The organism is Paenibacillus sp. JT22N1, from assembly GCF_059692155.1.
In genome coordinates this window covers 1-57,671 of record NZ_JCAUAW010000002.1, presented here as the reverse complement: position 1 = coordinate 57,671, position 57,671 = coordinate 1, and the positions used below count along the sequence as shown (strand labels likewise).

Annotated in this window: 56 protein-coding genes, 2 pseudogenes and 1 riboswitch (1 of these 59 running past the window's edge); of the genes and pseudogenes, 44 read left to right on the top strand and 14 right to left on the bottom strand. The window is 44.2% G+C overall.

Annotated elements, in window-relative coordinates:
- The 3 genes from AC58UU_RS04110 to AC58UU_RS04100 form a co-directional block, all read left to right on the top strand.
- Positions 1-363, top strand: the 3' portion of a protein-coding gene (locus tag AC58UU_RS04110) for an ABC transporter substrate-binding protein (protein WP_497313264.1). Its footprint begins 972 nt before the window's first position; 363 of the gene's 1,335 nt are visible here — the last part of the coding sequence; its start codon lies off the left edge, out of view; its stop codon occupies positions 361-363.
- A gap of 82 nt (positions 364-445) precedes the next feature.
- Positions 446-1,324, top strand: coding sequence for a carbohydrate ABC transporter permease (locus AC58UU_RS04105; RefSeq protein WP_497313262.1), 879 nt, complete (start codon positions 446-448; stop codon positions 1,322-1,324).
- A gap of 12 nt (positions 1,325-1,336) precedes the next feature.
- Entirely contained in the window at positions 1,337-2,179 is an 843-nt protein-coding gene (locus tag AC58UU_RS04100) for a carbohydrate ABC transporter permease (protein ID WP_171692177.1), read from the top strand.
- A gap of 561 nt (positions 2,180-2,740) precedes the next feature.
- On the opposite strand, the gene AC58UU_RS04095 is transcribed toward AC58UU_RS04100, so the two are convergent.
- Positions 2,741-3,967: a PASTA domain-containing protein gene (locus AC58UU_RS04095; RefSeq protein ID WP_497313260.1), complete on the bottom strand. Its 1,227-nt coding sequence runs from the start codon at positions 3,965-3,967 to the stop codon at positions 2,741-2,743.
- A gap of 159 nt (positions 3,968-4,126) precedes the next feature.
- On the opposite strand from AC58UU_RS04095, the gene AC58UU_RS04090 reads away from it, so the two are divergent.
- The 4 genes and pseudogenes from AC58UU_RS04090 (at position 4,127) to AC58UU_RS04075 (ending at position 11,349) form a co-directional block, all read left to right on the top strand.
- Positions 4,127-4,363 carry a hypothetical protein gene (locus tag AC58UU_RS04090; protein ID WP_497313258.1) on the top strand — a complete coding sequence of 79 codons (237 nt, stop codon included), beginning with the start codon at positions 4,127-4,129 and terminating at the stop codon, positions 4,361-4,363.
- A 108-nt stretch (positions 4,364-4,471) separates the two neighbouring features.
- Entirely contained in the window at positions 4,472-6,118 is a 1,647-nt protein-coding gene (locus AC58UU_RS04085) for a hydroxysqualene dehydroxylase (protein WP_497313256.1), read from the top strand.
- 35 nt (positions 6,119-6,153) lie between these two features.
- Positions 6,154-10,842 (top strand): annotated as a pseudogene (locus AC58UU_RS04080) (AAA family ATPase); the annotation flags it as partial.
- A 54-nt stretch (positions 10,843-10,896) separates the two neighbouring features.
- Positions 10,897-11,349 carry a sensor histidine kinase gene (locus AC58UU_RS04075; RefSeq protein WP_497313976.1) on the top strand — a complete coding sequence of 151 codons (453 nt, stop codon included), beginning with the start codon at positions 10,897-10,899 and terminating at the stop codon, positions 11,347-11,349.
- Positions 11,350-11,404: 55 nt separating this feature from the next.
- Here AC58UU_RS04075 and AC58UU_RS04070 read toward each other — a convergent pair whose 3' ends face one another.
- Positions 11,405-11,743 (bottom strand): L,D-transpeptidase, encoded by a 339-nt coding sequence (locus AC58UU_RS04070; protein ID WP_497313255.1) that lies wholly within the window; start codon positions 11,741-11,743, stop codon positions 11,405-11,407.
- A gap of 105 nt (positions 11,744-11,848) precedes the next feature.
- Here AC58UU_RS04070 and AC58UU_RS04065 point away from each other — a divergent pair, with 105 nt between their 5' ends.
- The 4 genes from AC58UU_RS04065 (at position 11,849) to AC58UU_RS04050 (ending at position 15,187) form a co-directional block, all read left to right on the top strand.
- Complete coding sequence (locus AC58UU_RS04065; RefSeq protein ID WP_497313253.1) at positions 11,849-13,018, top strand: iron-containing alcohol dehydrogenase; 1,170 nt, start codon at positions 11,849-11,851, stop codon at positions 13,016-13,018.
- Positions 13,019-13,269: 251 nt separating this feature from the next.
- Complete coding sequence (locus AC58UU_RS04060) at positions 13,270-13,758, top strand: hypothetical protein (RefSeq protein WP_497313251.1); 489 nt, start codon at positions 13,270-13,272, stop codon at positions 13,756-13,758.
- Positions 13,755-14,336: a uridine kinase family protein gene (locus AC58UU_RS04055; protein ID WP_497313249.1), complete on the top strand. Its 582-nt coding sequence runs from the start codon at positions 13,755-13,757 to the stop codon at positions 14,334-14,336. The genes AC58UU_RS04060 and AC58UU_RS04055 overlap by 4 nt, the downstream gene beginning before the upstream one ends.
- A gap of 38 nt (positions 14,337-14,374) precedes the next feature.
- Entirely contained in the window at positions 14,375-15,187 is an 813-nt protein-coding gene (locus AC58UU_RS04050) for a sporulation protein (RefSeq protein WP_497313247.1), read from the top strand.
- Between the two features lie 124 nt (positions 15,188-15,311).
- On the opposite strand, the gene AC58UU_RS04045 is transcribed toward AC58UU_RS04050, so the two are convergent.
- Positions 15,312-15,794: a phage lytic cycle repressor MrpR family protein gene (locus AC58UU_RS04045; RefSeq protein WP_497313974.1), complete on the bottom strand. Its 483-nt coding sequence runs from the start codon at positions 15,792-15,794 to the stop codon at positions 15,312-15,314.
- 229 nt (positions 15,795-16,023) lie between these two features.
- Here AC58UU_RS04045 and AC58UU_RS04040 point away from each other — a divergent pair, with 229 nt between their 5' ends.
- Complete coding sequence (locus tag AC58UU_RS04040; protein WP_497313246.1) at positions 16,024-17,385, top strand: APC family permease; 1,362 nt, start codon at positions 16,024-16,026, stop codon at positions 17,383-17,385.
- On the opposite strand, the gene AC58UU_RS04035 is transcribed toward AC58UU_RS04040, so the two are convergent.
- The 3 genes from AC58UU_RS04035 to AC58UU_RS04025 all read right to left on the bottom strand — a co-directional run bounded on the left by AC58UU_RS04035 (position 17,369) and on the right by AC58UU_RS04025 (position 19,362).
- On the bottom strand, positions 17,369-18,256 hold the full coding sequence (locus AC58UU_RS04035) for a LysR family transcriptional regulator (protein ID WP_497313244.1): 888 nt from the start codon (positions 18,254-18,256) through the stop codon (positions 17,369-17,371). The genes AC58UU_RS04040 and AC58UU_RS04035 overlap by 17 nt on opposite strands.
- Positions 18,257-18,337: 81 nt before the next feature.
- Entirely contained in the window at positions 18,338-19,096 is a 759-nt protein-coding gene (gene tatC, locus AC58UU_RS04030; RefSeq protein ID WP_497313242.1) for a twin-arginine translocase subunit TatC, read from the bottom strand.
- Positions 19,097-19,134: 38 nt separating this feature from the next.
- The gene (locus AC58UU_RS04025) at positions 19,135-19,362 is read right to left on the bottom strand and encodes a MerR family transcriptional regulator (protein WP_497313240.1); all 228 of its coding nucleotides are present in this window, start codon (positions 19,360-19,362) and stop codon (positions 19,135-19,137) included.
- Positions 19,363-19,586: 224 nt separating this feature from the next.
- Between AC58UU_RS04025 and AC58UU_RS04020 the strand changes: the two genes are divergently transcribed.
- The 6 genes from AC58UU_RS04020 (at position 19,587) to AC58UU_RS03995 (ending at position 24,091) form a co-directional block, all read left to right on the top strand.
- Entirely contained in the window at positions 19,587-21,194 is a 1,608-nt protein-coding gene (locus AC58UU_RS04020) for a flavin monoamine oxidase family protein (RefSeq protein WP_497313239.1), read from the top strand.
- Positions 21,195-21,214: 20 nt separating this feature from the next.
- On the top strand, positions 21,215-21,775 hold the full coding sequence (locus AC58UU_RS04015) for a RidA family protein (protein WP_497313237.1): 561 nt from the start codon (positions 21,215-21,217) through the stop codon (positions 21,773-21,775).
- Between the two features lie 21 nt (positions 21,776-21,796).
- Positions 21,797-22,009: a twin-arginine translocase TatA/TatE family subunit gene (gene tatA / locus AC58UU_RS04010; RefSeq protein ID WP_029193639.1), complete on the top strand. Its 213-nt coding sequence runs from the start codon at positions 21,797-21,799 to the stop codon at positions 22,007-22,009.
- 94 nt (positions 22,010-22,103) lie between these two features.
- Positions 22,104-22,361, top strand: coding sequence for a hypothetical protein (locus AC58UU_RS04005; protein WP_497313236.1), 258 nt, complete (start codon positions 22,104-22,106; stop codon positions 22,359-22,361).
- A gap of 330 nt (positions 22,362-22,691) precedes the next feature.
- A complete protein-coding gene (locus tag AC58UU_RS04000; protein WP_497313234.1) occupies positions 22,692-23,534 on the top strand; it encodes an SDR family oxidoreductase in 843 nt (280 codons plus the stop codon).
- Positions 23,535-23,581: 47 nt separating this feature from the next.
- Positions 23,582-24,091 carry a hypothetical protein gene (locus AC58UU_RS03995; protein WP_497313232.1) on the top strand — a complete coding sequence of 170 codons (510 nt, stop codon included), beginning with the start codon at positions 23,582-23,584 and terminating at the stop codon, positions 24,089-24,091.
- Positions 24,092-24,178: 87 nt separating this feature from the next.
- Here the strand turns inward: AC58UU_RS03995 and AC58UU_RS03990 are convergent, their stop codons facing one another.
- Both AC58UU_RS03990 and AC58UU_RS03985 read right to left on the bottom strand, forming a co-directional pair.
- Complete coding sequence (locus tag AC58UU_RS03990; RefSeq protein WP_497313230.1) at positions 24,179-24,490, bottom strand: hypothetical protein; 312 nt, start codon at positions 24,488-24,490, stop codon at positions 24,179-24,181.
- Between the two features lie 23 nt (positions 24,491-24,513).
- Positions 24,514-25,521 carry a LacI family DNA-binding transcriptional regulator gene (locus AC58UU_RS03985; RefSeq protein WP_497313229.1) on the bottom strand — a complete coding sequence of 336 codons (1,008 nt, stop codon included), beginning with the start codon at positions 25,519-25,521 and terminating at the stop codon, positions 24,514-24,516.
- 123 nt (positions 25,522-25,644) lie between these two features.
- Between AC58UU_RS03985 and fucU the strand changes: the two genes are divergently transcribed.
- The 4 genes from fucU to AC58UU_RS03965 all read left to right on the top strand — a co-directional run bounded on the left by fucU (position 25,645) and on the right by AC58UU_RS03965 (position 28,918).
- A complete protein-coding gene (fucU, locus tag AC58UU_RS03980; protein WP_497313227.1) occupies positions 25,645-26,070 on the top strand; it encodes an L-fucose mutarotase in 426 nt (141 codons plus the stop codon).
- A gap of 87 nt (positions 26,071-26,157) precedes the next feature.
- Positions 26,158-27,948, top strand: a complete 1,791-nt coding sequence (locus AC58UU_RS03975; RefSeq protein ID WP_497313225.1) for an L-fucose isomerase — start codon at positions 26,158-26,160, stop codon at positions 27,946-27,948.
- 29 nt (positions 27,949-27,977) lie between these two features.
- On the top strand, positions 27,978-28,289 hold the full coding sequence (locus tag AC58UU_RS03970; protein ID WP_497313223.1) for a hypothetical protein: 312 nt from the start codon (positions 27,978-27,980) through the stop codon (positions 28,287-28,289).
- Complete coding sequence (locus tag AC58UU_RS03965) at positions 28,286-28,918, top strand: class II aldolase/adducin family protein (protein WP_497313221.1); 633 nt, start codon at positions 28,286-28,288, stop codon at positions 28,916-28,918. The genes AC58UU_RS03970 and AC58UU_RS03965 overlap by 4 nt, the downstream gene beginning before the upstream one ends.
- 549 nt (positions 28,919-29,467) lie before the next feature.
- On the opposite strand, the gene AC58UU_RS03960 is transcribed toward AC58UU_RS03965, so the two are convergent.
- Positions 29,468-29,662, bottom strand: coding sequence for a hypothetical protein (locus AC58UU_RS03960; protein WP_497313219.1), 195 nt, complete (start codon positions 29,660-29,662; stop codon positions 29,468-29,470).
- 406 nt (positions 29,663-30,068) lie between these two features.
- Between AC58UU_RS03960 and AC58UU_RS03955 the strand changes: the two genes are divergently transcribed.
- From AC58UU_RS03955 to AC58UU_RS03860, 20 genes and pseudogenes are all read left to right on the top strand, one after another.
- A complete protein-coding gene (locus tag AC58UU_RS03955; protein WP_497313218.1) occupies positions 30,069-30,362 on the top strand; it encodes an HPr family phosphocarrier protein in 294 nt (97 codons plus the stop codon).
- A 32-nt stretch (positions 30,363-30,394) separates the two neighbouring features.
- Positions 30,395-31,288: a LysR family transcriptional regulator gene (locus AC58UU_RS03950; protein WP_497313216.1), complete on the top strand. Its 894-nt coding sequence runs from the start codon at positions 30,395-30,397 to the stop codon at positions 31,286-31,288.
- Between the two features lie 183 nt (positions 31,289-31,471).
- The gene (locus tag AC58UU_RS03945; protein ID WP_497313214.1) at positions 31,472-32,806 is read left to right on the top strand and encodes an LLM class flavin-dependent oxidoreductase; all 1,335 of its coding nucleotides are present in this window, start codon (positions 31,472-31,474) and stop codon (positions 32,804-32,806) included.
- A gap of 59 nt (positions 32,807-32,865) precedes the next feature.
- On the top strand, positions 32,866-34,194 hold the full coding sequence (locus AC58UU_RS03940) for an LLM class flavin-dependent oxidoreductase (RefSeq protein ID WP_497313212.1): 1,329 nt from the start codon (positions 32,866-32,868) through the stop codon (positions 34,192-34,194).
- A 29-nt stretch (positions 34,195-34,223) separates the two neighbouring features.
- Complete coding sequence (locus AC58UU_RS03935; protein ID WP_497313972.1) at positions 34,224-35,879, top strand: ABC transporter substrate-binding protein; 1,656 nt, start codon at positions 34,224-34,226, stop codon at positions 35,877-35,879.
- Positions 35,880-35,900: 21 nt separating this feature from the next.
- Positions 35,901-36,827: an ABC transporter permease gene (locus AC58UU_RS03930; RefSeq protein WP_497313210.1), complete on the top strand. Its 927-nt coding sequence runs from the start codon at positions 35,901-35,903 to the stop codon at positions 36,825-36,827.
- Between the two features lie 36 nt (positions 36,828-36,863).
- On the top strand, positions 36,864-37,757 hold the full coding sequence (locus tag AC58UU_RS03925) for an ABC transporter permease (RefSeq protein ID WP_497313208.1): 894 nt from the start codon (positions 36,864-36,866) through the stop codon (positions 37,755-37,757).
- Between the two features lie 17 nt (positions 37,758-37,774).
- Complete coding sequence (locus AC58UU_RS03920; protein WP_497313206.1) at positions 37,775-39,814, top strand: ABC transporter ATP-binding protein; 2,040 nt, start codon at positions 37,775-37,777, stop codon at positions 39,812-39,814.
- A 142-nt stretch (positions 39,815-39,956) separates the two neighbouring features.
- Positions 39,957-40,826 carry a transporter substrate-binding domain-containing protein gene (locus AC58UU_RS03915; protein ID WP_497313204.1) on the top strand — a complete coding sequence of 290 codons (870 nt, stop codon included), beginning with the start codon at positions 39,957-39,959 and terminating at the stop codon, positions 40,824-40,826.
- Positions 40,827-41,525: an amino acid ABC transporter permease gene (locus AC58UU_RS03910; RefSeq protein ID WP_497313203.1), complete on the top strand. Its 699-nt coding sequence runs from the start codon at positions 40,827-40,829 to the stop codon at positions 41,523-41,525.
- A gap of 9 nt (positions 41,526-41,534) precedes the next feature.
- On the top strand, positions 41,535-42,245 hold the full coding sequence (locus AC58UU_RS03905; protein ID WP_497313202.1) for an amino acid ABC transporter permease: 711 nt from the start codon (positions 41,535-41,537) through the stop codon (positions 42,243-42,245).
- 50 nt (positions 42,246-42,295) lie between these two features.
- Positions 42,296-43,456, top strand: a complete 1,161-nt coding sequence (gene solA / locus AC58UU_RS03900) for an N-methyl-L-tryptophan oxidase (protein WP_497313200.1) — start codon at positions 42,296-42,298, stop codon at positions 43,454-43,456.
- Positions 43,457-43,469: 13 nt separating this feature from the next.
- Positions 43,470-43,967, top strand: a complete 498-nt coding sequence (locus AC58UU_RS03895; RefSeq protein ID WP_497313198.1) for a GNAT family N-acetyltransferase — start codon at positions 43,470-43,472, stop codon at positions 43,965-43,967.
- Positions 43,968-44,056: 89 nt separating this feature from the next.
- Positions 44,057-45,064 carry an LLM class flavin-dependent oxidoreductase gene (locus AC58UU_RS03890; protein WP_497313197.1) on the top strand — a complete coding sequence of 336 codons (1,008 nt, stop codon included), beginning with the start codon at positions 44,057-44,059 and terminating at the stop codon, positions 45,062-45,064.
- 189 nt (positions 45,065-45,253) lie between these two features.
- Positions 45,254-46,792, top strand: a complete 1,539-nt coding sequence (locus AC58UU_RS03885) for a spore germination protein (RefSeq protein WP_497313195.1) — start codon at positions 45,254-45,256, stop codon at positions 46,790-46,792.
- Positions 46,789-47,889 (top strand): GerAB/ArcD/ProY family transporter, encoded by a 1,101-nt coding sequence (locus AC58UU_RS03880; RefSeq protein ID WP_497313194.1) that lies wholly within the window; start codon positions 46,789-46,791, stop codon positions 47,887-47,889. The genes AC58UU_RS03885 and AC58UU_RS03880 overlap by 4 nt, the downstream gene beginning before the upstream one ends.
- Positions 47,886-49,007, top strand: coding sequence for a Ger(x)C family spore germination protein (locus AC58UU_RS03875; RefSeq protein ID WP_497313192.1), 1,122 nt, complete (start codon positions 47,886-47,888; stop codon positions 49,005-49,007). The genes AC58UU_RS03880 and AC58UU_RS03875 overlap by 4 nt, the downstream gene beginning before the upstream one ends.
- A 31-nt stretch (positions 49,008-49,038) precedes the next feature.
- A pseudogene (locus AC58UU_RS03870) lies at positions 49,039-50,166 on the top strand (GerAB/ArcD/ProY family transporter).
- Positions 50,163-51,290: a Ger(x)C family spore germination protein gene (locus AC58UU_RS03865; RefSeq protein WP_497313190.1), complete on the top strand. Its 1,128-nt coding sequence runs from the start codon at positions 50,163-50,165 to the stop codon at positions 51,288-51,290. Before AC58UU_RS03870 ends, AC58UU_RS03865 begins: the two are co-directional and overlap by 4 nt.
- Before the next feature lie 112 nt (positions 51,291-51,402).
- Complete coding sequence (locus AC58UU_RS03860) at positions 51,403-51,624, top strand: hypothetical protein (protein ID WP_497313188.1); 222 nt, start codon at positions 51,403-51,405, stop codon at positions 51,622-51,624.
- A gap of 518 nt (positions 51,625-52,142) precedes the next feature.
- Here AC58UU_RS03860 and AC58UU_RS03855 read toward each other — a convergent pair.
- On the bottom strand, positions 52,143-52,736 hold the full coding sequence (locus AC58UU_RS03855; protein ID WP_497313186.1) for a DJ-1/PfpI family protein: 594 nt from the start codon (positions 52,734-52,736) through the stop codon (positions 52,143-52,145).
- 62 nt (positions 52,737-52,798) lie between these two features.
- Positions 52,799-52,877: riboswitch (ZMP/ZTP riboswitch) on the bottom strand.
- Between the two features lie 150 nt (positions 52,878-53,027).
- Between AC58UU_RS03855 and AC58UU_RS03850 the strand changes: the two genes are divergently transcribed.
- Positions 53,028-53,501 (top strand): GlcG/HbpS family heme-binding protein, encoded by a 474-nt coding sequence (locus tag AC58UU_RS03850; protein ID WP_497313184.1) that lies wholly within the window; start codon positions 53,028-53,030, stop codon positions 53,499-53,501.
- Positions 53,502-53,562: 61 nt separating this feature from the next.
- Here the strand turns inward: AC58UU_RS03850 and AC58UU_RS03845 are convergent, their stop codons facing one another.
- The 4 genes from AC58UU_RS03845 to kduI are packed head-to-tail and all read right to left on the bottom strand — an operon-like array spanning position 53,563 to position 56,788.
- On the bottom strand, positions 53,563-54,393 hold the full coding sequence (locus AC58UU_RS03845; protein ID WP_497313182.1) for a sugar phosphate isomerase/epimerase family protein: 831 nt from the start codon (positions 54,391-54,393) through the stop codon (positions 53,563-53,565).
- Positions 54,394-55,146, bottom strand: coding sequence for a 2-dehydro-3-deoxy-D-gluconate 5-dehydrogenase KduD (gene kduD, locus AC58UU_RS03840; RefSeq protein WP_497313180.1), 753 nt, complete (start codon positions 55,144-55,146; stop codon positions 54,394-54,396).
- Between the two features lie 18 nt (positions 55,147-55,164).
- Complete coding sequence (locus tag AC58UU_RS03835; protein ID WP_497313178.1) at positions 55,165-55,920, bottom strand: DeoR/GlpR family DNA-binding transcription regulator; 756 nt, start codon at positions 55,918-55,920, stop codon at positions 55,165-55,167.
- Positions 55,921-55,954: 34 nt separating this feature from the next.
- Complete coding sequence (gene kduI, locus AC58UU_RS03830) at positions 55,955-56,788, bottom strand: 5-dehydro-4-deoxy-D-glucuronate isomerase (RefSeq protein ID WP_497313177.1); 834 nt, start codon at positions 56,786-56,788, stop codon at positions 55,955-55,957.
- 192 nt (positions 56,789-56,980) lie between these two features.
- Here kduI and AC58UU_RS03825 point away from each other — a divergent pair, with 192 nt between their 5' ends.
- Positions 56,981-57,145: a hypothetical protein gene (locus tag AC58UU_RS03825; RefSeq protein WP_171689425.1), complete on the top strand. Its 165-nt coding sequence runs from the start codon at positions 56,981-56,983 to the stop codon at positions 57,143-57,145.
- Positions 57,146-57,671 lie beyond the last annotated feature (526 nt).

Below are 57,671 nucleotides of genomic sequence, written 5' to 3'. Positions count from 1 at the left end.
TTCAGCGGCAGCGGCGGGCCTGGTGGATATGCCGTATCTGCCAACACCAAGGATAAAGAGCTTGCAGCGAAAGTGGCATCCTTCATTTCCTTGAAATATGCGGAGTACAAATACACGAACCGCAGTAATCCAATCGTAGCAACAAAAGTAGACAAACCGATTGTGAAGCAATTCCCACCGATGATGGATCAACTATCCAAAGATATTCCGAAAATCACAAGTACAACAGCGTTCTCATGGGGATTGTCCAATCCTAAGTTCAAAGCAGCGCTTGAAGATGCCACGCAAAACCTGATGACAGGTAATTATACAGCGGATCAATTCGTGAAAGATTTGAATAAAGCGGCAGTAACAGCGAAATAACCAAGTTTCTATGGAAAAGGGGACTCACACTGGATCGCACTGCTCCGGTGTGAGTTTTCTACTAAAAAAGGGAAGTGATGACATGCGCAAATTCATGGGAAATAAGGCGGCTATTATGCTTTTCACACTGCCGGCACTCCTTTTGTATACAGTTATTGTATTTTATCCGATTTTGCAAACTTTCTATCGCAGTACATTCGAATGGGATGGATTAAGCGAAGGCACTTTTATTTTTCTGGATAACTACATTCGATTGTTTCAAGATAGTATTTTCTACACATCGCTATACAACGGTTTCGTTTTTGCCGGTATTCTAGCTTTCGTGCAGATCGGGATCGGCACCGTGCTTGCTTTTGCCGTCGCAGAAGGGTTCAGAGGAAGCAAGTTTCTAAGAATTAGCTACTTCATTCCTGTGGTTCTTTCCATTACGGTGGTGTGTCAGCTGTGGCTGGCGATGTATAACAGTGAGTATGGCTTGATTAATAAAATATTTGAAGCGCTCGGCATCTCGTATCGTCAGGACTGGTTGACGAACAACAAAACAGCAATTTTTGCCATTGCGTTCGTGAATGCTTGGCAGTACATGGGATACCAGTTCGCATTGCTGCTAGCGGCTGTAAAGTCCGTTCCGGAGCAATACCTAGAGGCGGCACGTATTGACGGAGCATCGAAGTTCAAGGCGCACATGGCGATAACGATACCAATGCTGGCTGAAACATATAAGTTTTGTTTGGTCCTTGCGATTACTGGCGGATTGAATGCTTTCGCCAACATGTTCATTATGACCGGTGGGGGCCCAGGGAATTCCACGTACACATTGACCTATCTGATGTACCGCTCAGCGTTCCGCGTTGGTGAATTCGGTTATGGAAGCGCCGCGGCTGCTTTCCTGGTCATCGAATGCTTGATTGTGACTTTGGCTATTAACCGACTGATCGCAAGAGAACGGATTACATTTTAAGGGGGATGTCAGATGAACGGAATACTCAAATTGCGTAAAAAGAATCCGCTCCTGGGCATCTTCTTGTGGGTATACGCGGGGTTGTCGGTGTATCCATTGCTGTGGATGGTCTTTTATTCGCTTAAAAATAACAATGAAATTTTCGTATCGAATCCATTCGGTTTCCCGACGCATCTACGATTCGAGAACTATGTGGATGCTTGGTCAAGGTTCAATGTTCCCGTCTACTTCAGCAATAGCTTGTTAGTAGCTGCGGCGACAGTTGTGGGTACGATTGTACTTTCGGTTACGTTCTCCTATGCTGTTGCCAGAATGCAATGGCGATGGAAGGAAGCCGCTCGTATTTATGTCGTGATTGGGATGTTCATTCCCGTGCAAGTTATCATGATCCCACTGGCGATTCTCGTACGTGAGTTCCATTTGGCGAACACGTATTGGGCGCTGATCGTGCCTTATATTGCTTTCAATATTTCATTTTCCAGCATGGTTTTCTATGGTTTTTTCCGCAGTATTCCGGTTGAGCTCGAAGAATCGGCTTGTATGGATGGTGCCAGCATTTACCGGACTTTCTATACGATCATATTGCCAATTATTAAACCTGCAATTGCAACGATGGTGATCTTCGTCTTCTTGTCGGCATGGAATGAATTTACGATGGCGTTAATTCTGATTACCAAGGAATCCTTGAAAACCTTGCCGCTCGGACTGCTCTTCTTCCAAGGTCAGTTCACCACCAATTGGGGGGCGATGGGCGCCGCGATGACGATCGCGAGCCTGCCGACCGTGCTTGTGTATGTACTCTTTAGTGAGCAAGTGGAGAAGGCGTTGACCGTAGGGTCTGCAGTGAAAGGATAAGACAGCTGAATTTCGTGCTGAATACCAATTCGAATGTCCCAGAAGGTCAATAGGCCTAAAGGGGCTGCCCTCAAGTAGATCTACTTGAGGACAGCCCCTTTTACATTTAGAATCGGCTAAATCGCGAATGCATTAGGGAATCGTGAGCTCTCCATCGAATCATTCAGCTTAAGGCCAGTAAGTTTCTCACACTTATCCAAGTGGTAGATGACTCAATCTTGTTTTGGTGGCGATTAGTCGGATTCCCAACTTTGGAAACTATGGAGTTTGCTGCCCCTGGACAAGTGTGTTTAGACAACAGTCATACGGCAGCGCTACGACGGCGCCTAGTATTCGTACGGATTGGGAAAATATAGGTGAATTTTTTTGCGAGTTGTACGCAGTACAACAATTTCCTTGGTTTTTATCATAAAAGTGGAATATGTTGCATTTCGTACAACAATTTAGTTGTAACTAGCCCTAATAGGACGTTTTCAAGCTAATTTGTTGTATTTTTTGCAACATTCGATGGAAAAAGGTTGGTTAGCTCGGCAAAAGTTGTACATAGTACAACTTTGCTAATCATTGACTCCCTTTACTAACCCAAAACGTAACATTGTCGCCCTGCAAGCCTTTCGTACCTGACTTTGGGTCTTGTTTAATGACGGTTCCCTTTGGCTTATCATTTGCTTCAATCAAAAAATTGTAATGCAAACCGGCAGCCAATGCTTGCGCCTCGGCATCAGCTTGAGATAGACCTACCAGGTTCGGTATTGCCACTTCCTCGGTTTGTTTGTTCGAATCTCCGAGAGGCTTCGTTGTAGATGGGGCAGGTGTATTTGTCGGCGCTAAAGGTGTGGCGGTGGGTATAGGTACCACAACAACCGGCTCCACTTTGGAAGATGGCCAAAGCGCCCAAACCGCGACCAAGACGACGACCAAAATAGCAATTGCTCCTATCCCTGCCTTACTTAAAGCGCTCAGTGATTGTGATCGCTTTTCAGCTGCGGGTGCAACTTCATCTACCTCATCCTCAACCTTATCCACCCCGCGGTTTTGAATTTTACTTGGGTTTTGATATTGAATTTGTTTGTGGATAGGCCCCACGTCCTGCTTTTGACCGGAAGATGGTAAACTCCGCAATCCAAAAATCAATGAAGACAGAGATGCGTGACCTTGGCAGACGAGCTTAATCAGCTTAATTAAAGCCAATTTCTGCTCATATGTCGCAGATGGAATAGGCGTGCGCTCCAGATGTGTATGCATCACTTCAAAAGTACCCGTAATCGTCTCCGCGCCAGTAAAGAGCTGAATCATCAACCGACAAAGCCCGATTGCTCCTTGTGCCTGAGGATCGCCTTTGTCCCAATAATTAATGACGGAAAGTTTGCCGTGATCATCTAACCATAAATTTTCAGCGCCTACAGTAAATCCTGTAATACGTTCTTCCATCGCGTCAAGCAAGGAAACCCCTAGATCAGCAATCATTGCAATGATGGTATGGAAAGACATTTCTTTCTTGTTAACATGGTTGGAGAATAGTGAGCCTGGCTTAGCTTGCAGAATGATCGTAACCGAATCTTCTTCTACAGATGTATCCAGGATATGTTGAAAACCGTCATGTATGAAAGCTGCTTTATGATGAAGGGTTCGAATGTAATCTTCGCCGATCTGGCCAGGTTGAAGCTCTATTTGATAAAGGAGAACCTTTCGAGTTAGAAATAAATCATCACCGTAATGCAGAGTGCCATGAGGTAATGAGACGATTTGTGTATCTAACACATATCGTGTACCAATTTTTTTATGCATGGAATATCCATCCTCTCTCTTGATGGCATCATTAGGAGTTGCCTTTATTATATATGATTCGGCGGGATATAGGAATTTAGGTATTTTGAGGGGGAATAATGATTATTAATCGGTATCGTGTTGGAACAGTGGAAATCAATTTCATCGAGTGGAAAAGATTTGAGTCAAACGTATTATGAGCTTCAACATCAGCAGTTGGAACAGCTTGTTGTAAAGCTAATCGAAGAAGTCGAGGGAATCTCAAAGTTGAGTTTGGATCCTGAGGCAGATAGCAGTTATTTCATTAATTTTACTGTACACCTTTTTCCTCAGTTTTGGAACAAGCTTGAGAAAATTGAGTTGAAAGGTACATTTCCTATGAAGCCATATCTAGCTGATAAGATTCAGCTGATCTAGGCTTTTTTTTCTATCTTCGGGAAACTAAAAGTCTATGATTCAAATGACCTAGATGATATGATAGTTTTACAGAATTTTTTACAATTTGATCCAATATGAGGGGGAACTGTGTTGAAAAAAGTCGTTATTTTGGGCGGCGGTGTTGCCGGAATGAGTGCCGCGCATGAATTGGTTGTAAGAGGCTACGAGGTGTCAGTCTACGAGTTTAAAAGTATTCCAGGCGGGAAAGCGAGAAGTATGCCTTTCGTAGGCAGCGGAACTGGCGGGAGGAAAGACCTTCCAGGTGAGCATGGTTTCCGGTTATTCCCTCGCTTTTACAGACATGTCATAGATACTTTGAAACGAATTCCCTATGAGAATGGAACCGTATATGATAACTTAACAGAAGTGACACGGTTAGATATTGCCACCTATACAGCACCGCTATTGCCGCTGCTGGCCAAAATTGAATTCAGTTTAGACAATTTTATGGTTGTCATCAGAGATTTATTCGATAATGGCTTAGGTCTAAGTATGGATGATCTGGAGCAATATGGACGTAAGCTTTGGCAAGTCATGACGAGCTGTGATGAACGCATTCGCGAGGAATATAACCTCATCGATTGGTGGAATTTCATTGAGGCGGATCAACAATCCCCTGCATTTCAAAAAATATTCGCTGGATTTACCAAAACCCTCGTTGCTTGTCAATCCAAAATTGCAAACACTCAAACAGTCGGCCCTGTAGCTGTTCAAATGACACTAGATATTACAACACCAGGCACGAGCTTTGTACGTCTCTTGAATGGTCCCACGAATGACAAATGGGTGAACCCTTGGCTTACATTTTTACGAGACCAGGGAGTTGATTATCATTTAGAGGCGAAAGTTGAAAGCATCGACTGCGTGGATGGCGTTATTCGCGGTGCGAAGGTGACAGAGAACGGTAAAACTTTCGATGTAGAAGCTGATTATTACATAGCTGCATTCCCGGTTGAAGTGATGGGTAAATTCATTACCGACGCTATGGTACAAGCTGACCCTACACTTGTAGGTGTGCAGAAGCTTGTTGATTCCGTCGCATGGATGAATGGCATTCAGTATTATTTGAAGGAAGAACTGCCTATCACACATGGACATGTTATATACTTAGATGCACCTTGGTCTCTGACTTCGGTATCTCAAAAGCAATTTTGGCCGGACGTCGACCTTAGCCAGTATGGTGATGGCACAGTGAAGGGCGTTTTATCCGTCGATATTTCGGATTGGGACACACCAGGGGTATTATTCGGTAAATCGGCTACACTTTGCACGGCTGAAGAGATTAAAGCCGAAGTATGGGCACAGATGAAGTTAAGCTTGAACGTAGATGGTGCTGTTATCCTAGAAGACGATGTTCTGCATTCTTGGTTCTTGGATACGGATATTCAATTTGAGAATCCAGATCAAGCGTGTACGAATATGGAGCCGCTGCTCATTAATCGCGTGGGTACTTGGGATGACCGTCCAGAAGCGTATACCGCAATTCCGAATCTGTTCCTTGCTGCTGATTACGTACGTACGAATACGAACCTTGCGACGATGGAAGGCGCTAATGAAGCAGCGCGACGAGCAGTTAATGCCATACTGAAACAAGATGGTTCGACGGAAGAACCTTGCGAAATATGGGAGATGTACACCTTTGAGCTGGGACATATCGATTTATTGAAACCTTTTCACCATCATGATAAGCAACGATTTGAGAAGGGGCTTCCTTGGGATGGAAAGCTTTTTTAGGAATACCTAGCAGCTAGTTTTACTAGGAGGATTTTATGCTAATTTTGCCGGAATACGAGTTGATCAGACAAATCTATCAAGGCGAACGGACCGTACTCTATCGTGCTGTTCATAAGCCGACTATGGAAAAAGTAATTATCAAAACCTTACGTTCAGACTTTCCTATTTCAGCAGATATCGCTAGATTGAAACGTGAGTATGAGATAGGTAAAATGTTGGACTTTCCCGGCATTGTTAAGCCATTGGCGCTGCCCAAACATCAAAACAGCCTAGCTCTCATCTTGGAAGACTTTGATGGTGAGACCTTGTCGGCTTATTTCCCTATGTTTCGTCAGTCCATACAAGCCTTTCTCATAGCTGCTATTCAATTGGTCAAAATCGTTGGGGATATTCATCAGCGGTACGTTATACATAAGGATATTAAGCCTAGTAACATTATTATTAATCCCGATAAGCAGATCATGAAGCTGGCTGATTTCAGCATTTCCTCTTTTACGAGAGAACGTCAAGAAATGCTGGACCCGTTGATGCTAGAGGGAACTTTAAGTTATATGTCGCCTGAGCAGACAGGTCGTATGAATCGTATTATCGATTACCGAACGGACTACTATTCCTTGGGGGTCACGTTCTATGAAATGCTCACCGGACGTCTTCCGTTTCAAACGGAAGATCCGGTGGAGTTGATCCATTGCCATTTTGCCGTGACGCCGACTCCTCCTGAAAGCTTACGGATGGGTATACCGAAGCCGCTATCGGATATTGTTATGAAGCTTCTTGCTAAAAATGCGGAAGATCGATATCAGAGCGCCTACGGCATTATTCAGGATCTCGAGCACATCTTGATGCTGAGCAATTCCGGAGAAGAAATGACGGAATTTACTGTTGGGCTCTATGACATGACGGACATGTTCCAGATACCTCAAAGGTTGTACGGACGTGCTCAGGAAATCGAAAATCTGCTGCATGTTTATGGACGTGCAGTGCATGGATCGCTGGAGGCGGTTTGGGTAACCGGGGAATCTGGTTATGGCAAATCGTTTCTCATCGCTGAGACGATGAAGACGATTATGAAGGACAATGGCTGGTTCTTATCCGGCAGATTCGAGCCAAACAAACAGCATGTCTCGTATCATGCCTTGTCTAGGGCGCTGCGTCAGTTAGTCCGTCAGCTTCTGACGGAGAAAGATCATCAAATCGAAGAGTATCGCGGACGTTTGCTGAAAATACTGGGAACGAGCGGGAAAGTATTGACGGATCTCGTGCCGGACCTTGAGCTCCTAATTGGTGAGCAGCCCATTGCGAAGCAGCTTCCTCCGCAAGAAACACAGAATCGATTACACTTTTTGTTGCAGCAATTTCTATTAATCTTCTGTGTGAAAGACCGGCCTATCGTGTTGTTTCTGGATGATTTGCAGTGGGCAGATGCGGCCTCCTTGCAGTTTCTTGATCTGCTTTTGAACGATTCCCAAATGAAGTATTTCCTATTCATAGGCTCCTATCGAAGCGAGTATGACACTAATTGGTTATCGTCTACCCGTGTTCAATTGCTAGATAAGCTCCCAGAGCGCCTTGTTACTGAACGGATTATTTTGCAGCCAATGGAAATTGCTGATGTCGAGCAGTTGATTGCGGAGTCGTTGAAAACCGAGCAGCAGCAGGTAGTGGAGTTGGCTCAACTCGTTCTGCAAAAAACTGGAGGAAATCCTTTTTTCGTCAAACAATTTCTAACTGCCTTACACGAGCAAAATTTACTCACCTTTAATTATGAAGTTAATCGTTGGATATGGAATATTGATGAAATTCAGAAGCTTAGAATTACCGATAATCTTATGTTCCTCCTAGCTGAGAAGCTCCAGCGTATGCCGCCCAAAACACAATACTTATTGCGGCTGGCTGCTTGTTTAGGGGCCTCTTATGACCTGGAGGCACTTGGTATCATTGCTAAGATGTCCTTCACTGATGTTCTACATGAGTTGGAAATTGCGATCCAAAACGGTTTGATGATTCCTGTTGGCACGGATTATAAATTTTTTATTGAGATGCAAGGGAATTCAACTGCACGAGACATACGTTTTATGTTTGTGCATGATTCGATTCAAGAAGCCGTTTATGGATCCATTGAAGAATCAGAACTGCCAGAAATGCATTTGAACATCGCGCATCAGCTGCTGGAGCATTTACCTGACGATCAGGCTCAGCCACGGTTATTCGATATCGTCAACCATATGAATATGGGCTCTAACTTGCTAACGGAGCGGCAGGAGCTTATCCAGCTTCTAGAATTTAATCTCAATGCAGGCCGCAAAGCTAAATCTTCGAATGCTTATCGTTCTGCACTTCAGTATTACAATAAAGCATTAGCTTTGTTGAAGCTGGTAGAAGGTGTGGAGTTAAATTACCTAAGCTTTTCCATTCGACTGGAGAAGTCAGAGGTGCTCTATCTGAATGGTCAGGCGGATGAAGCTGAAATATCGTACGAAGAACTGCTTGTAGATGCCCGTACGAACGAACTTAAGTTGGAAGTGTATAACTTACAAGTGATTCTGTACACGAACGTCGGAAAGCAGCATAAAAGTGTGGAAGTCGGATTGAAAGCCCTAGCTGAGCAAGGCATCCGTGTTTCTAAAGAACCGACGGGTGTGAACATATTTTATGAATACATGAAACTGAAAGCAATGATTGGACGGAAGAATACGCTTCAGCTGTACGATTTACCGATTATGGAAGATGAATACAGAACCAAATTAATGAATTTAATGATGAGTATTGCTGTCTCCGCGTACTTCGTGAATACAAATTTATTTGTTTTATTCATGTTTATCATGACGAAGCATGCGTTGAAATATGGTAATTCCTCTGTAATGGCCTATGTGTACGGATCATATGGCTTGATTCTGGGCTCGGGCTTCGGTGATTATCAACTAGGCTACCAGTATGGGCAGCTTGGCGATCGCATGAATGCCAGATTTCAATCCCATCAATTCCGCAGTAAAAGTCATTTCTCATTCGGTTTGTTCGTCACTCCTTGGGTAAAGCCTTTGCAGGTGTGTTTGGAGCATTTGAAGGAGTCGTTCCGAAGCGGGATCGAAGATGGTGACTTAGTTTTCGTAGGTTATGCCCTTACTTATCAGGTTTTGGTGAAGGATTTTCAAGGTGTTGTACTTTCGGAAGTACAAGAAGATCTAGCTAAGAATTATCGGATATTAGAACAGACCAATCATCATGACACCCTTCTCATGTTAGAAATGCTCCGTAAGGTCATTCATAATTTGGAAGGGAAGTCTGAGAATCCCCTGATTATCGGCAAGGATGAGGCAGAGGAAGAACAGTTTGTCCGTAAGCTGGAAATCCATCCAAACCAAGTCATTATTCATGAGTATACGGTAAAAAAAATGATGCTATATTATTTGTTTGGTCAATATGATGAAGCATTAAAGTTTGGCAAAGATGCAGAACCTATGCAGTCTGTTTCTTTCGGGCTGTTTCATATTCCCGAGAACTATTTCTACTATGCCTTATCGATAGCTGCTAAATATAAAGAGGCTGCAATTTTAGAGCAGAAGATGATGGCCAAACAGATGAGGAAGATGCTTCGCAAGATGGATAAATGGGCTGCTCATTGTCCAGAAAACTTTTTGCATATTAGCCTATTAATGCATGCGGAGTGGAACCGTGTAACAGGACATTTTCAGAAAGCGGAGCAAGAATATGAAACGTCAATCCGGCAAGCAAGGGAGCAGGGCTTCATCCAGCATGAGGCGATTGCTTGTGAGCTAGCAGGGAAGATGTTTAAAGAAGCGGGACGTGAAAAGATTGCCAAAACCTATTTCGTCGATGCGTATTACGGTTATCTAAGCTGGGGCGCTAAGGCTAAGGCTGAGGAGTTAATGCTGCGTTATCCAGGCTATTTAACATCACTTAAGGAGTCGATGGATTGGAGCACAACCAAAATAAGTGACTATTCCCTGCAGGCGCTTGATTTTATGACGATTATGAACACGTCTAGATCGTTGTCGAGTGAAGTTAATTTGGAGCAATTGATCAAGCGGTTAATGGAAATTGTAACTTATTCGTCTGGCGCGGAAAGAAGCATCCTTGTCTTGAAGGAACGTGACAGCTTATTCGTGGAGGCAGAGATGCTTGCCATTGACGGCAAGGATTCCTGTACCGTAAGCTCTGTTCTGCTGGAGACAAGAGAAGATCTCCCGACGGCTGTGATTCAATTCGTTGCTCGAACCAAGGAAGGCGTAGTTCTCGATGATGCCGAGAATAAGGGATTCTTTACACATGATCCGTATATTCGGGCAACGGAGAGTAAATCGATATTCTGCGAGCCGATCCTGCATCAGGGCAATCTAGTCGGCGTCTTTTATCTTGAAAATAATTTGATTCGCAATGCCTTCACATCAGACCGTCTTGATATTATCAAGCTGTTGTCTGCTCAGGCGGCAATTTCGATCGAGAATGCGAGACTCTATAATGATTTGGAGTCCAAAGTCAAAGAACGGACGAACGAATTGATCTTGATGGAGACGTCGCGTCGAGACCTGCTGTCTAATATTTCCCATGATTTGGGCACGCCACTCACGTCCATTCAGGGTTATGTAGAGGCTATTTTGGATGGGGTTATTCAAGAGCCTGAGGAACAGAGAAAGTACCTTACGGTCGTTCACATGCGGATTGTCGGCATTCAGCGGCTCATTACGGATCTCTATCAGTTAAGTCGACTTGAGACTAAGCAGTTCCATTTTCAACTAGCCCCAACCTCATGCGGAACGATGGTTCGTCAGCTTTTTGCGAAGTATGAATTGGATGCAGCGAATGCTGGAATTACCTATACGCTCGACATGGCACATTCGGAAGGCGAAGAACTGCTTTTAACGGTAGATACAGATCGTATTGAACAGGTGTATGCGAATATTTTATACAATGCAATTAAATTTTCTACTAGAGGCGGATTCATTGATGTTCACGTGTCAATCAAGGATGAGCCAAGCGAGTTAGTGATTCGGGTTACCGATACCGGCGTGGGGATTAGCGAAGAGGATCTTCCACATATTTTTGAAAGGTTCTACAAAGTGTCCAAATCACGCAGCACGTCTGGCGGCAGTGGACTGGGACTCGCGATTGCAAAGGAGATCGTGCAGTATCATGGTGGGCAGATTTGGGCGGAAAGCCGCCTTGGTAAAGGCTGCAGCATCTCGTTTTCATTACCTGTGCATCGGATTTAAGCTGCGAGAACCGTATACCTCACATGATCCTGTGTGCGGTATACGGTTTTTTGGGCTAAGGTCGAATAGTAACTCTAGTGTGGATGGGCACAAGTGCGGCTAACTCAAGAACATCTTCGTTATACATGCGGATACAGCCGTGAGATGTTCGCTTGCCTATTGAAGAAGGATCATTCGTGCCGTGGATTCCATAATGAGGTTTGCTTAAACCCATCCAGAAGACGCCGAAAGGACCGCCGGGACGTGGTTGCTTATTGATAATGAAAAATTCACCCGTCGGTGTGTTCGTTAACATTTTACCAATACCAACTGGGAATCCACGTACAACGCGATTTACATCCAAAAGATATAATTGAAAGTCAGAAAGATCAACAATAATTCGGTAATTGGGCATAGGATCGTCACCTCAATTTATTCTATGTAAATAGGAACGTTTTCGATATTAAAACTTACATGTGATATACTGCTGTAGATATCAGTCACCGAAGGAGAAACAAACATGCAATCATTTCTACAGTTTAATCCAACAAGATTATGGTTTGGGCAAGGTCAAATTGAGCAGCTCCAGCAGGAACTTGGTTTGGCGGGCAAGCGAGTATTGCTCGTGTATGGAGGCGGAAGCATTAAGAAAAATGGTGTATACGATGCTGTTATGGAACAGCTTACACATATGCAAGCGGAAGTGTTTGAAATGTCCGGTGTGGAGCCTAATCCACGACTCAATACAGTACGGAAGGGCATAGATATTTGCCGCGATAAGCAAATCGAGCTCATTCTGGCCGTTGGCGGGGGAAGTGTGATTGATTGTGTCAAAGCGATTTCCGTGGGCGTTTATTATGATGGGGATGTTTGGGACATCGTTACTCGGAAAGCTGTGCCTCACAAAGCGCTTCCTTTCGGAACGGTATTAACACTTGCGGCTACAGGTTCTGAGATGAATAATATTTCCGTCATCACACACTGGGAGAAAAATGAAAAGCGTGGTTGGAGCAGTCCTTTCGCTTATCCGGCTTTCTCTATTTTAGATCCGACGTACACATATTCTGTGCCTATGGATCAGACTGTTTATGGCATCGTGGATATGATGTCGCATGTGCTGGAGCAGTACTTCCATCGGACGGAAAACACACCTATGATTGATCGTTTCATGGAGTCTGTCCTCTTGACAGTCATAGAAGCTGCACCGAAGCTGCTTGCTGATCTTAACAGCTATGAGCATAGAGCAACGGTCATGTATGCGGGGACGACTGCCTTTAACGGTCTGCTGTCCAGCGGCACAGATGGTGGAGATTGGGCATCGCATCAGATCGAACATGGCCTATCCGCCGTTTATGATATTCCGCATGGCGGAGGGCTTGGGATTGTATTTCCGAACTGGATGAAGCATTGTGCTGAGGAAGATCCATCGCGGATGAAGAAACTGGCAATAGCTGTTTTCGGTATCGATCCATCTGATAAAACGGATCATGAAATTGCACTCGAAGGGATTGAAGCACTGCGAAGTTTCTGGAATTCCCTTGGTGCGCCGAATCGATTAGGGGATTATGGGATCGATGATTCTAGGATAGAGGAATTAGTCCATAAATCATTCATGAAGGATAAAGTGGGGCAATATAAAATGATGACTCGAGAAACAGTCAGAGATATTTTGATTCGATCTTTAGCATAAAGATTAGGGGTTCATTTAAATAAGCTATCCCGTAGATTGATTTACGCGGGGTAGCTTTTGTTTTTTTGCAAACATTAAAATTGCACAAACTCGTAGAGATATGGTCGATTATCGTGTAAAGTAAAAAAGGTGACAACCCATATTATGTAAAGTCTCAAGGGAGTGGATCTAATCAAAATTCGAATTATTGGAGCTTGTGGCAGCGGGATTAAAGATAATCAAGAGATTCTGAGATATCTACAAGTGATAAGATGAGACTTACATCTTCTTATTTTTGGTTGCTTACTTTATTGATCATTAGTGCTTCAGGTTTTTATTTGATAGACCTGATGACATTTAAGCCAAAGCTAGATGGCGCAATTTCAGGGAATGGTAATCCCGCAATCATCATCATGTTTGTTGCAATTCCCATATATGCGGTGTTACTAGTTATGACATCGATGCTTTTTTATAACGTTAAGAAAGTATCTAAGATAAAAAAAGGTTTAATCATCTTTTTAATAAGCTTACTACTAATATTTTGTGTTGTAGGAGAGATCAACGAAATCAAATGGCATCTTGACATACTGAAAGGAGGACCCAACAATCCGAATTCAATTATTTATAGGTGGGGATGGTTCAATCAGTATACGAACACCATTTTTTTTAATGTATACAGCTTTGTTTTTGGGATAGCCCTTTCGGGGGTACTTGGGTGTATATTATCAATCAAGAAAAATCGTGAAGGACAACAAGCATGAAAAAACCTCTTGTAATAGGCATTTCTGGAGGCTCCGGAAGTGGAAAAACGACTTGGAGTCATTACTTGGAAGAACATTTTAGTCATTACAAAATCCGAATTATAAATAGTGATAGATACTTTAAGAAGCTCAGGCCTGTTACCAGAGCACCTTTCTCAAATAAAGAATACGATGATTTTAATCAACCGGAGTCTGTTGATGTTGAAAGATTAATAATTGATATTGATACTACTATCTGTAATGATGAATTAGATCTTTTAATCGTTGAGGGATTTCTCATATTTCACTTTGAAGTTTTAAGAGAGCGTCTAGAATACAAGTTTTATATAGATTGTGAATCTGATGAGAGATTAGTTAGAAGGATTGCGCGAGATTCGAAGGATGGAAATAACGTTACCGAAATCGTTGCTGAATACTTAGACCTTGTTAGACACAGTCATGATAAGTACGTGGAACCAACAAAATGGCATGCCGATCTTATTATTAATGGAACTAGTAGTGAGAATAAGGGAAGACAAATCATTGTTGATTGGATTCAACGGGAATTTCTGAAACGACGATCGACCTATCGCGTATGAAGATACTGAGCATATTTAAGCAATTGGAGGAAGTAGAAATGTCATTTTTCAAGAAAATGCTAGCAAGCGTAGGGATTGGGAACATCAAGATAGACACACAGTTTCATACGGAGGATTTTATTCCGGGAGAGCTGGTTGAAGGCGTCGTTATTGCCAAAGGCGGAAAAGTGGAGCAGAAGGTTGATAAAATCTATTTTCAAATCATGACGGAATATAAGAAGCCTGTGGAGACTGATGCTAATCGAGATGGGCGAACTGAAACTCGTATGCAGAAGGAAACTGTCGTTATTGCCAATATGCTGCTTGGTGAAAATCTCGTGATTGCACCGGATGAAACGATTGAAATTCCTTTTCAATTTGTTCTGCCGCATGAAACGCCAATCTCAATCGGTGTCAGCCCGATCTGGGTGCGCACAGGTTTAGACATTGATAATGCGGTGGATCCCTCGGATCGTGATGATATTGAAGTTCAGGCACATCCGCATACTGCTGTTGTTTTTGAAGCTCTTGAAGAACTCGAATTTCATTTGCATCAAGCGGAGAATGAGTATTATTTACAACGAGATTATCATTTACCGTTTATTCAGAAGTTTGAATTTGTCCCTTATCAAAATGGCGAGTACCGCAGCTCGGTGGATGAACTTGAACTCATCTTCTATCCGAATGAAGACGGCGTAGAGATCATTCTAGAGTTCGATCGCAAAACGCGTGGTTTCAGCGGATTTCTATCGGATATGTTGGATACGGATGAGTCCCATCATCGCTACTTTTTCAATAGCGAAGAGCTGGAGGAAGGATCTTCCTCGGTAGCGGATCAGTTCAGGGGGATCTTTGACGAGTTGCTGGAGTAATACATAATAAGAGGCTTTCACTAACGGTAGGATGATTACCGGGAGGGACAGCCTCTATTCAATTCAACTTTAGTTTCCGTAAATGTCTTAAAAAAGAGGCCTAAAAGGCCTCCGTATCCATCCATTATGCATGTGCTAATTGTTTAAGCTCAAGTTTTCCTGTCGTTAAATACGTGAGTTCCGGTGTTGAGAAAAATTCAGCTAATCGCCGAAGTCTCATATATATCGTTCGCAAAATAACGGAATCCATCTCTGTGATCATACTGCGATTTGCAATAAAATCTCGCATGCTCACCTTGATGAGATACTCGCTATCTCGAAGATCGGTTATCAGTTGTTTATTGGGAAGGTCTCCGTAGTTGACTATGTATTTCGTTTGACCCAGAGCACTTTGATACAGTTCAGCACATGTTCGCGTAATTTGTACTTGCCTCTTTGCTCCCATAGAGTCAGTGACGGTAAGTAATTGATTTTTGGCATCTAATGAGTTCTTTTTCAAATAAACAATTTCGTGAGAGGCAATACCCTCAGTGAGTAAACGAACAATAATGGCATCTTGCGGATTGATACAGCGAGTTTCGATAAAATGAATTTGTTCTAATGTAATAATACGAAATCAGCATCCCTTCAAGTGTGTAAATTGGATTTCAGTAAACTTTCATTCGGCTTTCAGTAATAAGCAACTATATATCCTATGCGAGAAAATGATCGATTATGACTATTTACAATAAATAATTATTACCTCTATTTTCATGAAGAAGCAGGGAATAGTTGGCTTATGCAGAAAATGAGTGTATATATTTATGAGTGGAGTTTAGAGGGAGGGGCTGCTGAATATGGTGAATGAAGATGGGAAATTGAAGAAGGTGTTGGGCTTACGAGATTCAATTGGTATCGCCCTCGGACAAATTATTGGAGCGGGTATCATGTCAATAACTGGCATTGCCATTGCCTTAACGGGGTCTGGTGTACCGCTTGCTTTCGTGCTTTCCTCTGTTTTTATGCTCATCATCACGATTCCTCTTGCCGTATTAGGCTCAGTACTTCCTACGACTGGAGGCATGTATACATACACGAGTCGTTTACTATCTCCGAATGCTGGATTTGTCTATTTAATCCTTTTTACATTCGGTCATTTGACCATCGCTGTGTACGCCATATCATTTGCTCAATATTTACAGGGAATCATGCCTGGTACGCCGATCATGCTTGTTGCTTTCATTGTGCTGACTTTTTTCTATCTGATTAATTTATTTGGGATCAAGTTCATGTCATCATTAGGTAAAGTGCTCGTAGTGATTAAGCTGCTGTCACTTCTTGTTTTCATTCTATGGGGAATTTCGGAGGTTGATTATTCGGTGTTTCATCCAGCTGAGATTTTTCCTCAGGGAATGGGGAGCTTTCTTACAGCGGTTGGAATCACATCCTTTGCGTCCGGAGGCGCCTATGCCGTAGTTGAGCTCGGAGGCGAAATGAAGCGGCCGCAAAGGGATATTCCGCTTACCATTTTCATCAGTAGTGGCATAGTTGCCTTGCTATATATAGGCATTGGCATCGTGGCAACCGGGGTTCTACCGATTTCCGAAGTTGCGGGAGAGTCGCTTTCCGATGTGGCGAGGACGATATTGCCCAATCCATTGTTCTTATTTTTTATCATAGGAGGGGCCATGTTTGCTCTGGCTTCTACACTCAATGTGACATTTTCCTGGGTGACGAGGGGGATGCTGGTGGCATGTCGCGATGGTTGGCTCCCAACATCGTTCGGCGCCGTTAATCGAAGGTACGGTACACCGCATTGGCTGCTCACGTTTTACTATCTGCTTGGGGTCATACCGATTGTGACGGGAGTATCGTTGACGACGATTTCCCAGCTAGGGGTTGGCATCTTACTTCTTTCGAGCATTTTCCCCGTACTTTCTGCCGTACAGCTTCCACGCAAGTACCCTGAGCTTTACCGCAAAGCACCTTTCACTATGAAGCCAAGCCTGCTTTACACCATTGTACTCATAGCCGTTGGTTTACTGGCCTTTCAAGGTTATTTACTACTCAGCCGATTGTCGGCTCTATTAATTGTGGGTAACATAGTGCTTGTCGCAGCAAGCGTCGTTTATGTGATGATTGTCGGCAAACGCCGAATAAATAAACATGCTTCTAACGCAGCTGCAAGCGATAGTCGCGATATCAAATTGTTGCAATAATTGTTTTCAGTTCTTTCGTAAACTCTTTGCAGGGTAGAGACTGATGGCGATTCTTTAGACGTAAGGAGCAGAAGGAAATATCCATATCCTCTCCGGTGATTTCTAGTGCAACAATGCTGCCTGTTTGGACATAAGGATCGAACTTTAAGCCAATTTCCGTATAAAATCCAATGGCAATACCTTCCGCAATCACTCGTTTGGCAGCCTCTGAATTCCCTAGTTTAAATAAAATATTCGGCTCTCCATACTTTTTTAATTTACTAATAAGGTACTCCGAATTCAGAAGAATCGGTTGATGGACAAGTTCTTCTAAGGAGATGCTTTTTCGATGAGCCAGTGGGGAGTTTTTCCCCACACATGCCATCACTCTGCTGTCCATTAACGTCTCTGTGATCAATTGTTTATTCGGCTCTTCATAATCCCGGGATACCGCTATTAGACCAATATCTACTTTACCGCTTTGGACTTCTTGTTTAATTTGCGGATAATCAAGTTCCAACATTTCAAGCTCTACGCCCGCATGTTTTTCTTTGAAAATCGCCAAGGTAGAGGGTAATACACTCAAGCATAGGCTAGGTACGGAAGCGATGGAAAGGAACCCTGAGAGCTGATTGGATTGAAAATCTGCCGTCTCTCGGAGTTCCTCTATTTTAGTAATAATCTCTTCCGCTTTACTTATAATTAATTTCCCATCTTCCGTAGGAACGGCTCCGAAGCGCGAACGCTTAAATAGCTTCACCCCAAGCTCGTCTTCCAGACTCACGATGGCCTGACTGATATTCGGTTGAGAGACGTGAAGCTTTTCGGCTGCTAGGGAAATCGAACCGGTTTGATTGATTTCAATGATATAGAGAAGTTGTTCAATCCGCATAGTTCTCCTTTACTGGGAAGCGATTTATGTCGTAAATATATCCCAAAAGCAGACCATAGGCAATGATAGGGAAGCCCTATTTTAAGAGGTTCCGTAATCTACATTCAGTTTATTGTTCTCTTTCATTTGTCCATTAAAGACGAAACGTGATAACACAACACTGATTTCATATAAAGCGAATAAGGGGATGGCCACCATGAGATGTGAGATGAGATCTGGCGGTGAAATAAGGCTAGCTACGATGACTAGCACGATGTAGGCATATCTGCGAATTTTGTTCAGGAGCTTTGGATTCAGCAGCTTCAGCCTAGTTAGAAACATGACAACAATGGGAAGTTCGAAGGCAATCGACAAAGGCAGCACAATGTTCAGCATGAAACTAAAGTATTGGGCGACGCCGTAAGTCGGCGTTAATCCAAGGTTATCGGAAATTTGGGTAGTGAACGCCATACACATGGGGAAAACAACGAAGTAAGCAAAAGTTAAACCGATGATGAAACACAGGACGGTATAAGGGATATAACGAAGTGAGGCTGACTGCTCCTCCTTCGTCAGACCTTGTTTAACGAATCCCCAGATCTGATATAGGATAAAAGGCAAAGAAATCGTAAGCGATATCACGAACGCAATCATCATATAGAGGCGAATACTATCCATGGGGGAAAATACATGCCATGTCATTTCGGATGCCGGGGGTGTTTGCTTCAAATAGAGGAGGAGCTTCTGGGCAGCAAGAAAGCCGGCAATCATCGTAAGGACAATTACGATTAGAACTCGAATAATGCGTGTTCGCAGTTCGGACAGATGTTCAACGAGAGACATCATTTCTTTTATTGGCATGGAAGGCACCTCCAAAGCTATGTATGGTTGTAATTATCCTAAGATCCCGCTAGTATACGCTTAAGTTCAACGGTGTGGAAGCCGTCCATCAGCTTTGTGTGAATCTCCATGATGGTCTGAATATCCTCAAATGAATATTTACGAACGCCTCCTTTACTTCTTTCTGGAAAAATAAGCTTGCGATCTTCGTAATAACGAATCTGCCTTTCCGATAACCCAGTTAATTCGCTTACTACACCAATTTGAATCACTTTCTTCTTCGTCATCGACATCATCCAACCTCCTAATAATGTTAGATAAATTAACGTTAAAATGACATTGTTTATAGGATAACTCTATCATCATGCCCATATCTGATCAAATAACCTATTTTTATCCCGGTATAAGTAATATTTATGTAATGTAACCTTACACATAATAGTGACGAATACATATCCTACTGGTACGTTTAAGGTGCGGTTTATCCAAACTTGAACGAGGAGATGGGAGCATGGAGAAGACACCGATCAAAGAAGATCAAATTACACGTAGACAATTTTTGACTACAGTCGGCAAAATAGGAGGGTCAGCCGCACTCTTTAGTGTTATGGGGACTCTGGGGCTTTTATCCCCAGAAACGATGAAAGCGGCAGATTATACGCCACCTTCAGGTAGGGATCTCACTTCAACGAACCGTAACGGGAAAAAGGTGATTATTCTAGGGGCAGGGATAGCTGGTATGACGGCGGCCTACGAGCTGGGAATGGCGGGATATCAGTGCACAATTTTAGAAGCGAGAGCTCGTTCAGGCGGAAGAGCTTGGACAGTTCGAAGAGGTACAACTGTTACGGAATTGGGAGGCAGCAAGCAGGTTGCGCGCTTTGATAATGGGATGTATTTCAACGCGGGACCGATGCGGATTCCCCAGTTTCATGTGACGTTGGATTATGCCCGTAAATTTGGTGTCGCGATCGAACCTTTTAACAATGTGAACGAGAGCGGCTACTATTATAACGAAAATGTGGGCGAGTTGTCGGGTGTGAAAATTCCGAAGCGCCAAGCAAAAGCTGATGTTAGGGGCTATGTTGCTGAAATGCTAGCTAAAGCGGTAAATCAGAAGGCATTGGATCTCCCTTTAACAACAGAAGAAAAAGCTAAGCTTGTTACTTATCTGAAGGCCGAAGGGGATTTGAACGCAGATCTGTTCTATAAAGGTTCGGAGAGAGCAGGGTATAACGAGGAACCAGGCGGTAAATTCGACGCGGGCGTACGCAGAGATCCATTTAGTTTAAAAGCGATCATAAATTCCGGTTTTGGGCAATTTTTTAGCAATGAATACAGCTATGATCAACAAATGATGATGTTTCATCCGGTAGGCGGGATGGACCAGATTGCTAAAGCGTTTGAGAAGCGAGTGGGGGACCGAATCGAATTTCACGCAGAGGTACAGGAAATTAAGCAATCCTCCGATGGTGTTCGTATCCTGTATAAGGATTTGAACAGTGGCGCCAGCAAGGAAGCTGCCGGAGACTACTGCATATGTACGATTCCATTACCTGTCCTTAAGGATATCAAGGCTGATTTCTCTGCCGAAATGTCTACCGCAATTTCTAAAATTAGCTATGCATCTGCCGGTAAAATTGGCCTCCAATTCAAACGTCGGTTCTGGGAGGAAGATGAGTACATTTATGGCGGAAGCTCGCTGACGAACATGGACATTTCCAGTATTTATTACCCGCCGACTGATTATTTTGCCAAAAAGGGACTCCTCTTAGGCTATTATGCCTTCGGGGGTAACGCTGACAAGATTGGTAAAATGACACCTGCCCAAAGGGAGGATCACGCATTAAGCCAAGGAGCGAAGATTCATCCCCAGTACCATAAGGAGTTTGAGGCCTCGTTCTCCATCGATTGGAAGAAGATTAAATATAATCTTGGTGGATGGGCTTCTTACACGGCGGACGATCGCAAAACGTATTACCCTACCCTATGTAAGCCCGATGGTCGCATTTATTTGGCTGGCGAACATATCAGCTATATTACCGCATGGCAAGCAGGGGCGATTGAATCTGCGAGGAAAGTGGTTACCGAAATTCATGAGCGTGTAATGAAAGAGTAGATGATGAGGAGCGATGAACGATGATGATAACGAAGAAAGTGAAAACCATTGCAGCCGTCACATTAGGTTCATGCCTCATATGTGTCAGCGCCTATGCAGCCGGAACAGAAAAATCTAGTAAATACCCATCAGAGCCAATTAATGAAGTTGAATTCTATGGAAATCCAGCGTCCTCGATCTCTGCCGGAGTGTCCGTACCTGCAGGCTCTTCCTACTTATTCACAAGCGGAACAGTGCCGCCTGTTCTTAATAAAGAGGGTAAGACGGTTTATGAGCGCTATGGCGATACCAAAACGCAAGGCATCGGAATTTTGAAGGAAATTGAGAAGCAATTGAAGGACAAGGGCTTAACCCTGGCTGACGTCGCTTATCTCCGCGTCTATCTTACAGCTGATGCGGCCAAAGAAGGCAAATTCGACTATCAAGGCTGGTTTGATGCCTACGCGCAATTTTTTGGAAATGAAGCGAATCCGGTTAAACCAGCTCGCTCCACGGTTGGTGTGGCAGGACTCGTTAGCTCTGATTGGCTTATAGAGATCGAAGCTGTAGCGGTATATCCGAAGCATCATAATCAAAACTAAAGAAACGGAGTTGATGATTCTATGCTGCAAAATATTGGCTTTCCTGGTCTCATGTTAATCTTAGTTGTTGTGTTAGTCTTGTTTGGTCCATCCAAGCTTCCGGAGCTTGGTCGCGCGGTGGGACGCACGCTGCACGAGTTCAAAAACTCTGCGCGGGAACTCGTCTCCGAGGGCAAAGAGGTTCCCGAGCATGTAGAGCCAGCTGATAAGCTGCTCGAGAAGGCAAAAGTATAAACGAAGCTCAGACAGCCTGTATCTGTGATTGTTCTCTTTGGAGGAGAGCATCTGGATACAGGTTTTTTTGCGTTTTTGGTTGGGGGGAGGTGAGGTGAAGGTTGTACAAATTATAACATTGCTTGAGAAAACCTGGTGGCGGGAGGGGCGAAAGCCTCTCAACAAGACAACGTCTGTCGGCTTAGAAAGAAGGAAGAGGAACTACGATGCGTTATTTCTCGATAAAGCTGACTTTTTGAGCGTTGAGGGGAACGTAGAGGCGTTAATTTGCCATTTTGGGCTCAAATATGTCTCTCAAAGCGAAAATAACGCATCGTCGTTCCGCTACTCTAGCAAATTAGCCAAATTGTAGTAAGATAGAGCATCTACGTTCCGCGCGCGCTTAGCAAAGTAGCAATAATTAGTAAGATGGAGCATCGAAGTTCCGCCTGGCGAGGTTTTCGGATGGTTGGAATGAAACCAACGATTTATCCAACCTTCTAGGATGAAGACTAATCGGCAAGATCGATCTGAGGCGAAGCCTCAGGTTTTTTACATGTGATTGGATAAAAACAGCCATAAATGGGCATTCACTAGGAGGTTAGCTCCCGCTCGAATCAATTGTCCTCTTTTGCATATCGACATTATGCCTTTTGTATGGGATTATGAAGGAATGTGAGTTGGATAATAGGGGGCAGCCTGGATGAGTTTCACAAAGCCGACAGCATTGGTGACTGGCGCATCTAGTGGATTTGGCTTATTAACGTCAATAGCTCTGGCCCAAAAGGGGTATCACGTTATCGCAACTATGCGCGACCTTGGTAAAAGCGGAGCCTTGCTCGCGCATGCCGAACAAGCTGGCGTAACAAATGCCATCGAAACCATGGCTCTAGACGTAACGATTCATGACTCGATTGAGCAAGTCGTTTCTGATATTATGGACAAGTATGGCAGAATCGATGTTCTCCTTAACAATGCTGGCTTTGCTGTCGGGGGGTATGTGGAAGATGTACCGATGGAAGCGTGGAGATCCCAGCTGGAAACGAATGTATTCGGTGTCATTGCGACAACGAGGGCTGTCCTGCCGCACATGCGCGCACAGCAATCTGGTTGTATTGTTAATGTAAGCAGTGTGAGTGGGTTATCCGCATTTCCTGGCTATGCCCCATATAGCACTTCGAAGTTTGCCATTGAGGGCTTCAGTGAATCGCTTCGTTTAGAGATGATGCCCCTGGGGGTGCGCGTCGTACTTGTAGAGCCAGGTGCCTATAAGACAGAGATTTGGCGTAAAGGCTTCGAGGCGATCCATACTACGGAAGCGTCTCCTTATTGGAAACAGCTTAGTAAAATGCTTAACTACTCAAGGAAAACCTCAGCGACAGCACCCGATCCGCAGGAAGTAGCAGACCAAATTGCGCGAATTGTAGACAACCCGCGGCCAAAGCTCCGTTATCCAATGGGACGTGGTGTGTGGGCGGGGTTGTGGACGAGAAGTCTTTTGCCATGGAGATGGTATGAAGGCGTTTTGAATCGATTATTGAAATGAAGAAGGATGTACTTGTATAAGTACGAATAAACCAAGGAGTGAAATGAATGTCTCGTAAGTGGGAAAGAATGGTAAGTAAAAATACGAAAACCGTAAACAAGAATCGCTCCAAACATGGGATTGCTCCGATTTCTTCGGATCCGGATCGATCGGAAGTATTCAAGGGTAGAAGCATTATGTTAGCTTTATTTTTTGTTCTAATTTCCATCTTATTATTGGTTACTTTGACCAAAACAGACGGGGACAAGATGTACTGGTATACGACACTCAGTTACATGGCGGTTGGAGTGTTCGTTTATTTTATTCGCCGTCCGTATTTAAAGGTTAGTAAGACGAGCATCTCGAAGAGAGGTTTTGCCAGAGAGCTTATACTTAATGCCGATAAAATTAAAGAAATCGTGTACTCACCTGGTCAGGTGGTCATTGACCTGAATGGGAAGTCACCTCGTTGGGTGTACAACAAATCTCTGAACCGATTCGATGTAGCTGCCATGGCTGCTAGATTGAAAAAATTTGCTGAGCAGAACCAGATTACGTTTGTGGATAAAACGGTTTAAGTGCGGATGCTACTTAAAGAAGCTCATAAATAATGAAAAAAGCCCAATTCGACATTGGGCTTTTTTTGCTACTTGGGCGTGATAGTCTTAATCATATTTATCATCGTCGATTCTAACCACATTATCCATGATAAGCTCAACTTCCGTCTCGAAGTTCAAATGAAGAGGTGCCGGAAGTACATCGAGGATTTCCTCCATCATGTCCATGTCTAATAACTCATCAATAGTTTGAGGACGCGGTTCTAACTCATAAACCCATTCACGGACTGCATCGATAAATAAATAAAAAGAGGATTGGAATTGATCGGCGACAGCTTCCTGCTCATCACCACGTGAAGCCGACATGGCATTCCAGTTTTTTAGCGTGGTTTGTAAGGCTTGCTCTACGTTTGGGTTCATAATAATCTCCTAAATTTTAGCCATCACTTCAACGCCTGCGTAGAAGCTCGGATAATCATCTCCGAAGGTAGAATGATCTTCCGATTCTCATGAACGGCTTCACCTTCAATGCGTTCGATCAACAGCTGCATGCCCAATAAGCCGAATTGATAGGCAGGCTGTGAAGCCAGGGTTAGAAATGGGTTAATCGCACCTGCAGGGCCGAAATCGTCAAAACAGACGACCGATAAATCATCTGGCACCTGCAAGCCGCGTTGTCTCAATGATTGAATGATGCCGACGGCGAGCATGTTGTTAGCCGCAAAGATAGCTGTCGGTGGATCCTCCAGATTGAGCAGTGCGTCTAACGCGGATTCATCGTGGAAATCACGATAGTTCAGATGTGTGACGAGCGTGTCATCTATGGATAATCCGCTAAGCAAATGCGCCTCGCAATACCCCGTATAACGCAAGCGGGCTGTAGACACATCCTGTGAACCGTTAATCATAGCTATTCGGCGATGCCCAAGACCAATTAAATGCTCAACAAGTTTCCTCGCGCCTTCCTTGCTGTCCCCGAGTACCACATCCGCCTCAATTCCCGGAATTTCACGATCTAAAACAACGAAGGGGATATTATGCTTCTGGAGCTGCGCAAGATTCCGGGCAGATTGATCTCCCGTCGGGGCGAATAGAACGCCATCCACTCGGGTTGAAAGAATCATATCAACGTAGTCTTTCTCTTTTGCATAATCTTCATCACTATTTGCAAAAAGCAGCCGATACCCAGCTCGTTTAGCCGCATCCTCTGCACCACGTGCAAGCGTAGTATAGAACGGATTCGTAATATCCGTAATGAGCAGGGAAAGAATTTTCGTCTTCTGAAGTACCAGACTGCGTGCCATCGAGTTCGGAATATAGTGGAGATCTTCCATTACTTTTCTTACTCGTTTGCGCGTTGCTTCGCTGATACGACCTGTATTATTGATCACCCGTGAAACGGTCATTGCCGAAACACCGGCTTTTTCAGCGATATCATAAATTGTAATCACGTTGAGTCACCTTTTCATCTCATCCTATTCGTCTATTGTATAGAAATTAAGGATTGACAGCAAGGCTTAAAATTGATAATTTTGAGTTATCGATAACACTCATTTTTTGAGGAGGTCTTGAATATGCTTAAAGGTATTCCTTCCATCCTGTCGCCGGAGCTTTTGAAGGTGCTGATGGAAATGGGACATGGGGATGAAATTATTCTAGCAGATGGCAATTTCCCTGCTGCCAGTCATACGAATCGTTTGCTGCGCAGCGATGGCCATGGTGTACCGGAATTATTGGAAGCGGTTTTATCGCTATTCCCACTTGATACTTACAGTGAACAACCTGTAGCGCTAATGGCCAAAGTTCCAGGTGATAAGGTGGAAACACCAATTTGGGCAACGTATGAAGATATCATTCGTACCCATATGCAGCCACAAATTGAGCATGTGGAGCGATTCGCTTTTTATGAGCGAGCGAAGAAAGCCTATGCGATCGTGGCAACGAGTGAAAGAGCTTTATACGCCAATATTATTTTGAAAAAAGGTGTCATTAGTGAGTAGTTTGAATTATCGATAACTCTAAAGTCATACCCATTTGAAGGCGTAATTTATATTAATCACATACATAACAAGGAGGATGAAATAAAAATGGCAAACAGCGATTACAGATGGAACCAGGAATTCCCGAAGATTGGGATACGACCAACGATTGACGGTAGAAGAAAAGGTGTTCGTGAATCACTTGAAGATCAAACGATGAACATGGCCAAAGCTGTAGCAGCTTTACTAAGTGAAACTCTGAAATATCCAAACGGTGAACCTGTTGAGTGTGTAATTGCTGACACCTGCATCGGAGGCGTAGCAGAGGCTGCTGCAGCAGCAGATAAATTCACGAAATCCGGTGTAGGCGTATCCATCACCGTTACTCCTTGTTGGTGTTATGGAACGGAAACGATGGATATGGACCTATCCACACCGAAAGCCATTTGGGGCTTTAACGGTACGGAGCGTCCGGGTGCGGTATACTTGGCCGCCGTTTTATCGGGTCATGCACAGAAAGGAATTCCGGCCTTCGGTATTTACGGCAAAGATGTACAAGATGCAGGTACAACAGACATTCCGCAAGACGTTCATGAGAAGCTGATTCGTTTTGCTAAGGCAGGGCTTGCAACCGCATACATGAAAGGGAAATCGTACCTCTCAATCGGCTCTGTATCCATGGGGATTGCTGGATCAATCGTGAATGAGGAGCTGTTCCAGAATTACCTAGGCATGCGCAACGAATATGTCGATATGTCCGAATTGGTGCGTCGTATTGATGAAGAGATTTTCGATCCTGAAGAGTACCAACTGGCACTGAACTGGGTAAAAGAGAACTGCACAGAAGGCCCAGATAAGAATCCTCCTGAGATACAAACGAGCCGTGCAAAGAAAGATCAAGATTGGGAAACCGTTGTGAAAATGTCCTTGATTGTTAGGGACTTAATGGTAGGCAACCCGCGTCTGGCTGATATTGAGTTCGGGGAAGAAGCGCTTGGTCACAATGCGATTCTCTCTGGTTTCCAAGGACAGCGTCATTGGACGGATCACTTCCCGAACGGAGATTTCATGGAAGCTATTCTAAATACTTCCTTTGACTGGAATGGCAAACGCGCACCTTATCTTGTTGCCACAGAGAACGATAGTCTGAATGGTATTGCCATGTTATTCGGTAATCTGTTGACAAATACAGCGCAAATTTTCGCCGATGTAAGAACATACTGGAGCCCAGATGCTGTGAAACGCGTAACAGGACACACTTTAAGCGGTGCAGGCAAAGACGGAATTCTTCACTTGATTAACTCCGGACCAGCAGCGCTGGATGGCACAGGCGAACAAAGCCGCAACGGCAAACCTGTTATGAAGCCTTACTGGGAAATCACGGATGAAGAAGTGACTAAGTGTCTAGAGGCAACTTCTTGGCGTCCTGCATCTGTTGAATATTTCCGTGGGGGTGGCTATTCCACTGATTTCCTTACAAAAGGCGGTATGCCGGTTACGATGTCTCGCATCAACTTAGTAAGGGGCTTAGGTCCCGTGCTTCAATTAGCAGAAGGCTATTCGGTTGATCTACCTGAAAATGTGCACCAACAGCTGGATGATCGCACAGATTCAACGTGGCCAACGACTTGGTTTGCTCCTATTTTGACAGGCGAAGGCTCATTTACCGATGTTTATTCGGTTATGGATAACTGGGGCTCCAATCATGGATCAATCAGCTATGGTCATATCGGTGCTGACTTGATCACACTTGCTGCTATTCTGAGAATTCCTGTTTCTATGCACAACGTAGCGAAGGAGCACATTTTCCGTCCGCGCGTTTGGAGTAATTTTGGAACATCGGATCCAGAAGGCGCTGATTTCAGAGCTTGCAGCAGCTTCGGGCCCTTATATAAGTAGTAGCAATTGCACGAATTGAGGTGACTCTGGTGGGGACTAACCATTTGAATATGCTAGCCGTAGATTTCGGAGCTAGCAGCGGCAGAACTATTTTGGGGCGTTGGAGTGGTTCTACACTTTCGGTAGAGGACATCCATCGCTTCTCGAATGGTCCTGTTGAGCTTGGCGGTAGTTTGTACTGGGACTTTTTGCGACTTTTTCATGAGTTGAAAGCAGGAATTCATGCCTACAAGCAGCATGCCCCAGGCAGTCCAGTTTCCATTGCGGTAGATACGTGGGGTGTGGACTACGGTTTTGTTGACGGAAAAGGCAAGCTGGTTGGCAATCCGTATAAGAATTGACGAAGTATGCCCGTAAAAGTGTAGCCAAAGGCCTTGTCGTAGGTCCCGGAGGGAATATAAGCGCAAGATTTGAAGATACCATGTACCTTTCTCCAAGCGGTTTCGCACTAGAAGATATTGAGCCTGAGCAGTGGGTGCCGGTCGATATCCCAACGGGGAACATTATGGATTCGACCTACCGTCCTTCTTCCGAGGTGCTCATGCATTTATTTTGCTATCGCGTGAATCCCATCATGAAGGCGATTGTGCATACGCATCCGGCTTACTGCATCGCATTAACACTCGTTGATGATGAGCTTCCGATGCTGTTTCCAGACCAAGCCGCGCTTGTTGGCGACGTAGCCTTCGTTCCCTATGTCGTTCCAACAACGGATAAATTAGCCAACCTAGTGGCAGAGAAGGCTGACCGTTATAGCTCGATTTTGCTAAACAATCATGGACTCGTCACAACGGGTAAAAATTTGCGTGAAGCCTACTACCGCACGGAAGTTATGGAAGAGAGCGCGAAGATTTACCTCATCGCGAAGTCCGTTGGTCAACCGAGAAGGCTGACTGAGGAAGAGTACAAAGAAATTCAAGGCTTGGAAAGCGAAGCTTACCGCGTGAATTTATTGCAGCAAATGAAATAATGGACTTATCAGGTATACCCGTTCTCATCGCAATCGATGGGGACGGTTTTTTGTTGTATATGGGTAGGCGAGTCCACGAAGATGTTATAGTTGTTAAAGCTTAAAACGCCCGCCATTGGCGGGCGTTTAAGTTAAGTATCAAGTTTGATATTGATCTTCGTCTTTTCATTCATGATAAGTATGTAATGTTGTACAACGTACAACAATTTCGTTTCGTTTCTTCTCTGTAAGCTGTTGATGTTGTATATAGTGCAACAATTTCAACTTATTTTTTGATATAAAGCTGATTTGGGGAGGAAATGTTGTATTTTCTACAACACTAACGGGGAAAACGCGAATTCGTTAGTGTAATGTTGTACAAATTACAACAACTAGGTCCATAGATGAAGGAAACAGTGCACTTAACCTACGTCGGGGACGACAATCCGCTTTAAGAGAAAATGGCCAGTATTTTGGTGAACGGACGACAATCCGTTTTACTTCAGTAAATAGCGCATCCACGTTCCTTTATGGGCCACTCCATTAAATATCGTAAAACATTAGTTACGATTAATTTTGTGGCATACCAGATTCCGCATCCGCACTCGAGTTATTATCCGTGATTTCCACATAATTATCGACGGTATCTAGAACTTGGCTTAGCTGCCAGCGGCTAATAATAATATGATCTGAAGAAATCGCATTATAAGTACTTTCTTGCTTACTAATTTTAAAGCCTCGGTAATTCTCATAAATAGTTCTCATTCTGATCTCTCCCTCGCTTGGATGTATATCTTAAACTATCATTAAACGAGCAATTTTGGTAGAGGTGTAAATTGATAGAAATTGTCTATTCCTGACTTTTTGTATTTAAATATGGTTAATTGCTTCTTTTCTGTTGTCTTTACGGTTGGATTGACTCAACGCGACTTTCTTTTTTTGCAGGAAATGCCTTTTGCTTTTGGAAGGTATTTAAATTTTAAACGTTGACAGAATCTTGTTCGATTCACTATAATCTAAATACAAGTAAATTTATCGGAATTATATGAATCAACCAGACAACTGGAGATGCTTCGTCCTTAAGGGATGAATGTGTCTCCTTTTTTCATTCATAATCACCAAATGCTAACTATGAAAGATTTCTTATGACATTATCTAGGAGGAAATAGGTATGAAAATTGAATGGACTTTTGTGATGAACCAACCTTGGACGATCGATCGTGTGTTAGATTTTGTGACCATCGCAAATCGGTATTCGTGCAATATTTATGTGGGGGTTAGCGGGAAGATGTTGAATGCGAAGGGTTTACTGGGCATTGTTTCCCTTAGCCTATCGCTGGGCAATCAGTCGTTTATTGTCTTGCAATTAGATGGCGTTGATGCTCAGGAAGCATTCGAAAAAGTGTCTGTGTATTTACAAATCGCGGAGCACGGAATCCAAAAGGTCTATTCACAAAGTTCCTAGTCGCTTGCAAGCTAGAGAGGAAGTTAATCGGTATGAATATTGAAAATATTGAAGCATTCGTCTATGTCATTCATTTCAATAGTTTCAACAAGGCAGCGGATGCTTTGTTCTTATCTCAGCCATCGGTGACGGCACGAATTCAATCGTTAGAACGAGAACTGAATACATTGCTGTTCGATCGAGAAGGGAGGAATTTTACGCTGACGGAGAAAGGGAAGCAGTTCCTACCGTATGCTCAGCAAATTCTCCAAACTTACAAAAAAGGAAAACAACAGCTGCAGAATTTAAACACGACTCCTAATGAACTAAGAATAGGGTGCACGGTTTCTGTCTCCAATTATGTCATTCCTGACATTCTTCCTATCATCAAAAAGAAGTACCGTAACCTGCAAATTAAATTAACGACAGCTCCCACCGAAACGATTCTGGAAAAGCTGTTGAATAAAGAAATAGACATCGGTTTTGTACGAAATGTGACGCATCCTCATGTTGATTGTACGGGGTTTTATGAAGATCCGATTCGTCTGTTCGTAAATCAGCATCATCCTTTTGTCAGTAAAGAGCAAATTACGATTGAAGATGTAAGCAGGGAATCACTTGTGTTTTTTGAATGTGGCTCCCTTGATTGGATAAAGATACATCGCTTATTCGCTACACTTGACCATCCACCACAAATTGAATACCAGATCGATAATTTGGAAACGGCTAAGAAGCTTGTCTCGAGAGGGATGGGCGTTTCATTTTTACCTGATCTATGCGTACGTCATGAAGTAAATGCTGGCTTACTTGTCCCTATTCATATCCCCGAGTTGGGAGGATTGTCACTTCGGACTAATCTCATTTCACTAAAGGAAGCGGCTAACGATTTCGCGCATGAATGCCTAGAAGCTTTGAAAGAGATGAAATTGAAAACAAGTTCTTTATAGAACAATTCTATCTAATAATAGATCATCTTAATATCAAATTGACCGACTAATGAGCCGGTGATACAGTAAGAAGGAATTTAATACCGACAAAACCAATTGGAATTATAGTTTATGTATTATTAAGGGGAATTCATGTGCTGTAAGGATTAATTTACGAAAGCCAAACTTTTAGGAGGAAAAAACATGCCCAAACAAAAGCAATTGAAACTCGGAGCTATCATTCATGGAGTCGGCGGTAATATGTCATCTTGGAAACATCCGGATGCGATCGTAGATGCGAGTGTGAATTTCAAATATTACAAACAGCAGGCACAGAAAGCAGAAGCTGGTAAATTCGATTTGTTGTTTATCGCAGATGGGTTGTTCATCAATGATAAATCGATTCCCCATTTCTTGAACCGCTTCGAACCAATAACGATTTTATCGGCCTTGGCAGCAGTGACATCCAAAATTGGTCTAGTTGGTACGCTATCTACGTCCTACAGTGAACCATTCACAGTGTCGAGGCAGTTCTCCTCACTCGATCATATCAGCGATGGCAGAGCAGGGTGGAATGTGGTCACATCCCCGCTAGAGGGCTCCGCTCTTAACTACAATAAGAAGCTGGAGGATCATCCAGATCATCCCAAACGTTATCGAATTGCTTCTGAATATTTGCAGGTTGCCAAAGGATTATGGGATTCATGGGAAGATGATGCTTTTGTAAGGGATAAACAAACCGGTGTTTTCTTTGATCCTGAGAAGCTGCACAGATTAGACCACAAGGGTGAATTTTTCTCTGTACAAGGACCGCTTAATATTGGGAGATCTAAGCAAGGCAGACCCGTTATCTTTCAAGCAGGTTCATCGGAAGATGGGAAAAATTTGGCCGCCAAAGAAGCAGATGCGATCTTTACCGGACATCCAACCGTGGAAGATGCTGAGCGCTTTTATAACGATGTGAAAAGTCGAGCAGCAGGTTTTGGCAGAAATCCCGATGAGATTGTCGTCATGCCGGGTATTGGTCCAATTATCGGTGTAACGGAAGAAGAGGCAGAACGCAAGTATCAGGAAGTAGCGAATTTAGTGACCATTCAGGAAGCACTCGCATATTTGGGCCGTTTTTTCGAGCATCATGATTTTACGCAGTACGACTTAGATGCCCAATTCCCAGAGTTAGGTGATTTGGGCAAAAACAGCTTCCAAAGCTCGACGGATCGCATTAAACAGAATGCGAAGGAGCAAGGTTTGACGCTTCGTCAGGTCGCTCTGCAATCGGCCACACCGCGTCCACTCTTCATTGGTACACCAACTCAGATCGCAGATCGCATTCAGGAATGGTTCGAGAGTGGGGCCGCAGACGGATTCATCGTGGGTTCTGGTGTTCCGAATGGTTTGAACGATTTTGTGGATTTGGTCATACCAATTTTACAAGAACGTGGGATATATCGTACGGAGTATGAAGCTGATACACTGCGAGGCAATCTAGGACTTCCTTTTCCAATAAATCGCTATGCGAAAGAAAAAGTAACGCACTAATATGCTATAATTCCGACTTAATTTATATGTATTATCAGTTATCGGAAGGGGCGAATAGAATGGCAAAACAAAGAAAATTGAAGCTTGGCGTTAATATCAGCGGTGTCGGCAACAGCATGTCTGTATGGAGACATCCGGATGTTTCGACGGACGCGAGTGTCAGTCTTGATTACTACAAGCAGCAAGCATTGAAAGCTGAGTCTGGGAAGTTCGATCTTGTATTCATCGCGGATGGCTTGTACATCAATGAGAAATCAAATCCTCACTTCCTGAATCGCTTCGAACCGATTACCATTCTTTCCGCATTGGCGGCTGTGACTTCACAGATCGGACTCGTCGCCACACTATCGACTTCGTACAGTGAGCCGTTCACCGTCGCTCGTCAATTTTCCTCACTGGATCATATTAGCGGAGGTCGCGCAGGTTGGAATGTTGTGACGTCTCCACTTGAAGGCTCAGCCAAAAATTTCGGCAAGGGCGAACATCCTCCCCATGAGCTGCGCTACAGGATTGCTGAAGAGTATGTCCAGGTTGTGAAAGGATTATGGGATTCATGGGAAGAAGATGCTTTCGTAAGAGATAAGGAGTCAGGCCTTTTCTTTGATCCGAGCAAACTACACACACTGAGTCATAAAGGTGAATTTTTCTCGGTTCAAGGACCTCTTAATATTGGTCGTTCCAGACAGGGGCATCCGGTTGTTTTCCAAGCCGGAGCTTCAGAATCCGGCAGAGATTTGGCTGCCAGAACGGCCGAAGCCATATATACAGGGCATGAACATATCGAGGAAGCGAAGCTATTTTATCAAGATATTAAACAAAGAGCAGCAACTTATGGCCGTAATCCGGAGGAAGTGCTAATTTTCCCTGGAATCAATCCGATTATTGGGCGTACACAGGAAGAAGCTGAGCTTAAGTATCAAGAAGTCGCTAATTTGGTAACCATCCAAAGCGCGCTGGACTACTTAGGCCGCTATTTCGAGCATCATGATTTTTCTCAATATCCACTCGATGAACCATTCCCCGATTTAGGTGATTTCGGAGCAAATAGCTTCCGAGGCACGACGGATAAAATAAAAAAGGAAGCCAAAGAGCTCAATCTGACGCTTCGTCAAGCAGCTATTCGAGCGGCCACGCCTAGAGGTAATTTTATAGGAACAGCAGAGGCGGTTGCTGATTTGGTAGAACAATGGTTCAAAGAAGATGCGGCTGATGGGTTTGTCATTCGTACGACGGTGCCTAGAGCATTGGATGATTTTGTTGATCTCGTTGTTCCGATTTTGCAAGAGCGCGGTATTTTTCGCACAGAGTATGAAGCGGACACGCTGCGCGGAAATTTGGGAATTCCTATTCCTGCGAATCGCTACACGAAAGAACAGGTTGCCAACTAATTCGTTGAAACATATATGGGGGAGTGTTTATCTTGCGTAGATCAAAAGAATGGGTCAGGTTAAGTACATTATCATTAGCATTCGTATTAGCTTTGACGGGATGCGGTTCAGCAAAAAGCAGCAGCGGGGATGCAGCACAATCACCAAATGCCAAGCAAGAGGATAAGCAGACGGCCGTTATAGGAGGAGAGCTAACCTATGCGCTCGCGACTTCGCCAGATTCATTAGATCCGCATCGCAGCGGTCTTGCCGTTGCCGTTAGGGTACTTCGTACCATTTACGATAGTTTAGTCGTTCAACTGCCCGATGGCTCGATTAAACCTTGGCTAGCCACGGAGTGGACCGTCGCGCCCGATGGGCTGAGCTACATTTTCAAATTGCGTAAAGATGTGAAATTCCAAGACGGTACCCCATTTAATGCGGAAGCTGTCAAATATAGCTATGATCGTATTCTCGACCCAACAACGAAAGCGGCTAACTCCGTAGCCCTCATTAAGCCTTATAAATCCTCAGAAGTCATTGATGAATTCACGATAAAAATAAATCTGGAAACACCATCCAGAGCTTTCCTGGGCAACCTAAGTCAAGCCTTACTTGGGATTGTATCACCAACAGCAGCTAAAAAGTATGGGGATCAGTTTGGTAAAAATCCGGTAGGATCCGGCCCCTTTTCCTTTGTGAAATGGGAAGAGAATGCATCCATTCAAGTCAAGCGCAGTCCTGATTACAACTCAGCTCCCGAGATTGTAGAGAATAAAGGGAAATCCTATCTGGATCAAATCACATTTCGTATTGTACCAGAAGAGGCTACTCGTATTGGCAGTGTTCAAAGCAAACAAGTACTAGCAGGCGAAACCGTTCCTCCACAAAACGTCGTTTCCTTGAAATCAGATACGAGCATTCAAGTTCACCAAGTAAATACAACAGGTTTACCTTATACCTTGTTTATTAATCAGCGGAAAGCACCTTGGAGCGATGTGAAAGCAAGGCAAGCGCTGCAAGCGGCTATTGACGTAGATGCGATTGTCAAAACGTTATATTTAGGGACTTATCCACGCGCTTGGTCACCGCTTTCACCTGGCGTTGTTGGTTATGATGCATCGCTGGAAAACGGAATCAAACCTGATGTCGCTAAAGCGAATAAATTACTGGAAGAACTAGGTTGGGTGAAAGGCGCGGACGGCATACGTGTGAAAGATGGCAAAAAGCTGACTTTACATTATGTAGATGGCTCGCCGAACCGTGAGAAACGCAATGATATTGCGGTTATTATTCAACAACAGCTGAAACAAGTCGGTATCGTTGTCGAAGTTGAGATTACAAAAGATGTAGCCAATGTTGTATATACCAAAGGCGAATATGATATCTATGGGAACAGCCAGGTAAACTCGGATCCTAATGCGCTTTATGCCTTCTACCATACGAGTGATCCGAAAGCCCGTCCAAGTCTTCCAGGTCTGGCCGATCCGCAAGTAGATAAGTGGCTGGAGCAAGGCGCAATCGAACCAGATGATAAAAAACGTGTAGAACTTTATAAACAAGTTCAAAAATCGATTATCGATAATGCGGTCATCATTCCTATTTATGTATTCCCATATACAGTAGCCGCATCGAAAACCGTTAAAGGACTGAAATTTGATTCATTAGGTTATCCGCTCTTCAATGACACGTTTATCCAAAAATAATGACATAGGGAGCTAATCGATATGAGCAGGATAATAACGGAGCGGCTTGTGGTTTCCTTGCTGGTCATTCTTGGTTCCTTAATCCTTGTTTTCTGTATTCTGTATGTACTTCCGGGAGATCCCGTACTCTCGATGGTCGATCCATCATCCATGACACCGGAGGCCATTGCCAACTTAAGGCTTCAACTGGGATTGAATGAGCCCTTCTATGTCCAATTTGGTCGCTACTTCCTAGCTATGATTCACGGAGATTTCGGTAAGTCTTTACTGAATAGTGAACCTGTGCTGCCCAAAATTATTAAACATCTCCCAGCTACAATGGCACTAACTTTAGCTAGTACACTCATTTCCACGATTATTGGTGTAGGGCTAGGCGTACTTTCCGCTATACACCGCAACCGATGGATTGACGTTCTAGCCCGCATCGTAGGGCTGTTCGGTATATCCATGCCAACCTTCTGGTCGGGGATCCTGTTGATTCTCATCTTCTCCGTATCCTTAGGCTGGTTCCCCGCGATGGGGTCGCAAGGGTTGATTACTCTTGTCCTTCCTTCGCTCGCACTCGGCTTTGTTGGCGCCGGCTTCATCGTTCGCATGGTTCGGAACTCAATGTTGGAAGTCATCAATGAGCATTTCATTGTGACGTTGCGTGCGAAAGGGCTATCGGAACGATTAGTGATGTATCGACATGCGCTTCGCAATGCGTTAATTCCTGCTGTTACCATTATCGGTATTCACATTGGAGACCTGATGGCGGGTACCGTTGTGATCGAAACCGTATTTTCTAGACAGGGGATTGGGAGAATTCTTGCGGATGCCATCATGTCCAAAGATTTGCCGGTTGTTCAGGGCGTTGTCTTTTTCTCAGCCATCATCTACGTCATTGTAAATTTGCTTGTGGATATTTCTTATGTATTCATCGATCCACGGGTGCGTCGAACACAATAATGTGCCAATGAAACCATATTGGAGAGGAGATTGGGTATGAAAGAAGTGGTTTCCACAAGGGCTATTTGGCAGAGGCGTAAATGGCAGCTACAACTTCCGAAGGCATCTAGTAAAATTAGCGCCACGGAAATACTCGTTTATTTAGCGGCTATTGTGACTTTGTTTATGATAGGATGCGCACTTTTTCCGCAATGGATTGCTCCTTATGCGCCCACGGCGATGCTTACCGATCAAATTCTGAGCGCGCCAAGTAAAGCTCATTTGTTTGGTACGGACTATTTTGGCCGAGATGTCTTTAGTGTTGTCGTGTATGGGAGTCGTGACTCCTTATTCATTGGTTTTGCTTCTGTACTCGCAGGAGGTTTAATAGGCGGATTCATTGGTGCGGTTGCTGGATATATCGGTGGTGTTATCGATACGATCTTCATGCGGATCATCGATGTTCTCATGACCATTCCTGGCATCCTATTAGCTTTAGCCATTGCTGCGGCTCTTGGTCCTCATTTATTCAATCTTATCTTTGCAGTTGCAGCAGCGTCCATTCCACAATATGCAAGGGTAATGCGCGGTCAGATTCTGAGCATCAAGAATCGCTCATTCATTACAGCTTCGCGATCGATAGGTGCTTCTAATGTGCGAATATTTTTCCGCCATGTCTTGACGAATGCTTGGTCACCACTCTTGGTTATGTCTACGATTGGTCTGGGATCATCGATATTGGTTGGAGCAGGACTAAGCTTCCTTGGTCTAGGGGTGCTCAAAGAGATTCCAGATTGGGGGACACTCTTATCACAAGGAAGAGGCTATCTGACGGTGGCATGGTGGATATGTACGTTTCCAGGACTAGCGATCACCTTATTTGTATTATCGGTTAATTTAATTGGAGATAGACTGCGCGACTCCATGGATCCAAAGCAGAAAAGGGCATAGCAAGGGGGCGGCGCAAATTGAAACAACTGCTTGAGATTGAGAATTTAAGTGTTCAATTTACAACGAATAAAGGGTCGTTCACGGCAATTCAAGACGTTACTCTGAACATTGGTGCAGGCGAAACTGTCTGTCTCGTGGGCGAATCCGGCAGTGGCAAATCGGTGACTTCCAAATCGGTCATGCGCTTAATTGATTATGAGAATGGTGTGATTTCCGGCGGTCAAATCGTGCTGGATGGTGATGATTTAACCACTTTGTCACAGAAAGAGCTTCGGGCATTACGTGGGAAGAAGATGGCGATGGTGTTTCAAGAGCCAATGGCTGCTTTTGATCCGGTGTTTACAATTGGCAGTCAAATCACGGAGGTTATCATTCAGCATAAACAGGGCAATCGAGAACAAGCCTGGGAGCGGGCTGTCCATTTATTGAAGCGTGTCGGCATTCCTGAGCCTGAAATCCGGATGAACCAATACCCGGGCGAGCTGTCAGGGGGAATGCTGCAGCGGGCAATGATTGCCATGGCTCTTTCTTGTAATCCACAGCTGCTTATTGCGGATGAACCCACAACGGCGCTTGATGTGACGATTCAAGCGCAAATTCTTCACCTGCTGCAAGAGCTTAAAGAAGAATTTAACATGTCGATTCTCTTGATTACACATGATATGGGGATTGCCGCTGAGATGGCTGATCGCATCATCGTGATGTATGCAGGGCAGATCGTGGAACAGGCAACGGTACAGCAGCTATTTACCAAACCCCATCATCCATATACACGAGGATTGCTTCGCTCGATTACGACGATGGATAGTGATCGTTCAAACCGACTTTTCTCCATTGAAGGAACGATACCTCATTTATCGGATCTCCCTACAGGATGTCGGTTTCATCCTCGGTGTCCTTTTGCGACGGATCTTTGTAAGAAGGATAGCCCGCCTCTTCAATCCGTGAATGGACGTCTAGCCGCTTGTTGGTATTCGGAGGATTTAGTCAAACTGGAAGACTGGCAGCAGCATGCAGCGCCCACAGATACGGCTGAAAGACCTGGAAAGAATGGACGGACCATTCCTGAGTTAGGAGAACAGGACACAGCTAAGGAGAAGCTTTTCGAGGTAAAGGGGCTAAGTAAATTTTACCCGATAGGAAAAGGGACGTTTAACCGTTCAAAGGCCTATATTCGCGCTGTTGACGACGTTTCTTTCTCGATTAAGAAGGGTGAGACCTTCGGTTTAGTCGGCGAATCTGGCAGCGGTAAATCAACCCTGGGCCGGGTGCTGCTGCAGCTGGAGAGAGCGACGGAAGGAAAGGTTCTATTCGAAGGGAAGAATTTATCCGAGCTTTCGGCCAAAGGACTGCAGGGAGCACGTCGTGATATGCAGGTCATTTTCCAAGATCCATACGGTTCGGTGAACCCGCGTTGGAAAGTTGGCGATATCATCGGCGAGCCCTTCGATGTACATGAATCTTTCAGCAAGGCTGAGAAACGCGCTAAGGTGGAAGAACTATTGGAGTTAGTTGGTTTGAATCGCTCCATGTATGATCGATTTCCTCATGAGTTTTCGGGAGGTCAGAGGCAAAGAATTGGTATCGCTCGAGCCATCGCCCTCCATCCCCAATTCATACTTGCCGATGAAGCGGTATCTGCCTTGGACGTATCCGTACAGGCGCAAATTGTTAATTTAATGCAGGATTTGCAGAAAAAATTGGGGTTAACGTACCTATTTATCGCTCATGGCTTAAATATTGTACGCCATTTATCGGATCGTATCGGTGTGATGTATTTAGGAAAGCTTGTTGAAATTGCGCCAAGTGAAGAGCTGTTCCTTCATCCATCTCATCACTACACGAAGGGACTGCTATCCTCCATACCTTCACCTGATCCATCTAGGAAAAGAGAGTGGTTTGCGATTGAAGGAGAAATTCCATCCCCTGCGAATCCGCCATCCGGCTGCCGATTCCACACCAGGTGTCCCGCAGCAACGGCAAGGTGTAGAGAGGAGCAGCCGGAGCTGCTCCAATTGCGGGAAGGTCATTGGACGGCCTGTCACTACCCCTTGTAAAAATATAGAGAATATTCGTTTAGGCAAGTCTTTACTTCAGCGGGATAATACCCGTTTTCTTTTCGGATTAAAACATAGTTAAAACGTAGGAATAGTCATATATGGATAAATCTAATAGACATTACTCAGGAGGCATTTAATCATGAAAAAATTCACGGTACTTTCATCCCTTATTCTTACGGCTGCATTCGCAGCAGGATGTGCGGCTCAAACCAAAACGGCCAACACGACACCATCCGCCGGGGCCGCAGCCATAGGTGCTGCTACAGCAGCACCTGCAGCACAAGCAACAGAAGCACCAAAAACGGTTAAAAAAATTGTGGTGGGAACAGGTACACAATTCCCGAACATTTGCTTTATTGATGATAAGGGCAACCTTACGGGTTATGATGTAGAACTTGTCAAAGAAATCGATAAACGACTTCCTGAGTATGAATTTGAGCTCAAAACAATGGAATTCAAGAACCTTTTGCTGAGCTTGGAGACGAATAAAATCGACTTCATTGCTCACCAAATGGAAGTGAACGAGGAAAGAAAGCAGAAATTCCTTTTCAATGATGAAGCCTATAATATATTCCCGAACAAAATTATCGTTCACAAAGACAATAATACCGTTAAATCCATTGATGATCTTAAAGGTAAGAAGTTATTGGTAACAGCAACAAGCAACGCGGCTGTATTAGCAGAAAAGTATAACAAAGAGCACAACACCGGAATTAATATCGTTTATACAGGAGCAGGTGAGGATGCGAAATCACTCATCAAGCAAGGTCGTGCGGATGCTTCGATTAGTACACAGTTTGCGATTGATTTCGTTAATAAATCGGTAGATGCACAGCTGAAAACAGTAGGAGAGCCGCTTTCCAACTCCAAAGTTTACTTCATTTTACGCAAGGATCAAGAAGAGCTAAAAAAGAAAATTGACGAAGCTGTGAAAGCCATCAAAGCAGATGGAACACTCGGTAAATTAAGTACGCAGTGGCTGGGAGCCGACTATACCGTGGGTAGCTAGATGGGGAAATCATTCGATATTACTCTTGTTGCTGAGTTTCTGCCGAAGCTGCTCTACTACCTGCCTTTGACCCTGCTCATTCTTGTAGCATCACTCACATTAGGTCTCATCCTAGGCACGTTGATCGCCCTAACTCGGTTATATCGTATTCCGGTGCTTAGCCAACTATCCATCGTGTATGTATCGTTTATTCGTGGAACACCGATTTTGATCCAATTATTTCTTGTTTTCTATGGCTTGCCAATGCTGCTTGAGATTATCGATATCAATATTTCTCGATGGGATCCGATCTATTTCGTGATTATTACCTATGGGCTTAGTATTGCCGCTTTCAAATCTGAAAACATCCGGGCGGCTGTGAATGCCGTCGATCGAGGCCAGACTGAAGCTGCTTATGCAGTAGGTATGACCGCTAAACAATCCTTTACTCGAATCGTTGTGCCGCAAGCTTTGCTTATTGCCTTCCCTAACTTTGCGAACTCGGTGATTGGTTTCCTCAAAGATACGTCGCTGGCTTTCTCGATTGGGGTCATGGATATGATGGGGCGTGGACAAACATTGATTGCGGCTACGGCTCATACGTTGGAAGTTTATATCAGTTTAACGATCATTTATTACGTAACTGTATTAATTTTGGAAAAAGTATTTAAAGTGACGGAGTTCAGGCTGCAAAGGCATGAGCGTTCATTAGCGGGGTGAGGTGAGGACATGAAAATCGATATTGTTTTTATTTATACGGCCTTTTTCCAAATATTAAAGGCATTACCGTTAACCTTGGTGTTGACCTTCATCCCGCTTGTTATCGGCTTCGGCATCGGTTTATTAACGGCTTTCGCTCGTATCTACAAAGTGAAATATGTACATCGACTCCTAGATTTCTACGTATCCTTTCTACGCGGGACGCCGATTCTGCTTCATATTTTTGTCATCTACTTTGGGATGCCGCTCGTCATCGATCGGTTGTCTGCGTATTACGGATGGGGTTTCAAATCGTCATCGATCCCTTCTCTGCTCATCGTGTTGACAGCATTTTCTATCACGGCCGGTGCCTATATGTCAGAGATTATTCGATCCGGCATCTTATCGGTGGACCGAGGTCAAATCGAAGCCGCCCATGCCATTGGCATGACAACACCTCAAGCGATCTGGAGAATCGTAGCTCCTCAAGCGATTGGCGTTATTTTACCCAATTTGTGCAACATTTTTGTTGGATTCCTGCATACATCATCGCTTGCCTTTACGGTGTCTCAAATGGAGCTCCTTGGCAAAGCAAGCGTTGTTGCTTCAGTGAGCTTAAAATTTCTCGAGGCATATATTGCCGCAGCCTTTATTTACTGGGGGTTGACTTTGTTAGCAGAAAGACTCACTTCATTTTTGGAGAAAAAAGTAACGGTCTACAATCGAGGAGGAGTCGTATGATTCGGTTAACAACTACGCGCAGCGATTGTATGAGAAAGGAAGTGTGACTAATGCCAACCTCATATGATGTCATTGTCATAGGTGCTGGCTCGATGGGCATGAGCACTGGATACCACTTGGCTAAAAACAAGGTGAAGGTATTATTAATCGATAAATTTGATCCACCCCATGTGGCAGGCAGTCATCATGGGGAGACTCGCCTTATCCGTCATGCCTATACAGGCAGTTCCACCTACACGGCAATGGCGCTTAGATCCGACCGGCTGTGGAAGGAGCTTGAGGAAGCAAGCGGACAGCGGCTGCTTGTGCGCTGCGGGGTTCTGAATATGGGAGCTGCAGAGTCCCTTCATATGGGGAGTAAATTAAAGTCTACAGCTGCCTTTGGACTGAAGGTTGATCAACTGGACGCGGATGAAATTCGTAAACGTTGGCCGGGCGTAAATCCACCAGATTCCTACATAGGCTTGTATGAACAGGAAGCGGGGTTTCTGTACAGTGAAGCTTGCGTACGCGCCTATCGCCAGCAAGCTTTGGCCGCAGGTGCAAGACTCCTGGTCAACACACCAGTGACAAGCATTAAGATAGGAAAGAGCGGCGTTACCGTACAGACACTAGATGGGGCCTATCACGCAGATCAGTTAATCTTATCTGCCGGGGCATGGTTTAGTAAGTTAAATGCCATTATTGATCTGCCGATTCGTTCCGTTCGTAAAGCAGTCGCTTGGTTCAAATCGGATGAATCTCTGTATGATTCGGCTAGGTTTCCAGGTTTTACATTTGGCGCAGAAAATGGCGGGTTCTATGGCTTCCCTAGCATGGACGGTTCCGGCGTCAAGATTGGTCGGCATGATGCCGGTCAGCCTTGGAAGCCAGGACAACCCTTCGAACCGTTCGGTCATTATGCCGATGATGAGAGGGATCTGCGGCAAGCCTTGAAAGCCTTTCTGCCACAAGCTGCGGGTCAAGTGCTTCGGGGAGCCGTTTGTAAATATGAATTAACGCCTGATGAACATTTTATTATAGATCGCCACCCGGATCATGCTCATGTCCTAGTGGCTGGCGGTTTCTCAGGTCATGGCTTTAAGTTCGCAAGTGTAGTTGGAGAAATATTATCAGATCTTTCAAGGGAAGGCATAACCGAACAAGATATCTCTCCTTTTGCCTTATCCAGGTTCTCGGCGAGAGATGACCTTGCTGCCCATATCAACTAGGAAGGTGACCTATATGAGTGAGATTTATCGATTGGCGACGATTGAAGATGCAGAAGAACAATACAAAGTCATTGATGGCGCCTATGAGTCGATTCGTGAATTAGGTATTACATTTAGAGCCGCGAATGCGGATATTGACTTGATTCGGGAGAACCTTTTAGAAAATACAAGCTATGTCTTGGAAATTGACGGCTCTATTGCAGCCACCATATCATTGAAAAATTTGCCGGAACTGACCGAGCTGCCTTTTTTGTATTGGTTTGCTGTCTTGCCTGAATTCAAACATCAAGGTGTCGGCAATCGGCTTCTGACTTATGTCGAAGAGGTCATAGTCAGAGATACCTTGTTATCATCCGGTGTTGTCCTTGCAACGTCGAAGAATCATCCTTGGCTGCTTCCGATGTATGAACGTAAAGGTTATCAAGCCTTTCATGAAAGGCCGCTAGGTGAAACGGATACGTTGGTTTTCCTGAAGAAGACTTTATTCGACCAAGTTCAACTTGCCCAATAAGTAATGCGTCAAGACAGTCGGGAGCCATTCTGACTGTTCTTTGCTATTCTGTGCTTAAATATGTTACAGTTAAAAGGAGGTGATCGAGCATGTTAAAATTGGGGATTTTGGACCAATCACAAATAGGAGAAGGTCGTAACGCCGCGCAAACGCTGGTTGAAACGACCGAGCTGGCGCAAGAGGCTGATAAACTTGGATATACGCGTTACTGGGTGTCGGAGCATCATGCTTCTGAGGCGCTTGCTCACTCAAGCCCAGAAGTACTTATTGCTCATTTAGCTGCAAAAACGAATCGGATTCGCTTAGGGTCAGGCGGTATCATGATGCCGCACTACAGTGCATACAAAGTTGCAGTAAATTTCCGCTTGTTGGAGGCGCTGCATCCGGGAAGGATCGACGTTGGTCTGGGGCGTGCGCCAGGCGGCATGCCCATCTCGACGCGAGCGCTGCAAGAGGGGAAATACACGAGCGTAGATCAATACCCGCAGCAAGTTGCAGACTTGACAGGGTATTTATATGATTCGCTGCCTGCGAACCATCGCTTTGCTGCACTGCATGCTTCTCCAATTATTCCGACAGCACCGGAAATTTGGCTGCTCGGTTCTTCCTACGACAGTGCCAGTATTGCTGCTAAACAAGGGGCTGCATTTGGTTTTGCACAGTTTTTTGGCAATGCCGATTGTGAACAAGCGCTGCAGATTTACCGCGAGGAATTCAAACCGTCTATTTTGAATGAAAAGCCACATTCGCTTGCAGCGGTTTTAGTCGTTTGTGCCGATACGGAAGAAGAGGCGAATCGACTGGCGACGAGTACGGATTTGTTCTTCCTCTCCCTTGGCCGCGGTGCGTTGCTGCCCTCATTCCCTTCCGTTGAAACGGCTATGAATTATCCGTATACAGAAGCTGATTTGGCGCTAATACGTGGTCGCCAACACAAGCGTATTGTGGGTACTCCTCAGCAAGTAAAAGCGGAGATTCTCAAGCTGAACGAGGCGTATAAAGCAGACGAGTTTATGGTCGTTTCTCCGATTCATGATGTGGATGCACGCATTCATTCTTATCGTTTATTAGCCAAGGCGTTTGAGCTGCAAGGGTAATGTTAGCGTAAAGTATGGCCGTATGGAAATTGGCTCAATCATTCAGAAGCAGCACACCGATTAACGGTGGCTGCTTTTTTCTATGATTATCGTATCCTTACTTCCGTTGCATTGGCGTACAGCCTTTGTCATGAATACATAATTTTGGATAATTAAAGGAAGAATAGGGATGAGGGTGGTGAAGTTTCGTTGCTATTTTCAAACTGGTTCGGAAAGAAGAAGTATCGTTCGGTTCCAGAGCAAATTAATCAGCCGCTTAGTGACTCGATAAGTGCTTCGTTGGCGCAAAATATAACCTATTTACATAGTCAGTTCAGTCAAACTCCCGATCTGGTTGTGCGGCATTTTATCATCAAAGAGTCTGGGGACCAAGCTGCGCTAGTCTACTTGGTTGGACTCATAGATAAAAACGCAATCAATAATAATGTGCTTCGGCCTCTTCAATTTGAAACGGGAAGCGGCGATTCGGAATATGGCTTTACGATAAATGTAGGTCAAATCAATCCATTGTTATCTTGGCCTCAAGTTGAGACTGCTATTTTGCATGGCAGCAGTATTCTCTTTATTGGCGGACGAACGGAAGTCTACGCCTTAGGAACGCAAGGGTGGCCGCAGAGAGCAATTGAAGATCCACAAATTGAGGCTTCTTTAAAAGGAGCACATCAAGGCTTTGTTGAAACAGGAAGCCAAAATATTGCTTTAATCCGTCGCTATATTCAAAATCGTGAATTGAAAATGAAAGAGCTGATCGTTGGACGAAGAGGGAACAGTTTAGTTTCTATCTTATATTTAGCAGATGTCGCGAATCCTGAGATGCTGAAAGAACTGGAAGATAGGATTCAGCAGCTTGATGTCGATGTCATCCTTAACACAGGTGAGTTGGCAGAGAGGATCGAGGACAATCCGTATTCCCCATTCCCGCAATTTATTACGACGGAAAGACCAGATGCTGCAGCTTCACAAATATTGCAAGGAAGATTCGCTGTTGTCGTCGATCGTTCGCCAAGCGTGTTGATCGCACCAGTGTCATTTATATCTTTTTTTCAGAACATCGACGACTACAGTACACGCTGGTCGATTGCTACTTTTATACGGCTGCTGCGGATATTGGCGTTTTTCGTCGCTATATTTTTGCCGGCATTCTACATTGCCGTCATTTCCTATAATTTCGAGATCATTCCTGTTAAATTACTGCTCACGATTGGCGAGTTCAGAGGAAGAGTGCCCTTTCCGCCATTTGTAGAAGCGATCCTCATGGAGGTGACTTTAGAAATGATGCGTGAGGCAGGTGTGCGCCTGCCCGCTCCGGTCGGGCAAACCGTTGGCATTGTTGGGGGGATTGTCATTGGGCAGGCGATCGTACAGGCAGGACTCATCAGTAATATCATGGTGATTGTCGTTGCCTTTACGGCTATTGCATCGTTCATCCTGCCCAATTATGATATGGTCGCAGCCGTCCGGCTTATCCGCTTCGGCATGATGATAGCTGCTTCCATGTTCGGCATTGTTGGCATCATTATTGGTTTGATGACGATGATCGGACATCTGATTGCTCTCGAATCGCTTGGAACCCCGTACAGTACCCCTTTCGCGCCGGTTCGTTTTGCTGATTGGAAAGATACGTTCATTCGTTTACCGTTGTGGATAATGGGCAAGCGACCTCTAGGCACAAGAGCGACCCAATCGAAGAGGCAAGGAACAAATCGTCCAAAAGGTGATGGGAAATGAAGAAATATGCTTACAATGAGATCACCTCTATGCAATATATTTTTCTTAATAGCGGCATACAAGTGAGTGTATTCTTTTTGGCAATGCCGCGAAAATTAGCCGAGAAGGCAGGCACGGATGGCTGGATCGCACTTATCATCGGCTGGGCTATTACGGTTGCGGCAAGCTTGATTGTTATTCAGGTGATGAAAAAGCACCCCGAAGGAACATTATTTGATCTAATAGCACGATATTTGGGCAAATGGGCAGGAAAGGCGGCTGCCATCTTTTTTGCCCTTTATCTCTTTTACTACGCTTATACTGGGATCGTTGAGGCGGTTTTGCTCACGAAGGCATGGCTTTTGCCGCAAACTTCGGCATCTACCGTCATGCTATTATTGCTCATTCCCACTTATGTGATTGCACGTAATGGACTTCGCGTCTTGGGCAGATATGCGGAACTTGTTTTTATGATCTCTTTGTGGATACCATTTGTATATTTATTTCCGCTAAAGGATGCCCACTGGCTCAATATGGTTCCCTTATTAAAGGAAGGATGGAAACCTGTATTCTCAGCGGTACCTACAACGTTCTTTTCTTATATCGGATTTGCTACCACGTTTATTTTGTATCCTTTTTTGAAGAACAAACAAAAAGCTTCTAGCGCTATCATGATCTCCGATACACTAACGATGCTTGGATATTTGTTCATTACCGTTATTTGTTTTGTCTATTACAGCCCGGACGAAATTCAGAAGTATAACGAACCTGTGGTTAATATCTTAGAAGCCATTGAATTTAATTTTGTAGAACGGATGGAAGTGCTGTTTATTGCGTTTTTTTTGCTTATTTTTTCATTAGCGTGGATACCCACTATATACATGGGCGTTTTTTGTACAAGCTGGCTGCTCGGAAAGCAGGATCACCGCAATCATTTGCGGATACTGTGGTTGTTCACTGCTGTGAGCACGTTTTTCTTCATACCAACTTTTAATCAGAGCGATCGCATGAATGATTTTCTCATTCAGATTGGTTTTGGAATCGAATATGTTTTTCCCGGTTGTTTACTCGCATATTTATGGATGCATGATCGTTTTCAGTGGGGGAAGCGCTTATGAACAAGCGGCTCCTTCATCTTATACTCATCGCCACGGTTGTCGTCATTATTGCGAGCTGCAGTGACAAGTTAGATATGGAAGAGGCTACACATGCTTTATTAGTAGGTTTTGATCTCGATAAAGAAAACGAGTTCATTATATATAGCACATCTCCAGTTTTCAGCAAAAATGTCAAGAAAAAAACGCGTGAACTTAGAGTGAAACCACAGACGAATCGTCAATCAAGAGGAAAACAAGACAGTTATACAGATGGTGTTTTCCAAGGGAGAAGTATTCAAGTCCTACTAGTATCTAAGCGAATATTGCAGCAAGAAAATTGGTTCCAATTAACGGATGTTTGGTTTCGCGATCCGAAAAATCCGTTAACGCCAAGGATCATTGCTTTCGATGGACCTCTCTCTGAAATCATCTACCTGAACCCGAAAGATCAGCCGATGATGCCTTTATTGCTGAGGGAAATGGTAGAAACGAAGAATGCCCGATCGGAAACGGTAAAGACGACTTTACAGGGGCTGCACCAACAACTACGTGAAAAGGGTGTCACTCCTATCATCTCTGAAGTTCGAATGAAAGATAAGCAGATTGCGATGACAGGGACGACATTGTTGGATCATAAAGGGAAATTTGCTGATTCTCTGAACATGCAAGAAACTACTCTACTGCGCATTTTGAAAAAAAATACAAAAAAGAGCGTCAACTTAACAATTCCCATTTCCGGCGAAATGAAGATTGGACCATTCCATACAGATAAATTAAGTTTAAACGTGGATGAAATAAAGGTGAAAATCAAGACCTCCTTCCTCAAGGACAAATTTCAGTTCGATATTCACATTACCATGCGCGTTGGACTATCGGAGCTTTTGTTCCCTTACGACGTACGTAGTCAAGGAAAAGAGTTGGAGAATAAGATTACCGAACAAGTGCAAATGCAATTTGAAAACCTCATCAAGAAAATACAAACGGATAAAATTGATCCGATAGGGCTCGGCCTCTATGCGCAAGCGCATGAATATAGCCATTTCAAGAAAGTGGAAGATCAATGGGGTGAAACGCTGGCCAATACGGATATTCATGTTTCCGTGAAAACAATCATAGGAGCTATGGGATCAGTGAAGTAACAGCCTTGTATGCATACGATGCAGCTTCTTAATGGAAAGCTCTATAGGGGGACAACAAGTGAAAAAATATGCCTTGAATGAAATCACCTTCATGCAGTATATCTTTCTCAACTTTGGTATGGTTGTAAGTATCGGATTTTTATCGCTGCCGCGAGTATTAGCCGAAAAGGCAGGGACTGCAGGCTGGATTGCGCTCATCTTCGTTTGGGTCCTCTCCATAGTGGGGGGTCTAATCGTCATACAAGTAATGAGTAGGTACCCAGACGGTACCGTGTTAGATCTATTGTCGATGTATTTGGGCAAATGGGCAGGCAAAGCGGGGGCCATCCTTTTTGCCCTCTATCTCTTTTACTACGGATACACAGGTCTCGTATATACGATATTGATTACAAAGCAATATCTTCTGCAGCATACCCCTGCTTATATCATTATGCTTCTGCTGCTCATTCCCACTTATGTTATTGTGCGGAACGGACCACGCATATTGGGCAGATATGTGGAAGTGATTATACTCCTATCTCTTTGGATCCCCTTCGTTTAGTTGATCCCGCTTAAGGACGCTCATTGGCTCCGTCTGCTTCCTGTGCTTAAAGAAGGATGGAAGCCTGTTTTCGCAGCGTTACCTGGCACTTTATATTATCATATAGGTTTTTCAACCACGTTTATTTTGTATCCGTTTCTCAAAAACAAGCGGAAGGCTTCAGTAGGAATCGTTATCTCGTATACACTGACGATGCTCATGTATTTGCTAATTACCGTTACCTGTTTCGTCTATTTCGGTCCAGATGAAATTATCGCGTACAACGAGCCGACGATCAATGTATTGAAAGCTATCGAGTTTAAGATTATATCACGGATCGAAGTGCTATTTATCGCGTTTTATTTGCTTATCTTTTCATTGTCATGGATACCCACGATGTACATGAGCGTTTTTTGCACAACTTGGCTAATCGGAAAGCAGGACCACCGTAGTCATTTGCGGCTGCTTTGGCTATTCATCGCTGTGGGCACGTATTTCTTCATGCCTACTTTTTTTCAAAGCGAACGGATGAATACTTTACTTGGTCAGATCGGTTTTGTTGTCGAGTACATAGTGCCTGGTTGTTTACTCCTGTATGTATGGATACATGATCGTTTGGGGTGGAGGAAGCACTTATGAACAAGCGGCCGCTGTACGTTTTGATTATTTTCATGATTATTATCGTTATTGTTCCGGGGTGCAGTGACCGGTTGGATATGGAAGATTCCACAAACAACCTCGCTCTTGGCATGGATCTCGATAAAGACAACAACTTGCTTGTATTTTTGAATAGCCCTTCTTACGGTAGAGATATCAAGAAGAAAACATTAGAAGTCGAAGTGAAATCGCTAACGATTCGTCAATCGAGAGAGCAGCAAGATGAATTTGCACCAGGTGTAATTACAGGAAGAAAGGTTCAAGTCATGCTTATCGGGAAACGCATCTTGGAACATGAAGACTGGTTCCGGATACTTGACGTCTTTTTTCGTGATATGAAAAATCCATTAACACCCAGAATCATCGCAGTCGATGGATCTATTTCCGACATTATATATCTACATCCGAAAGATCTGCCGATGTTACCTTTATTGTTGCGGGGGATGGTCGATACGAAGAGCGCTCGATCGGAAACGGCAAAAACAACACTGCAGCAGCTTCATTGGCAAATGTATGAGAAGGGGGTTACGCCTTATATTTCCGAAATTCAGTTAGACAAGGCCAAACAGATCAAGCTGGTTGGCGTAATGCTGCTTGATCATAAAGGGAAATATAAAACCTCGTTGAACACAGAGGAAACCGGTTTACTTCAAATATTGAATAAAAATGCCAAGAAACCTGTTAGCTTTACACTTCCGATTCCTGGTGAAAAGAAGAGCGGTCCATTCCATACAGACCATTTAAGTATATCGGTTCAAGGAATGAAAACGAAAATAAAAACCTCGTATAAGCAGAACAAGTTTCGGTTCGATATCAACATTAAAATGCCAGTCGGTATTACTGAACTTTTATTCCCTTTTGATGTACGAAAGAATGGAAAAGAGTTAGAGAAAATGATTTCTGAACATATGCAAAAGCAATTCGATAACCTCATCAAAAACATACAGAAGCATCAAATCGACCCAATCGGACTTGGTCTCTACGCTCGGGCCCACGAATATAGTCAATACAAGAAAGTGGAGGATCATTGGGGAGAAGCGCTATCGAAGGCGGACATTCACGTTTCCATTAAGGTGATCATAGGAAGTATGGGGCCCGTGAAGTGACTGGTCTTGGAGCAGGTACCCCTTTTTGACAAAAAGTAGATAAGGTTTTGAAGTAAAAATTTGCGTTTTTTTCTTCGTGCCTTTACACTTAAAACAAAAATGGAGTGGTGAAATGAGTAAAGGCAGAGTTTGGAACAAGGGTAAACGCAACGGGGGTGGCGGACCAGCGCCTGGAACAAGTTATAAGGAAAAGCTCGCGGCCACCATGCAAGCGGAAGGTAAACCCGCCCCGATTATCGATCTTAAGAATCCGATTAACCAGGTTCAACGTATGAATCGTGAGAATTGGGTCGAGAGACCCGTTCGTGTTAACCGTGAACAACCTAAAAAATAAGGCAGATAAGCCTATCCAGACACTTTATGAGTGTTGGGGGGGCTTATTTTTTTTTGGAGGTTTAGCCCTGTTAAGAAGTGGAGATTTGGATTGTTTTCTGGTATGAGTGATTTGGACAATATGAGAGTGGCTGTCCAAAAAGTTTTCGAAGATGTCTGAGAGATAGGCAGTACACGCAGAGTTTGCCGCCCTGTGACGCAATGATGAAAAGTATCGTTACAGCATTAAAACGAAGTTTGAGCTCCATTGCAACAATGTAAAATATCGTTCCATCAATCTTTTATGAGCCGTTATACTCCCAATCGCCCTCCTAACGATGTAAAACATCGATGCAGCAATCGCAATGCGACCTCAACTTGAATCTAACGATGAAATACATCATTGCAACAAATAGGCTGTGCAAAAAGTACATCAACCTTAATAAACGCACTCGCTCACTCGCTCACTCTCACGCTCACACACACACTTTTGCTCTCGTCCAAGGCAAGTGTAAGCCGTTTATCCTTATTAGTAGGTAGTTACTCCAAATTCACATTAAACAACCGTCCCGATTGATAGTACGGGTAATCCATCTTTTGTTGAACTTGTTGCACGAAATGAGAGTCAGTGAGCGATTCAATCACGAATAATCCTAAGTCAATGGAGGCAGAAACGCCGCCACCGGTAAAGAGATTCCCGTCTCTGACGATTCGTTTTTTTACAACTTCGGAACAGTACGGCGTCAATAAATCGTAGGCGGAAGGATTGGTGGTTGCCTTTTTTCCATGCAGGAATCCGGCTGCACCTAGTAACAACGCACCAGTACACACAGAAACCTTGTAAGTCACATTAGCTGAGGTTTGGAGCCAAGAGATGAAGGCAGCGTCGAATCTTAGGCTTCTCGTTGCAAATCCGCCAGGTACAAACAGGAGATCGTATCCTGATAGATCGGGATAGACATGTGTTACCTTAACGGTTAAGCCTCGGTCGTCCGTAATTTCCCCCTTATTGGAGCAGAAATCCCAAGAGACATTCTCTTTAGCTCCCAAAATGCCCATCCATGTGATAGCTTCATAAAAGCCGGTAAAATCTAACGCAGTTACCCCATCAAAAAGTACGAATGCCATTTTCATAAACAGCCACCTGACCTTTCTACTGTCATTGAAGCACAAAAAAGCACTTGATCAAGGATCAAATACTTTGCCCAGGCGTACGGCTGTTTGCAATGTGCTCCCTCATGGTTATCCATGTTTACGCCAGTCACACATCGGTTCAATTTCTATAATCTTACAATTGCTCGCACCGAAATTCAATATCTTTTTTCAAGTGATGACCATGACTTAAACCCTTAACGTCCCCATATGAATGGAAGAGGCGTTTGTTGCGCACTTCATAATGGCCGACAAGCAGGGAGGGAAAGACTTATGAAATCGGTTTTTAAGCTTGAAGTAGAGGAAGCGAGGGTCATGATCGCAGCAGGCATACAAGCGGCAATAGAAGCGAATGCAGCCGAAACGATATGTATCGTAGACGATGGCGGGTATCTAATTGCGTTAGAAAGAATGAATGGCGCTCGCAATACGAGCCCGGAAATTGCCATGGCTAAGGCGTTTACTGCTAGCGGTCACAGGCGATCAACACATTTGTTCAATCAGCCAGGTGGCCCTGCGACAATCCATGGTGAGGCATTTGGTATTCATGCGATGATGCCGGGCAAGTTTGCTATTTTCGTCGGGGGATTTCCGATTGTGGTGGGCGGCAGTGTCATTGGCGGAGTCGGCGTAAGTGGTGGGAATGGTGAGGATGACATAGCGGTGGGGGTTGCGGCGTTAAAGGCGCTGCAGTCTTATTTGGGTAACGCGTACGAAGTTATGACAGAACCAGATATAAAGAAATAGGCGTAATTCCAAATAGGAGGGCCCCACTCCCCCCAATGATAGAGAGAACGGGGCCAATTTATTAAGTCAAAAGGCTTCTCACGTATTGAACGGTTTCGTCAATCGTATCATCAGCAAGCTGTTCTAAGGAGATATCGATGCCTGGTTTTGCCCGGTACAGCTTTTCCAAAAACGATTTCGTTTGGAAAATACCCTTACCAGATCGTACCTCTTTCCGCTTGTCGTTCTGAATGACAACATCCTTAAGATGGGCGAGGACAATCCGGTCACCAAAAGCAGCAAATGCCTGATCAAGGAAAACATCTTGTGAATCTATTGCTGTTGGCGGGAGCAGGTTAATTGGATCAAACACAACCCCCAGATTGCTGGAAGGAATCTCATCCAGAATTCGAACCATTTTCTCACTGCTAGATAACGTGTGAGTGAAAACAGGTTCGAGTCCGATGAAGACACCCCAACGTTCCGCTTCTTCTGCTAATTCTTCAACTGTTTGCTTAAGGGTTGCCCAACCAATGGCCTCATAACGCTCGGAATCCTGCGAGAGGTAAGTCGTTAGTTCAGCCGTTTCCGTCGCAACGATAGAAGTACCAAAGTCTCTGGCGAAACGCAGATGCTCTTTGAACCGGTTGATTTCATGACGCCGCTGCTGCGGATCTGGATGAATCGGGTTGATATAACAGCCAAGTACGCCAATCCTGATACCAGAACGTTGGAATTGCTCACCAATGTGGTTGGCTAGAGCAGGGCTAAGCCTACCGAGGCTGGTGTCAATATCACTAATTGCTTTGCTGAGTGCCAGTTGAACGAAGTCAATGCCTCGTCCGCTTATCTTCTCTGTTAATTGCTTCAATGGAAGATGGCCGACGGTATGGGCTAACGTACCGATACCCATCTATCTAGCCATCCATCCGCCGTCCACGCACAGTACGTGTCCGTTCATATAATCCGACGCATGTGATGACAAGAAAACAACAGGACCTTTCAAATCCTCTGGTGAGCCCCAACGGCCTGCCGGGATTCGATCTGTAATGGATTGTGTGCGTTTCTCATCTTTGAGGATAGGTGCTGTATTATTAGTCGTCATGTAACCAGGAGCGATGGCATTGATCTGGATGCCTTTCCCAGCCCACTCGTTGGCTAATGCTTTGGTAACACCAGCAATAGCATGTTTACTTGCTGTATAACCAGGAACATTGATACCGCCTTGGTAGGTCAGCATAGAAGCGATGTTCACGATTTTACCGCTGCCGCGCTCAATCATGTGACGGCCTACTAGCTGACACAAGAAGAACGCAGAGTTCAAGTTCAGATCTATGACATCGTGCCAATCTTGACGCGCATGATCGACAGCCGGCGTACGACGGATGATTCCGGCATTATTCACGAGAATATCGATGCTGCCGTAGATGCCGATAGCTTTATTTACAACATCCTCAAGGATGTCTTCGTTGCTAAGATCAGCTGCGATCAGCTCGGCTTTGCCGCCTAAAGCTCGGATGGCTTCGACCGTTTGCACGCTTTCAGAAGAGGAAACGGCAATGATATTAGCGCCTGCTTCTGCAAGACCGATAGCCATCGCTTGACCAAGACCGCCGGAAGCGCCGGTTACGAAGGCCGTTTTGCCTGATAAATTAAAAAGTGTCATGAAGGGTACTCCTTTTCACTATTGAGTTACGATCTGGATGCCAGCATCACGAAACTGCTGGGCGGTATCCGTCGGTAGGGCACTATCCGTTAGAATCATGTCTACTTCGGACAATGCTGCAAACGTTCGCAAGGCACATTGTCCGAATTTGTTGTGATCGGCAACGGCGTAAACCGTTGCGCTCGATCCAATCAATGCACGTTTATAATCGGCATGATCACTCGTGTAGATGGTAAAGCCATGCTGCAAATGAACACCAGTGGCAGAAATGAACGTTTTCTGAATGTTGAGCGTGTTTACATATGCCACGGCTTCAGGACCTGCAAGCATGTTGCGCAGACGGTAGCCGCCTGGAACAACCAACCGAATTTCTTCCTTATGCAGGAGCTCGGAAATAATATATAAATCATTCGTTACAACTGTAAGCGGCTGATTATCCAGCCGCCTAGCAATTTCAAGTGTTGTACTTCCGCCATCAAGCGCAATAATATCTCTTGGCTGAATGTATCGCAGAGCAATCGTTGCAATTTCGGATTTCTGATCGGCATGCTTAATGATCGGCTCTTTTGTCGAAAGTATGCCAAGCTGATCACTCTGAGCAAGCATTGCGCCACCATGAATGCGGACAAGCAGCCCTTTTTCTTCAAGTTTGGCCAAATCTTCGCGAATCGTTTTACCTGTAACGTCCAGGCGTTCACTAAGCTCGTTAACGGTTACTTCTTTCTGCGCTAGAAGTATTTCCATAATTGTTTCATATCTGCGTAAAGGGTTCATCGGTTGTCATCCGTTTCTAAATAGAGGTTACCGACTATTTTAAATCTTTCATGGCCACAGCGTCCATATCATCAAAAATCTGATTTTCGCCAGCCATGCCCCAAATAAAGGTATAGTTGTTCGTGCCAACACCGCTATGAATGGACCAGCTTGGGGAGATGACTGCTTGCTCATTGCGCATAACCACGTGACGTGTTTGCTGCGGTTCGCCCATCATGTGGAAAACAACAGCATCTTCCGGCATGTCAAAGTAGAAATAAACTTCGGAACGACGATTGTGTGTATGAGAAGGCATTGTATTCCACATGTTGCCTGGCTTCAGAAGTGTCATACCCATAACGAGTTGACAGCTTTTTACGCCGCCTGTGTGGATGTATTTGTAAATCGTACGCTCATTAGAAGTATTGATGCTGCCTAAGTGAGTAGGAGTAGCTTCGCTGATGGCGACTTTCACTGTTGGATATGTTTGGTGAGCTGGCGTTGAATTAAAGTAGAATTTCGCTGGCTCGGCAGCATTTTCACTTGCGAATGAAAGGTCCTTCGCCCCAAGACCAATATAAATGCAATCTTTGGAATCCATATTGTAAACCGTTCCATCAACGGTGATCGTGCCTCTGCCGCCAACATTAATAATACCGATCTCGCGGCGCTCTAAGAAATAATCAGCAGCCATTTCTTTCTTGTCAGCTTGCAGTTGAAGTGCGCCTGTAATAGGAAGCACGCCACCAATGATGAAACGGTCAACGTGGGAGTACACTAATTTAATTTCGTTAGGTGAGAACAAAGAATTAATTTGAAACTCAGCTTGCAGGCGTTCAGTGTCAAATTGCTTTACTTCATTCGGGTGTGATGCGTAGCGGATATCCATCGGTTAATCTCTCCTCAAAATCGGTTTATTTATGTTGATATACGTTCATATAGGTTTAATTTACTCCATTAATGGGGTTTAGGCAAGGGTTTTTGGACCTATGTTTCAAAAGTTTCAGTTAGTGTGGATAAAGTCTGCTCATTAAGTAAACAACAAACAAACGAGACTGTTTTACAATTAGGAGGTTAGCGCATGGATAAAAATCATTATTTCGATCACGTATGTAACGACACGATTCCCACTCTACCTGAGGAAGAGGCCACAACACCAACAGATATGCTGAGTGAGGCTGTCGAGGAAATCATGGATAATGTGAAAAAGGTGTTCTCGACCAGCGAACCCGATGACCGGGATTAGGAGTTGGTATTGCTTCTTCCGAGGATGGGAGAGCGCCGAAAAAAGGACCTTGTTGTCTACAAGTGTAGATAACAAGGTCCCTTTTTTCATTTGGGGTTAGGGGTAAGTCGACGATGCTTACCTTATTTAGGATAGTTTGCAACGAAAATTTGCTAGGCTAAGTGAGATTGTGGATATGCATAATCACTCGGTAAGTAACTATTCCTCACAACTGGTAGGCATGACTCCAAAATCTGATTTTAGAGTCATTCAGCTTTCGTGAGGGTAGATGGGCAATCGTGATTACCATTGTTGTATATTCTACAACAATTCACACGCCAAAAGGCTATTTGGCAACTTGAAGTTGCAGTTTGTACAACAATTCTAGCCCATTTATTGCGAAATGGCCTATATAGGACCAAATTATTGTACATAACTCCTAGGCCCCCTAAATAAACTGGAGTCCTCCCGTTAAATAAATTAAACTTATTTACAAAGGGGATGATCCGGGATGGGAAAAAGATTAGGAGAAGAAGTACGTTTGAAA

Excerpts from the sequence above, each read along its gene's own strand:
- AC58UU_RS04105 (WP_497313262.1), top strand. The coding sequence starts at position 446 with ATGCGCAAATTCATGGGAAATAAGGCGGCTATTATGCTTTTCACACTG.
- AC58UU_RS04100 (WP_171692177.1), top strand. The coding sequence starts at position 1,337 with ATGAACGGAATACTCAAATTGCGTAAAAAGAATCCGCTCCTGGGCATC.
- AC58UU_RS04095 (WP_497313260.1), bottom strand. The coding sequence starts at position 3,967 with ATGCATAAAAAAATTGGTACACGATATGTGTTAGATACACAAATCGTC.
- AC58UU_RS04075 (WP_497313976.1), top strand. The coding sequence starts at position 10,897 with ATGGTTCGTCAGCTTTTTGCGAAGTATGAATTGGATGCAGCGAATGCT.
- AC58UU_RS04070 (WP_497313255.1), bottom strand. The coding sequence starts at position 11,743 with ATGCCCAATTACCGAATTATTGTTGATCTTTCTGACTTTCAATTATAT.
- AC58UU_RS04065 (WP_497313253.1), top strand. The coding sequence starts at position 11,849 with ATGCAATCATTTCTACAGTTTAATCCAACAAGATTATGGTTTGGGCAA.
- AC58UU_RS04060 (WP_497313251.1), top strand. The coding sequence starts at position 13,270 with ATGAGACTTACATCTTCTTATTTTTGGTTGCTTACTTTATTGATCATT.
- AC58UU_RS04055 (WP_497313249.1), top strand. The coding sequence starts at position 13,755 with ATGAAAAAACCTCTTGTAATAGGCATTTCTGGAGGCTCCGGAAGTGGA.
- AC58UU_RS04050 (WP_497313247.1), top strand. The coding sequence starts at position 14,375 with ATGTCATTTTTCAAGAAAATGCTAGCAAGCGTAGGGATTGGGAACATC.
- AC58UU_RS04040 (WP_497313246.1), top strand. The coding sequence starts at position 16,024 with ATGGTGAATGAAGATGGGAAATTGAAGAAGGTGTTGGGCTTACGAGAT.
- AC58UU_RS04035 (WP_497313244.1), bottom strand. The coding sequence starts at position 18,256 with ATGCGGATTGAACAACTTCTCTATATCATTGAAATCAATCAAACCGGT.
- tatC (WP_497313242.1), bottom strand. The coding sequence starts at position 19,096 with ATGCCAATAAAAGAAATGATGTCTCTCGTTGAACATCTGTCCGAACTG.
- AC58UU_RS04025 (WP_497313240.1), bottom strand. The coding sequence starts at position 19,362 with ATGACGAAGAAGAAAGTGATTCAAATTGGTGTAGTAAGCGAATTAACT.
- AC58UU_RS04020 (WP_497313239.1), top strand. The coding sequence starts at position 19,587 with ATGGAGAAGACACCGATCAAAGAAGATCAAATTACACGTAGACAATTT.
- AC58UU_RS04015 (WP_497313237.1), top strand. The coding sequence starts at position 21,215 with ATGATGATAACGAAGAAAGTGAAAACCATTGCAGCCGTCACATTAGGT.
- tatA (WP_029193639.1), top strand. The coding sequence starts at position 21,797 with ATGCTGCAAAATATTGGCTTTCCTGGTCTCATGTTAATCTTAGTTGTT.
- AC58UU_RS04000 (WP_497313234.1), top strand. The coding sequence starts at position 22,692 with ATGAGTTTCACAAAGCCGACAGCATTGGTGACTGGCGCATCTAGTGGA.
- AC58UU_RS03995 (WP_497313232.1), top strand. The coding sequence starts at position 23,582 with ATGTCTCGTAAGTGGGAAAGAATGGTAAGTAAAAATACGAAAACCGTA.
- AC58UU_RS03990 (WP_497313230.1), bottom strand. The coding sequence starts at position 24,490 with ATGAACCCAAACGTAGAGCAAGCCTTACAAACCACGCTAAAAAACTGG.
- fucU (WP_497313227.1), top strand. The coding sequence starts at position 25,645 with ATGCTTAAAGGTATTCCTTCCATCCTGTCGCCGGAGCTTTTGAAGGTG.
- AC58UU_RS03975 (WP_497313225.1), top strand. The coding sequence starts at position 26,158 with ATGGCAAACAGCGATTACAGATGGAACCAGGAATTCCCGAAGATTGGG.
- AC58UU_RS03960 (WP_497313219.1), bottom strand. The coding sequence starts at position 29,662 with ATGAGAACTATTTATGAGAATTACCGAGGCTTTAAAATTAGTAAGCAA.
- AC58UU_RS03955 (WP_497313218.1), top strand. The coding sequence starts at position 30,069 with ATGAAAATTGAATGGACTTTTGTGATGAACCAACCTTGGACGATCGAT.
- AC58UU_RS03950 (WP_497313216.1), top strand. The coding sequence starts at position 30,395 with ATGAATATTGAAAATATTGAAGCATTCGTCTATGTCATTCATTTCAAT.
- AC58UU_RS03945 (WP_497313214.1), top strand. The coding sequence starts at position 31,472 with ATGCCCAAACAAAAGCAATTGAAACTCGGAGCTATCATTCATGGAGTC.
- AC58UU_RS03940 (WP_497313212.1), top strand. The coding sequence starts at position 32,866 with ATGGCAAAACAAAGAAAATTGAAGCTTGGCGTTAATATCAGCGGTGTC.
- AC58UU_RS03930 (WP_497313210.1), top strand. The coding sequence starts at position 35,901 with ATGAGCAGGATAATAACGGAGCGGCTTGTGGTTTCCTTGCTGGTCATT.
- AC58UU_RS03925 (WP_497313208.1), top strand. The coding sequence starts at position 36,864 with ATGAAAGAAGTGGTTTCCACAAGGGCTATTTGGCAGAGGCGTAAATGG.
- AC58UU_RS03915 (WP_497313204.1), top strand. The coding sequence starts at position 39,957 with ATGAAAAAATTCACGGTACTTTCATCCCTTATTCTTACGGCTGCATTC.
- AC58UU_RS03910 (WP_497313203.1), top strand. The coding sequence starts at position 40,827 with ATGGGGAAATCATTCGATATTACTCTTGTTGCTGAGTTTCTGCCGAAG.
- AC58UU_RS03905 (WP_497313202.1), top strand. The coding sequence starts at position 41,535 with ATGAAAATCGATATTGTTTTTATTTATACGGCCTTTTTCCAAATATTA.
- solA (WP_497313200.1), top strand. The coding sequence starts at position 42,296 with ATGCCAACCTCATATGATGTCATTGTCATAGGTGCTGGCTCGATGGGC.
- AC58UU_RS03895 (WP_497313198.1), top strand. The coding sequence starts at position 43,470 with ATGAGTGAGATTTATCGATTGGCGACGATTGAAGATGCAGAAGAACAA.
- AC58UU_RS03890 (WP_497313197.1), top strand. The coding sequence starts at position 44,057 with ATGTTAAAATTGGGGATTTTGGACCAATCACAAATAGGAGAAGGTCGT.
- AC58UU_RS03880 (WP_497313194.1), top strand. The coding sequence starts at position 46,789 with ATGAAGAAATATGCTTACAATGAGATCACCTCTATGCAATATATTTTT.
- AC58UU_RS03875 (WP_497313192.1), top strand. The coding sequence starts at position 47,886 with ATGAACAAGCGGCTCCTTCATCTTATACTCATCGCCACGGTTGTCGTC.
- AC58UU_RS03865 (WP_497313190.1), top strand. The coding sequence starts at position 50,163 with ATGAACAAGCGGCCGCTGTACGTTTTGATTATTTTCATGATTATTATC.
- AC58UU_RS03860 (WP_497313188.1), top strand. The coding sequence starts at position 51,403 with ATGAGTAAAGGCAGAGTTTGGAACAAGGGTAAACGCAACGGGGGTGGC.
- AC58UU_RS03855 (WP_497313186.1), bottom strand. The coding sequence starts at position 52,736 with ATGAAAATGGCATTCGTACTTTTTGATGGGGTAACTGCGTTAGATTTT.
- AC58UU_RS03850 (WP_497313184.1), top strand. The coding sequence starts at position 53,028 with ATGAAATCGGTTTTTAAGCTTGAAGTAGAGGAAGCGAGGGTCATGATC.
- AC58UU_RS03845 (WP_497313182.1), bottom strand. The coding sequence starts at position 54,393 with ATGGGTATCGGTACGTTAGCCCATACCGTCGGCCATCTTCCATTGAAG.
- kduD (WP_497313180.1), bottom strand. The coding sequence starts at position 55,146 with ATGACACTTTTTAATTTATCAGGCAAAACGGCCTTCGTAACCGGCGCT.
- AC58UU_RS03835 (WP_497313178.1), bottom strand. The coding sequence starts at position 55,920 with ATGAACCCTTTACGCAGATATGAAACAATTATGGAAATACTTCTAGCG.
- kduI (WP_497313177.1), bottom strand. The coding sequence starts at position 56,788 with ATGGATATCCGCTACGCATCACACCCGAATGAAGTAAAGCAATTTGAC.
- AC58UU_RS03825 (WP_171689425.1), top strand. The coding sequence starts at position 56,981 with ATGGATAAAAATCATTATTTCGATCACGTATGTAACGACACGATTCCC.